Origin of the sequence: Amycolatopsis umgeniensis, assembly GCF_014205155.1 — a bacterium.
GTDB classification, from domain to species: Bacteria; Actinomycetota; Actinomycetes; order Mycobacteriales; family Pseudonocardiaceae; genus Amycolatopsis; species Amycolatopsis umgeniensis.
Genome location: NZ_JACHMX010000001.1, coordinates 6,593,906 through 6,651,576, shown reverse-complemented (window position 1 = coordinate 6,651,576; position 57,671 = coordinate 6,593,906). Strand labels below are relative to the sequence as shown.

The 57,671-nt window shown below is 69.0% G+C and carries 51 protein-coding genes, 2 tRNA genes and 1 pseudogene (2 of these 54 running past the window's edge); 28 read left to right on the top strand and 26 right to left on the bottom strand.

The genetic code is table 11. The features are described from left to right. Positions 1-741, top strand: partial view of an alpha/beta hydrolase-fold protein gene (locus tag HDA45_RS31075; protein WP_184901312.1) — the 3' portion only. The gene continues 201 nt to the left of window position 1, outside the view; only the last 741 of its 942 coding nucleotides appear in the window; the start codon falls outside the window, past its left edge; it ends in the stop codon at positions 739-741. A gap of 166 nt (positions 742-907) precedes the next feature. Here the strand turns inward: HDA45_RS31075 and HDA45_RS31070 are convergent, their stop codons facing one another. The 6 genes from HDA45_RS31070 to tig form a co-directional block, all read right to left on the bottom strand. After that, complete coding sequence (locus HDA45_RS31070; RefSeq protein ID WP_343072198.1) at positions 908-1,828, bottom strand: anti-sigma factor RsbA family regulatory protein; 921 nt, start codon at positions 1,826-1,828, stop codon at positions 908-910. Between the two features lie 76 nt (positions 1,829-1,904). Further along, positions 1,905-2,285 carry a hypothetical protein gene (locus HDA45_RS31065; protein WP_343072197.1) on the bottom strand — a complete coding sequence of 127 codons (381 nt, stop codon included), beginning with the start codon at positions 2,283-2,285 and terminating at the stop codon, positions 1,905-1,907. A 104-nt stretch (positions 2,286-2,389) separates the two neighbouring features. Continuing rightward, the gene (gene clpX / locus HDA45_RS31060) at positions 2,390-3,685 is read right to left on the bottom strand and encodes an ATP-dependent Clp protease ATP-binding subunit ClpX (protein ID WP_184901310.1); all 1,296 of its coding nucleotides are present in this window, start codon (positions 3,683-3,685) and stop codon (positions 2,390-2,392) included. Between the two features lie 230 nt (positions 3,686-3,915). Further along, positions 3,916-4,587: an ATP-dependent Clp protease proteolytic subunit gene (locus HDA45_RS31055; RefSeq protein ID WP_184901308.1), complete on the bottom strand. Its 672-nt coding sequence runs from the start codon at positions 4,585-4,587 to the stop codon at positions 3,916-3,918. Between the two features lie 27 nt (positions 4,588-4,614). After that, positions 4,615-5,217: an ATP-dependent Clp protease proteolytic subunit gene (locus HDA45_RS31050; RefSeq protein WP_184901306.1), complete on the bottom strand. Its 603-nt coding sequence runs from the start codon at positions 5,215-5,217 to the stop codon at positions 4,615-4,617. A 185-nt stretch (positions 5,218-5,402) separates the two neighbouring features. Continuing rightward, positions 5,403-6,773 carry a trigger factor gene (gene tig / locus HDA45_RS31045; protein WP_184901304.1) on the bottom strand — a complete coding sequence of 457 codons (1,371 nt, stop codon included), beginning with the start codon at positions 6,771-6,773 and terminating at the stop codon, positions 5,403-5,405. Positions 6,774-7,239: 466 nt separating this feature from the next. Here tig and HDA45_RS31040 point away from each other — a divergent pair, with 466 nt between their 5' ends. The 6 genes from HDA45_RS31040 (at position 7,240) to HDA45_RS31015 (ending at position 17,120) form a co-directional block, all read left to right on the top strand. Then, positions 7,240-9,252: a fatty acid desaturase gene (locus HDA45_RS31040; protein ID WP_184906230.1), complete on the top strand. Its 2,013-nt coding sequence runs from the start codon at positions 7,240-7,242 to the stop codon at positions 9,250-9,252. A 226-nt stretch (positions 9,253-9,478) separates the two neighbouring features. Beyond that, the gene (locus tag HDA45_RS31035; protein WP_221471284.1) at positions 9,479-11,017 is read left to right on the top strand and encodes a sensor histidine kinase; all 1,539 of its coding nucleotides are present in this window, start codon (positions 9,479-9,481) and stop codon (positions 11,015-11,017) included. 4 nt (positions 11,018-11,021) lie between these two features. Next, the gene (locus HDA45_RS31030; protein WP_184901302.1) at positions 11,022-12,875 is read left to right on the top strand and encodes an ArnT family glycosyltransferase; all 1,854 of its coding nucleotides are present in this window, start codon (positions 11,022-11,024) and stop codon (positions 12,873-12,875) included. 74 nt (positions 12,876-12,949) lie between these two features. After that, a complete protein-coding gene (locus HDA45_RS31025) occupies positions 12,950-14,212 on the top strand; it encodes a bifunctional glycosyltransferase family 2/GtrA family protein (RefSeq protein WP_184901300.1) in 1,263 nt (420 codons plus the stop codon). A 4-nt stretch (positions 14,213-14,216) separates the two neighbouring features. Next, positions 14,217-16,100 (top strand): ArnT family glycosyltransferase, encoded by a 1,884-nt coding sequence (locus HDA45_RS31020; protein ID WP_184901298.1) that lies wholly within the window; start codon positions 14,217-14,219, stop codon positions 16,098-16,100. Between the two features lie 321 nt (positions 16,101-16,421). Next, positions 16,422-17,120 (top strand): PP2C family protein-serine/threonine phosphatase, encoded by a 699-nt coding sequence (locus HDA45_RS31015; RefSeq protein ID WP_184901296.1) that lies wholly within the window; start codon positions 16,422-16,424, stop codon positions 17,118-17,120. A gap of 9 nt (positions 17,121-17,129) precedes the next feature. Here the strand turns inward: HDA45_RS31015 and HDA45_RS31010 are convergent, their stop codons facing one another. Genes HDA45_RS31010 through HDA45_RS30995 form a run of 4 tightly spaced genes read right to left on the bottom strand, consistent with a single transcriptional unit; the run spans position 17,130 to position 20,044 of the window. After that, positions 17,130-17,594: a DUF2127 domain-containing protein gene (locus HDA45_RS31010; RefSeq protein ID WP_184901294.1), complete on the bottom strand. Its 465-nt coding sequence runs from the start codon at positions 17,592-17,594 to the stop codon at positions 17,130-17,132. Between the two features lie 59 nt (positions 17,595-17,653). Beyond that, complete coding sequence (locus HDA45_RS31005; protein WP_184901292.1) at positions 17,654-18,058, bottom strand: hypothetical protein; 405 nt, start codon at positions 18,056-18,058, stop codon at positions 17,654-17,656. 40 nt (positions 18,059-18,098) lie between these two features. Then, entirely contained in the window at positions 18,099-19,556 is a 1,458-nt protein-coding gene (locus HDA45_RS31000) for an amidohydrolase family protein (protein ID WP_184901289.1), read from the bottom strand. Between the two features lie 35 nt (positions 19,557-19,591). Then, positions 19,592-20,044, bottom strand: a complete 453-nt coding sequence (locus HDA45_RS30995; protein WP_184901287.1) for a MarR family transcriptional regulator — start codon at positions 20,042-20,044, stop codon at positions 19,592-19,594. Positions 20,045-20,187: 143 nt separating this feature from the next. On the opposite strand from HDA45_RS30995, the gene HDA45_RS30990 reads away from it, so the two are divergent. The 3 genes from HDA45_RS30990 to HDA45_RS30980 all read left to right on the top strand — a co-directional run bounded on the left by HDA45_RS30990 (position 20,188) and on the right by HDA45_RS30980 (position 24,236). Continuing rightward, positions 20,188-21,369 (top strand): MFS transporter, encoded by a 1,182-nt coding sequence (locus tag HDA45_RS30990; protein WP_184901285.1) that lies wholly within the window; start codon positions 20,188-20,190, stop codon positions 21,367-21,369. Positions 21,370-21,397: 28 nt separating this feature from the next. Further along, on the top strand, positions 21,398-22,231 hold the full coding sequence (locus HDA45_RS30985; RefSeq protein ID WP_184901282.1) for an aldo/keto reductase: 834 nt from the start codon (positions 21,398-21,400) through the stop codon (positions 22,229-22,231). A 163-nt stretch (positions 22,232-22,394) separates the two neighbouring features. Next, positions 22,395-24,236 (top strand): M48 family metalloprotease, encoded by a 1,842-nt coding sequence (locus HDA45_RS30980; RefSeq protein WP_343072196.1) that lies wholly within the window; start codon positions 22,395-22,397, stop codon positions 24,234-24,236. A 247-nt stretch (positions 24,237-24,483) separates the two neighbouring features. On the opposite strand, the gene HDA45_RS30975 is transcribed toward HDA45_RS30980, so the two are convergent. Further along, positions 24,484-25,317, bottom strand: a complete 834-nt coding sequence (locus tag HDA45_RS30975; RefSeq protein ID WP_184901278.1) for an SAM-dependent methyltransferase — start codon at positions 25,315-25,317, stop codon at positions 24,484-24,486. 141 nt (positions 25,318-25,458) lie between these two features. Next, complete coding sequence (locus HDA45_RS30970) at positions 25,459-26,556, bottom strand: sialidase family protein (RefSeq protein ID WP_184901276.1); 1,098 nt, start codon at positions 26,554-26,556, stop codon at positions 25,459-25,461. A 143-nt stretch (positions 26,557-26,699) separates the two neighbouring features. On the opposite strand from HDA45_RS30970, the gene HDA45_RS30965 reads away from it, so the two are divergent. Both HDA45_RS30965 and HDA45_RS30960 read left to right on the top strand, forming a co-directional pair. After that, positions 26,700-28,019, top strand: a complete 1,320-nt coding sequence (locus HDA45_RS30965; RefSeq protein WP_184901274.1) for a serine/threonine-protein kinase — start codon at positions 26,700-26,702, stop codon at positions 28,017-28,019. A 49-nt stretch (positions 28,020-28,068) separates the two neighbouring features. After that, positions 28,069-28,455: a hypothetical protein gene (locus tag HDA45_RS30960; protein ID WP_184901272.1), complete on the top strand. Its 387-nt coding sequence runs from the start codon at positions 28,069-28,071 to the stop codon at positions 28,453-28,455. On the opposite strand, the gene HDA45_RS30955 is transcribed toward HDA45_RS30960, so the two are convergent. Both HDA45_RS30955 and HDA45_RS30950 read right to left on the bottom strand, forming a co-directional pair. Next, entirely contained in the window at positions 28,448-28,630 is a 183-nt protein-coding gene (locus HDA45_RS30955; RefSeq protein ID WP_184901270.1) for a hypothetical protein, read from the bottom strand. The two genes, HDA45_RS30960 and HDA45_RS30955, sit on opposite strands and share 8 nt — an antisense overlap. A gap of 67 nt (positions 28,631-28,697) precedes the next feature. Next, positions 28,698-29,240 carry a type 1 glutamine amidotransferase domain-containing protein gene (locus HDA45_RS30950; RefSeq protein WP_184901267.1) on the bottom strand — a complete coding sequence of 181 codons (543 nt, stop codon included), beginning with the start codon at positions 29,238-29,240 and terminating at the stop codon, positions 28,698-28,700. Between the two features lie 99 nt (positions 29,241-29,339). On the opposite strand from HDA45_RS30950, the gene HDA45_RS30945 reads away from it, so the two are divergent. Further along, entirely contained in the window at positions 29,340-30,347 is a 1,008-nt protein-coding gene (locus HDA45_RS30945; protein ID WP_184901265.1) for a DNA topoisomerase IB, read from the top strand. Here the strand turns inward: HDA45_RS30945 and HDA45_RS30940 are convergent. Continuing rightward, positions 30,330-31,907 (bottom strand): SpoIIE family protein phosphatase, encoded by a 1,578-nt coding sequence (locus HDA45_RS30940; RefSeq protein ID WP_184901263.1) that lies wholly within the window; start codon positions 31,905-31,907, stop codon positions 30,330-30,332. The two genes, HDA45_RS30945 and HDA45_RS30940, sit on opposite strands and share 18 nt — an antisense overlap. A 184-nt stretch (positions 31,908-32,091) precedes the next feature. Here HDA45_RS30940 and HDA45_RS30935 point away from each other — a divergent pair, with 184 nt between their 5' ends. Next, positions 32,092-36,726 (top strand): HAMP domain-containing protein, encoded by a 4,635-nt coding sequence (locus tag HDA45_RS30935; RefSeq protein ID WP_343072195.1) that lies wholly within the window; start codon positions 32,092-32,094, stop codon positions 36,724-36,726. Positions 36,727-37,169: 443 nt separating this feature from the next. Here the strand turns inward: HDA45_RS30935 and HDA45_RS30930 are convergent. Continuing rightward, positions 37,170-37,243, bottom strand: a tRNA-Gly gene (locus HDA45_RS30930). An 85-nt stretch (positions 37,244-37,328) separates the two neighbouring features. On the opposite strand from HDA45_RS30930, the gene HDA45_RS30925 reads away from it, so the two are divergent. From HDA45_RS30925 to HDA45_RS30905, 6 genes and pseudogenes are all read left to right on the top strand, one after another. Beyond that, a tRNA-Pro gene (locus HDA45_RS30925) sits at positions 37,329-37,402 on the top strand. A gap of 60 nt (positions 37,403-37,462) precedes the next feature. Then, positions 37,463-37,903 (top strand): GNAT family N-acetyltransferase, encoded by a 441-nt coding sequence (locus HDA45_RS30920; protein ID WP_184901259.1) that lies wholly within the window; start codon positions 37,463-37,465, stop codon positions 37,901-37,903. A gap of 482 nt (positions 37,904-38,385) precedes the next feature. Continuing rightward, positions 38,386-38,520: a hypothetical protein gene (locus HDA45_RS42875; RefSeq protein WP_281400807.1), complete on the top strand. Its 135-nt coding sequence runs from the start codon at positions 38,386-38,388 to the stop codon at positions 38,518-38,520. 15 nt (positions 38,521-38,535) lie between these two features. Continuing rightward, positions 38,536-38,748, top strand: a pseudogene (locus HDA45_RS42510) (ROK family protein); the annotation flags it as partial. Positions 38,749-38,896: 148 nt separating this feature from the next. Beyond that, entirely contained in the window at positions 38,897-39,229 is a 333-nt protein-coding gene (locus HDA45_RS30910) for a TauD/TfdA dioxygenase family protein (protein ID WP_246481705.1), read from the top strand. Between the two features lie 55 nt (positions 39,230-39,284). Beyond that, on the top strand, positions 39,285-40,502 hold the full coding sequence (locus HDA45_RS30905; protein ID WP_184901258.1) for a sigma-70 family RNA polymerase sigma factor: 1,218 nt from the start codon (positions 39,285-39,287) through the stop codon (positions 40,500-40,502). Here HDA45_RS30905 and HDA45_RS30900 read toward each other — a convergent pair. Both HDA45_RS30900 and HDA45_RS30895 read right to left on the bottom strand, forming a co-directional pair. Then, positions 40,499-40,945: a nuclear transport factor 2 family protein gene (locus HDA45_RS30900; protein WP_184901256.1), complete on the bottom strand. Its 447-nt coding sequence runs from the start codon at positions 40,943-40,945 to the stop codon at positions 40,499-40,501. The two genes, HDA45_RS30905 and HDA45_RS30900, sit on opposite strands and share 4 nt — an antisense overlap. Before the next feature lie 3 nt (positions 40,946-40,948). Next, positions 40,949-41,824 carry a TIGR03619 family F420-dependent LLM class oxidoreductase gene (locus tag HDA45_RS30895; RefSeq protein ID WP_184901254.1) on the bottom strand — a complete coding sequence of 292 codons (876 nt, stop codon included), beginning with the start codon at positions 41,822-41,824 and terminating at the stop codon, positions 40,949-40,951. Between the two features lie 129 nt (positions 41,825-41,953). Between HDA45_RS30895 and HDA45_RS30890 the strand changes: the two genes are divergently transcribed. After that, entirely contained in the window at positions 41,954-42,769 is an 816-nt protein-coding gene (locus HDA45_RS30890; protein ID WP_184901252.1) for a hypothetical protein, read from the top strand. 290 nt (positions 42,770-43,059) lie between these two features. On the opposite strand, the gene HDA45_RS30885 is transcribed toward HDA45_RS30890, so the two are convergent. Continuing rightward, complete coding sequence (locus HDA45_RS30885) at positions 43,060-43,869, bottom strand: Fpg/Nei family DNA glycosylase (protein ID WP_184901250.1); 810 nt, start codon at positions 43,867-43,869, stop codon at positions 43,060-43,062. 1 nt (position 43,870) lies between these two features. Continuing rightward, positions 43,871-44,344 (bottom strand): ribose-5-phosphate isomerase, encoded by a 474-nt coding sequence (locus tag HDA45_RS30880; protein WP_007034718.1) that lies wholly within the window; start codon positions 44,342-44,344, stop codon positions 43,871-43,873. Between the two features lie 45 nt (positions 44,345-44,389). Here HDA45_RS30880 and HDA45_RS30875 point away from each other — a divergent pair, with 45 nt between their 5' ends. Then, positions 44,390-45,109, top strand: coding sequence for a 2-phosphosulfolactate phosphatase (locus tag HDA45_RS30875; protein WP_343072194.1), 720 nt, complete (start codon positions 44,390-44,392; stop codon positions 45,107-45,109). After that, positions 45,106-45,909 (top strand): MBL fold metallo-hydrolase, encoded by an 804-nt coding sequence (locus HDA45_RS30870; RefSeq protein ID WP_184901246.1) that lies wholly within the window; start codon positions 45,106-45,108, stop codon positions 45,907-45,909. Before HDA45_RS30875 ends, HDA45_RS30870 begins: the two co-directional genes overlap by 4 nt. Here the strand turns inward: HDA45_RS30870 and HDA45_RS30865 are convergent. Continuing rightward, on the bottom strand, positions 45,906-46,526 hold the full coding sequence (locus HDA45_RS30865) for a mycothiol-dependent nitroreductase Rv2466c family protein (RefSeq protein WP_184901244.1): 621 nt from the start codon (positions 46,524-46,526) through the stop codon (positions 45,906-45,908). The two genes, HDA45_RS30870 and HDA45_RS30865, sit on opposite strands and share 4 nt — an antisense overlap. 167 nt (positions 46,527-46,693) lie before the next feature. Here HDA45_RS30865 and pepN point away from each other — a divergent pair, with 167 nt between their 5' ends. Continuing rightward, complete coding sequence (gene pepN, locus HDA45_RS30860) at positions 46,694-49,267, top strand: aminopeptidase N (RefSeq protein ID WP_184901241.1); 2,574 nt, start codon at positions 46,694-46,696, stop codon at positions 49,265-49,267. A 90-nt stretch (positions 49,268-49,357) separates the two neighbouring features. Here the strand turns inward: pepN and HDA45_RS30855 are convergent, their stop codons facing one another. The 3 genes from HDA45_RS30855 to HDA45_RS30845 all read right to left on the bottom strand — a co-directional run bounded on the left by HDA45_RS30855 (position 49,358) and on the right by HDA45_RS30845 (position 51,363). Then, positions 49,358-49,840, bottom strand: a complete 483-nt coding sequence (locus tag HDA45_RS30855) for a DUF5130 family protein (RefSeq protein ID WP_184901239.1) — start codon at positions 49,838-49,840, stop codon at positions 49,358-49,360. Then, complete coding sequence (gene ctaJ, locus HDA45_RS30850; protein WP_184901237.1) at positions 49,827-50,090, bottom strand: aa3-type cytochrome oxidase subunit CtaJ; 264 nt, start codon at positions 50,088-50,090, stop codon at positions 49,827-49,829. The genes HDA45_RS30855 and ctaJ overlap by 14 nt, the downstream gene beginning before the upstream one ends. A gap of 778 nt (positions 50,091-50,868) precedes the next feature. After that, positions 50,869-51,363, bottom strand: coding sequence for an HNH endonuclease (locus HDA45_RS30845; protein WP_037319481.1), 495 nt, complete (start codon positions 51,361-51,363; stop codon positions 50,869-50,871). A gap of 421 nt (positions 51,364-51,784) precedes the next feature. On the opposite strand from HDA45_RS30845, the gene HDA45_RS30840 reads away from it, so the two are divergent. Genes HDA45_RS30840 through HDA45_RS30830 form a run of 3 tightly spaced genes read left to right on the top strand, consistent with a single transcriptional unit; the run spans position 51,785 to position 54,731 of the window. Beyond that, the gene (locus HDA45_RS30840) at positions 51,785-52,762 is read left to right on the top strand and encodes a mechanosensitive ion channel domain-containing protein (protein ID WP_184901235.1); all 978 of its coding nucleotides are present in this window, start codon (positions 51,785-51,787) and stop codon (positions 52,760-52,762) included. A gap of 20 nt (positions 52,763-52,782) precedes the next feature. Next, the gene (locus tag HDA45_RS30835; RefSeq protein WP_184901233.1) at positions 52,783-53,178 is read left to right on the top strand and encodes a globin domain-containing protein; all 396 of its coding nucleotides are present in this window, start codon (positions 52,783-52,785) and stop codon (positions 53,176-53,178) included. Beyond that, positions 53,178-54,731, top strand: coding sequence for a glycoside hydrolase family 13 protein (locus HDA45_RS30830; protein WP_184901231.1), 1,554 nt, complete (start codon positions 53,178-53,180; stop codon positions 54,729-54,731). Before HDA45_RS30835 ends, HDA45_RS30830 begins: the two co-directional genes overlap by 1 nt. 342 nt (positions 54,732-55,073) lie before the next feature. Here HDA45_RS30830 and HDA45_RS30825 read toward each other — a convergent pair whose 3' ends face one another. After that, on the bottom strand, positions 55,074-56,009 hold the full coding sequence (locus HDA45_RS30825) for a hypothetical protein (protein WP_184901229.1): 936 nt from the start codon (positions 56,007-56,009) through the stop codon (positions 55,074-55,076). A gap of 103 nt (positions 56,010-56,112) precedes the next feature. Next, positions 56,113-57,564, bottom strand: a complete 1,452-nt coding sequence (locus HDA45_RS30820; protein WP_184901227.1) for an LVIVD repeat-containing protein — start codon at positions 57,562-57,564, stop codon at positions 56,113-56,115. 87 nt (positions 57,565-57,651) lie between these two features. On the opposite strand from HDA45_RS30820, the gene HDA45_RS30815 reads away from it, so the two are divergent. After that, positions 57,652-57,671, top strand: partial view of a DUF305 domain-containing protein gene (locus HDA45_RS30815; protein ID WP_184901225.1) — the 5' portion only. 622 nt of this gene lie beyond the right edge of the window; 20 of the gene's 642 nt are visible here — the first part of the coding sequence; the start codon lies at positions 57,652-57,654; its stop codon lies off the right edge, out of view.

Genomic DNA, 57,671 nt, shown 5'->3' with positions numbered 1-57,671 from the left:
CAGCTCGGCAGCCCGCGCGTGGAACGCGTCTACTCCGAAGCCCGCGGCCGCGAGGTCGACCTCGTCCTGATGCTGCCCACCAAGGCACCGCCCAAGGGCCTGCCGATGTCGCTGATGCTGCACGGCCTCCACGGCACCGCGCGGCACGCGGCCCCCACCGGACTGCTCAAGCAACTCGGCAGCGACGTCGCCCGCAAGGCGGTGCCCCCGTTCGGGTTCGTCGCGGTCGACGGCGGCGACCACTACTGGCACGAAAACAAGCCCGGCGACAACCCGATGGCGATGCTGCTCGAAGAGGTCCCCCGCTGGCTGGCCGCACGCGGTCTCGGCGGCCGGGACGGGCTGCCGTTCGCCGCCACCGGGCTTTCGATGGGCGGCTTCGGCGCGCTGCTCTACACCCGGCGCCGCCTGGAACGCCGTCGCCCGCCGTCCGCGGTCGCGGCGCTCGCGCCCGCGCTGATCACGTCGTGGCCGGAGATGAGCAAACGGCGCGCGTTCCGGGACGCCGCGGACTGGGGCGCGCTGGACCCCTTGCGCCACATCGACGTCACCAAGAGCGTGCCGACCGGGATCTGGTGCGGGACCGAAGACCCGTTCATCGGCGGGGTGCGGAAGTTCATCTCCGAAGCGCGGCCGATGGTCGCGCACACCGCGCGCGGCAAGCACGGCGACGCGTTCAACCGCACGGTCGTGCCAAGCCTGATCGCGTTCCTCGGCAAGCACGTCCCGAAGAACGCCTGAACCCGGTCTCGTGACTGGACGACGCGTCGCGTTCTCTTGAGGTGAGGCAAGCGTGTCGGCTCGCTCGCGGCGTGTCGTCCGTTCAATCACGCGTGTCGTCCACCCAGTCACGTGAAGTACCGAATTCGGCCAGGCAGATGGTCGCGCGCCGTTGCCGGCCACACGCCTAGACCCGGAAGAAGATCCTGGTGACGGTCGAGCCCGGTCTCCGGTACTGCCGGACCAGATCGGCGACCTGGTTCACCAGCACCAGTCCGCGGCCGCCGATCTGCCCCGGTGACGCGGGACGGCGGCCCGCCAGTGGGTCGCTCAGCGTGCCTTCGTCGATGACCTCGCAGAGCACGTAGCCGTCGTCACGCCAGACTCGGACGACACCGTGTCCGGAACCGTGCAGCACGCTGTTGGCGGACAGTTCCGCCACCGCGAGCACGAGATCCTCCACCCGGTCCGGGGCCAGCCCGCTCTCCACGGCCCGGTCCTGCGCGAAATGGCGCACCGCGCCGAGCCTGGAGAGATCGAAGCGGAACGCGTCGGCCGACAACGGCTCCGGCAACGGCAGGTTGTACTTCTCGACGACAGCGTCGGGGGCGTAGTCCTCACTCGGGCGATCGCCTTCGACACCCGAGAAGGTCGGGTGGGTCCGCTCCGCGTCGGCGAGGACGTCGTCCTCGAGCCTGGTCCGGTCGTACGGGCACAGGATGCTGAGGTCGCGGTCACCGAAGGCGAAGTTGATGAGCGCCTCGTGCTGCGCGCACGCCGGGTACTCGATGGCCGACCGCCCCGCCCAGATCGGCTCGCCGATGATCCGGACCGGCCCGGATCGGTTGTCCGCGAACGCGAGGAGCACGCCGGGAAGGATGCGGCCCGGGTTGCGGCCCGCTTCGGTCATGTCGATGAACTCGACTTCGGCGGCCGAATCGCCCAGGGCCTCTTCGATCAGCGTCAGATTTCGGCCCGGTACGGCCACCGCGACGGGTTCGTCGAGCTTCAGGCCCTCCAGGATGTACGGAACCGTACCGTTCAGATACTCGGAGTCACCGGAGTAGAGCAGTCCCACATGCGAGAAGGGCCCTGCGGTGACTGTCACGGACTCGTCTTACCCCGTGGAACCGATTCTGAAACCCTGCTAACGGAGGAAAAGTCGAAATTGGTCTCCGGGCTGATCAGCCGAGCCAGCGTCCCGCCATCGAGATCAACCAGAATCCGGCGAGCGTCGCACCGGTGAACAGTCCGGTCCAGGCGACGAGCGCACGGTTCGCCTCCGCGCTCCGCGCCGTCTTGATCCGGATGAGCGCGTACGCCGAACCGGCGAACAGCGGCAGCGGGATCAACGGCAGGGGCGACAGCCGGACGACGCCCGCCACCAGGCAGGTCGCCACCAGCACGCCGAGCGCGATCGTCAGCGCGCGCGGGATCCACGGATGCCCGCGGTAGGCCCCGATGACGATGCGTTCGGTGAGTTCGACGAGTCCCCTGACCTCGCGCGGACTCGCGGCTGCCAGTTCGGGAGCCTCGTTCTCGTCCTTCGTGGAAGTCAGCGGCACGATCGCATCCTATCTCGGTCTGCGTCACCGGCCGGCGGGACCGGAGAAACCGACGCCCCGGCCGGAAGGGTCCGGCCGGGGCGTCGGTGACGAAAGATCTCCGCTCAGGCGGACTTCTCGCCGCGCTCGCTGCTGCGACGACGTGACGGCTGACGTGCCACGATCGTCGGGTTCACGTTCTCGCGGACCGTCTGCTCGGTGATGACGACCTTCGCGACGTCGTCGCGACTGGGGATGTCGTACATGACCGGCTGCAGGACCTCTTCCATGATCGCGCGCAGGCCACGGGCGCCGGTGCCGCGGAGCACGGCCTGGTCGGCGATCGCCTCGAGCGCGGTCTGGGTGAACTCCAGCTCGACGTTGTCCATCTCGAAGAGCTTCTTGTACTGCTTCACCAGCGCGTTGCGCGGCGTGGTCAGGATGCTGACCAGCGAGTCCTTGTCCAGGTGGGTCACCGTCGCCACGACCGGGAGCCGCCCGATGAACTCCGGGATCAACCCGAACTTGATCAGGTCCTCCGGCATGGTGTCGGAGAAGATGTCGCTCTCGTCGATCTCGGCCTTGGTGCGGATCTCCGCGCCGAAACCGAGGCCGCGCTTGCCGACCCGCTCGTTGATGATCTTCTCCAGTCCGGCGAACGCGCCGGCCACGATGAACAGCACGTTCGTCGTGTCGATCTGGATGAACTCCTGGTGCGGGTGCTTGCGGCCGCCCTGGGGCGGCACCGAAGCGGTGGTGCCCTCGAGGATCTTCAGCAGCGCCTGCTGCACACCCTCGCCGGACACGTCGCGGGTGATCGACGGGTTCTCCGACTTCCGGGCGATCTTGTCGACCTCGTCGATGTAGATGATGCCCGTCTCGGCCCGCTTGACGTCGTAATCCGCCGCCTGGATCAGCTTGAGCAGGATGTTCTCGACGTCCTCGCCCACGTAGCCGGCTTCGGTGAGCGCCGTGGCGTCCGCGATCGCGAACGGGACGTTCAGCATCTTCGCCAGCGTCTGGGCCAGGTAGGTCTTGCCGCAGCCCGTCGGGCCCAGCATCAGGATGTTGGACTTCGCCAGTTCGACGGTTTCGTCCTTGGAATCCTTCGGTCCGGCCTTGTCGTCGGACTGCACACGCTTGTAGTGGTTGTACACCGCCACGGCCAGCGAACGCTTCGCGTCGTCCTGGCCGATGATGTACTGCTCGAGGAACTCGTGGATCTCGGCGGGTTTGGGCAGCTCGTCGAGCTTGACCTCACCGGCCTCCGCCAGTTCTTCCTCGATGATCTCGTTGCAGAGATCGATGCACTCATCGCAGATGTAGACCCCGGGGCCGGCAATGAGCTTCTTCACCTGCTTTTGGCTCTTGCCGCAGAAAGAACATTTCAGCAGGTCGCCGCCGTCACCGATCCGTGCCATGGCCGTTGACCTCGTCCCCTCCGGCGCATTGTCTGCGCCTGCACTGTCGTGCCTGACTGTCGTACCCCGGTCACGGATGACCTCTCGGAGCCTCACACATTGCCACTGACGGTACCCGTCCGATGCCGCCGGCGGGAGAACCAACGTCACATCTGAGCACGCCAGAAGCTGACCTTAGACCAGGGATCCGGTGCGTGTCGTCTCCCGACACGCACCGGATCCCCGCACGATCAGCTGCTCGAAGCCTTGCGGTACTCGAGGACCTCGTCGACGATCCCGTACGCCTTGGCCTCGTCGGCCGTCAGGATCTTGTCGCGCTCGATGTCCTTCTTGACCTCGTCGGCGTCCTTGTTCGTGTGCTTCGCCAGGATGACCTCCATCTGACGGCGCACGCGCTGGATCTCGTTGGCCTGGATCTCCAGGTCCGACACCTGGCCGTAGGTGCCCTCGGTGGCGGGCTGGTGGATCAGCACGCGCGAGTTCGGCAGCGTGAACCGCTTGCCGGGGGTACCGGCCGCCAGCAGCACCGCGGCGGCCGAAGCGGCCTGGCCGATGCACATGGTGACGATGTCGGGGCGGACGTACTGCATCGTGTCGTAGATCGCCATCAGCGCGGTGAACGAGCCACCGGGCGAGTTGATCAGGATCATGATGTCGCGGTCCGGGTCCTCGTGCTCGAGGTGCAGCAGCTGGACCATCACGTCGTTGGCCGACGCGTCGTCGATCTGCACGCCGAGCATGATCTGACGCTCTTCGTAGAGCTTGTTGTACGGGTTCGACTCCTTGATGCCGTAGCTCGTGCGCTCGACATAGGAGGGCAGGACGTACCGCGACTGCGGCAGCTGGAGCCGCGACTGCATCCCCGGCGCCTGCGACCCGATCGGAAGCTGGAAGTCGTTCATTGAAATTCTCCTGTGTGCCGGCGCGGATCAGCTGGTGGGAAGCGGGTTCTCGCGGGTGAGGACCTGATCCACGAAGCCGTAGTCCTTCGCCTCCTGCGCGGTGAACCAGCGGTCACGGTCGCCGTCCTTGACGATCTGCTCGACGCTCTGACCCGTCTGCTCGGCCGTGATCTTGGCCAGCTCCTGCTTCCACTTGCCGAACACCTCGGCCTGGATGGCGATGTCGGAGGCCGTGCCGCCGACACCCGCCGAGGGCTGGTGCATGAGGATGCGCGCGTGCTGCAGCGCGTACCGCTTGCCGGGCGTGCCGGAGGAGAGCAGGAACTGCCCCATCGACGCGGCCAGGCCCATCGCGTAGGTCGCGACGTCCGGGCGGATCAGCTGCATGGTGTCGTAGATCGCGAAACCCGCGGTGACCGAGCCACCGGGCGAGTTGATGTAGAAGCGGATGTCCGACTCGGAGTCGTCTGCGTCGAGCAGCAACAACTGGGCGGTGATCCGGTTCGCGACCTCGTCGTTGACCTCGGAGCCGAGGACGACGATGCGCTCCTGGAGCAACCGCTCGAAGACCGAGTCGGTGAGGTTGAGCCCCGCGGTACCGGTCCGCGCCTCGGGCGTGTGCTGCGTCACGTCATGCCTGCCTTTTCGCCGACGGCGGCCAGCCGTGCCTCGGCCGCCGCTGTATGTCCAGATGCTGTGTCCAAGTGCTGAGGATCTTGCAACCGACCCTAACGAACTTGGGCGGTGCAGAATGCCTGACACCGCCCAAGTTCGCTTACAGCTTTACGGTCCGTTTCGCCCGGACCGGGTATTCCCTACTCGGCCGCAGTCTTCGCGGTTTCCTCGGTGACCTGCGTCTCCTCGGGTGCGGGACCGAACAGCTCCTCGAGGTCGACCGCGGTGCCGGAGGCGTCGGTCACGGTGGTCCTGCGGACCACGGTGGCCAGCGCCTTGCCGCGGCGGACGTCGGCGTAGATCGCGGTCAGCTGACCGGACTGCTGCGCCCGCTGGACGTACTCGTCCGGGCTGACACCGAAGCGCTGGGCCTGGTAGATGATCCGCTCGGTGAGCTCGCCGTCGTTGACCGACGTCTGCTCGGCGTCGGCGATGCTGTCCAGCAGCAGCTGGGTGCGGACCGCCTTCTCCGACTCCTCGCGGACCTCGGTGTCGAACTCTTCGACGGTCTTGCCCTCGGCCTCGAGCGCCTTGGCGAACTGCGCCTCGTCGTGGTCGAACGGGTGGATCGCGTCGTGCTTGCGGTTCTCGATCTCGGCCTCGAGGACCTTCTCCGGGATCGCGACCTCGGTGCGCTCGAGAAGCTCCTCGAGGACCTTGTCACGGGCCTGGACGCCCTGCTGCATCTTCTTGACGCGGCCCAGACGCTCGCGAAGGTCGCCCTTCAGCTCGTCGATCGTGTCGAACTCGCTCGCCAGCTGGGCGAACTCGTCGTCGGCCTCGGGCAGCTCGCGCTGCTTGATGGTCTGCACGGTGACGGTGACGTCGGCGTCCTTGCCCGCGTGCTCGCCGGCGACCAGCTTCGTGGTGAAGGTCTTGGTCTCGCCCGCGTTCGCGCCGATGATCGCCTCGTCGATCCCGTCGACGAGCTGGCCGGAGCCGATCTCGTAGGACAGGCCGGTGGTCGAGGCCTCCTCGACCTCCTGACCGTCGACGGTGGCCGCGAGGTCGATCGAGACGAAGTCGCCGTTCTCGGCCGCGCGCTCGACGCCGGTCAGCGTGCCGAAGCGGGCGCGCAGCTCGTCGAGCTGCTCGTCGATCTCGGCGTCGGTCAGTTCGACGTCGTCGACGCTGACCGTGAAGCCTTCGAGGTCGGGCAGCGAGATCTCCGGGCGGATGTCGACTTCGGCGGTGAACTCCAGGACCTCACGGTCTTCGAGCTTGGTCACCTCGAACTCGGGCTGGCCCAGCGTGCGGACCTCGCCCGCGCGCACGGCTTCCATGTACTTGGCCGGAATGACCTCGTTGACGACCTCGTCGAGCACCGGGGCTCGCCCGATCCGGCTTTCCAGCACGCGAGCCGGCGCCTTGCCCGGGCGGAAGCCGGGGATGCGCACCTGCTGGGCGATCTTGCGGTAGGCGCGGTCGAAGTTCGGCTTGAGCTCGTCGAACGGCACCTCGACATTGATCTTGACTCGCGTCGGGCTGAGCTGCTCGACGGTGCTCTTCAACGTATTCTCCTCGAGCGGTAAACGATGTGATTGAGCATCCGCATGCGGTCGACAGCGGATGTGCCCTGGCCAGCTTGCAGACCGGGCCGTCCGAGTCTAGGCCCCGCGGCTCATCGGTCCGGTCCCGGGGCCATCCCGGCCCCGTCGCACCCGCCCTCCCGGGCCGATCACAGGTTTCGGGAGCCGTCCGGCGAACCGGCCCCTGACCACCCGATCGGACCAGTTTTCGGTTCTTCTCTGTTACGAAGCGGCCCATTCCTGGACACGGATGCGTGCCACGCTTCACCATCGGGCGCCGTGCCGAGGTGTTTCGGCAGGTAGATGAAGTTTACAAACCAGTACTAATTGTCTACGGTGTGACAGCTTTGTCCCGGTAGCCATCGACCGAGGGGACCGATCGATGACCGTCGCCGCCACCCGGTCCGAGGACACGGGGGAACTGGCCGAGAGAACACCGAGACGCGGGGTGCCCAACCCGCGGATCCCGCTGCCCGTCGTCTCGATGCCGACGGTGCTGTTGTTCACCGGCGGGGCCATGGTCTGGACGGGCGCCACCTGGCTGGTGGTCAACGAGGCCGCGCCGCTGTGGGTGACCATCCCGCTGCACGCGCTCGTCACCTTCACGATGTTCACCGTGCTGCACGAGTCGACGCACCACGCGGCCGGACAGCTCACCTGGGTCAACGAACTGCTCGGCAGACTCGCGATGCCGTTCGTGGCGAGCTACGGGGCCTTTTCCCTGGTGCGCTACATCCATCTCGAACACCATCGCAACACCAACGAGGACGCGTACACCGATCCCGACGCCTGGACCGCGCACGGCCCCTGGTGGCAGTTGCCGCTGCGGTGGCTGACGATCGACTTCTGGTACGCCCGCTTCTACGTGGCGCGGCAGCGCACGCGGCCACCGGCGGAACGCGTCGAGACCGCGGCCGTCGTCCTGCTGAGCCTCGCCGCGTTCGCCTGGCTGACCGCGACCGGCCACGGCTGGGAACTGCTGGTGGTCTACCTGATCCCGCAGCGCGTCGGCCTCGCCGTACTGGCCTGGTGGTTCGACTGGCTCCCCCATCACGACCTCGGCGCGCGGCGGCAGAACCGGTTCGGCGCCACCCGCGTCCGCGTCGGGCTCGAATGGCTGATGACGCCGATCATGCTGTGCCAGAACTATCACCTGGTGCACCATCTCCACCCGGCGATCCCGTTCTACCGGTACCTGCGCGCGTGGAAGGACAACCGCGACGCCTACCTCGCCAGGGACGTCCCGATCGCGACCGCTTGGGGCCGCGAACTGACGTCCACGGAGTACCGCGAATGGCGGCAGCTCACCGGCTCGTTCGACGAGGAGCCGCCCGCTCCGCAGCCCCGGCAGCCGAGCCGGTTCCACTCGCTGCGGGTCGCCGAGGTCCGGCCGCTGTGCGAGGGCGCCGTCACCGTGACGTTCGACGTGCCGGAGCGGCTGCGGGAGACCTTCCGGTTCACGCCCGGACAGCATCTCGTCATCCGCGCGGATGTCGACGGTGAAGAGGTGCGGCGCGCTTACTCGATCTGCTCGACACCGGACTCCGGCGTGCTGCGGATCGCGATCAAGCACCAGATCGGCGGCGCGTTCTCGACGTTCGCCACCACCGAACTGGAGGCGGGCGACGAACTGGAAGTGCTCCCCCCTGACGGGATGTTCACGCTAACCCCGGAACAGGGCCGCACCGGCCGGTACGTCGCGCTCGCCGCGGGCAGCGGGATCACGCCGATCCTCTCGATCCTGACCGCGACCCTGCTGGACGAGCCGAACAGCAAGGCGACCCTGCTCTACGTCAACACCTCCGGCGCCACCACGATGTTCGCCGCCGAACTCGGCGTCCTCGCCGCGCGACTGGGCGGACGGCTGCACGTCGTGCACTACCGCACCGACGAACGCGACCCGGATCTGCGCACGCAGCGGATCGGGAAACCGTTCGACACCGTCGGCGAGGCATTGGCGATCTCGCACGAGCGCTACCAGCGCGGCCGCCTCGACGGCACCCGCCTGCGCGCGCTGCTCCAGGCGCGGCTGCATCCGGCGAAGGTGGACGACTGGTTCCTGTGCGGCCCGCGCGAACTGGTCGACATGGCCCGCCGGACGCTGGCGGACAAGGACGTCCCCGAGGAGAACATCCACTTCGAGCTGTTCCAAGGCGCGCTTCCCGTCCGCCCCTCGCGGCGGCCGGGCCCGGTGCTCACGGTGACCGCCGGCGGGAAGACCGCCGAAATCCCCGCGACGGTGGGCGAAACCGTGCTCAGCGCCGCGCTGCGGCACGGTGTGGACGCGCCGTACGCGTGCGTCGGCGGGGCTTGCGGCACATGCCGCGCGACGGTGGTGCGAGGCAGCGCCCGGATGGACGTGCACTACGCGCTCACCGGCGACGAGGTCGCCGCCGGGCGGATCCTGACCTGCCGGGCGGTGGCGACGTCCGCCGAGCTGACCGTGGACTACGACTCCTGAGTCGTCGGTTCCGCGACCCGTGACTCGTGTGATCAGGCCCGTAACTCGCGTGATCAGAGGCGTAACTCGCGTGATCACACGAGATCCGTCTCTGGTCACGCGAGTTCGGTCCTTGATCACGTGAGTCACGCCTTCACTGTGAAGCGCCCGTGCACCACCGGACCGCACAGCGGGCTCACAGGCGGGACACAACACGCGCATACGACCGCGGCGCACGCTCGAAGGCATGGCACCCGGATCGGTCCCGACCACCGGCCCGCGCCGGTGGTCCCGGCCCGGGCGGCTTTCCCTGCGCACCAAGCTGACCGGCTCGATGGTGCTGCTGCTCACCTTCGTCTGCCTGGTGATCGGTGTCGCGAGCGAGATCGCGCTGCGGTCGTTCCTCATCGGCCAGATCGACGGGCAGCTCTCGGCCGCGTCGGCCCGTGCCCACGACTACGCGAACCGGCCGCCGGAGGACTCGCCCGGCCCCGGCCCCAACCCGCTCAACGCGCCGGGCCAAGCGTCGGGGACGTTGAGCGTGCGCTTCTCCGGTGATCGGGTGCTCTACGCGGGAGTCCTGACGGTACAAGGGCTCCCCCAAGGACTTTCGGCCGAACAGGAGTCCGGCCTGTTCGCGATCCCGTCGGGCCGGCCGCCGATGACGATGGCGCTCGGCGGTCTGGGCGACTACCGGGTGCAGGCCGTTTCGATCCCCGGCGGCGTGGTCGTCACAGGGCTCCCTCTCGGGCCGATGCAGGACACCTTGACCACGGTCGGGTGGATCCTGTTCGGGGTCGCGGCGGCGGGTGTCGTCGGCGCCGGGTTCCTCGGGGCGTTCGCGGTCCGGCGCACGTTGCGGCCGCTCGACCGCGTCGCGGCGACGGCGGGCCGGGTGTCGGCGATGCGGCTCGACCGGGGCCAGGTCGCGCTTTCCGTGCGGGTGCCCGAGATCGACACCGATCCGCGGACCGAGGTCGGCCAGGTCGGTTCGGCGCTGAACCTCATGCTCGGGCATATCGCGCAGGCGCTGGAAGCCCGGCACGCCAGCGAGACCCGTGTCCGCCGGTTCGTCGCGGACGCGAGCCACGAACTCCGCACCCCGCTCGCGGCGATCCGGGGGTACGCCGAACTCGCCGGCCGCGGCAGCGCGCTGGTGCCGCCGGAGGTCGCGCGTTCGATGTCCCGGATCCAGTCCGAGGCCGCCCGCATGACGACGCTGGTCGAGGATCTCCTCCTGCTGGCGAGACTCGACGCCGGACGGCCGCTCGAAGCGGGCGTCGCCGACCTCACCCGGCTGACCGCGGACGCGGTCGGCGACGCGCAGGTCGCGGGCCCGGACCACCGCTGGGAACTGCGGCTGCCGGACGGGCCGCTGACCGTCCGCGGCGACGTCCAGCGTCTGCACCAGGTGCTGGCGAACCTGCTGTCCAACGCCCGGACGCACACCCCGCCCGGCACCACCGTGGTCACCGCGCTGGGCCGCTCCCACACCGGGCACGCCGTCCTGACCGTGACGGACGACGGCCCCGGTATCGCACCGGAACTCCTGCCCAGCGTGTTCGAACGCTTCGCCCGCGGCGACTCCTCCCGTTCGCGGACGGCGGGCGGCACCGGGCTCGGGATGGCGATCGCGTCGGCGATCGTGGTGGCCCACCACGGCACGATCGAGGTGCACAGCCGTCCGGGGCACACCGAATTCGCCGTGTATCTGCCGGTGATCGAATCCTCACAGCGGGTGCACAGGTTCGGCACAACCACACCCCAGCTCGGCATCCGACCCTGAGGCCATGACCCTCCTCGCCTCCCGCGACGAAGCCGATCAAGACGCTCCACCCGCCCGAGGCAGGCCCGAAGACCCACGCTGGGTCCGGCCCTCCCTTGCCGCGCTTCTGCTCGCCACCACCGTCCTCTACCTCTGGAACCTCGGCGAATCCGGCTGGGCCAACGCTTTCTACTCGGCGGCGGCGCAGGCCGGATCGCTGAGCTGGAAGGCGTTGTTCTTCGGATCGAGCGACGCCGCGAACGCGATCACGGTCGACAAGACACCGGCCGCGCTGTGGGTGATGAGCCTTTCCGCGCGTCTGTTCGGCGTCAACGCCTGGAGCGTCCTCGTTCCGCAGGCGCTGATGGGCGTCGGCTCGGTGGCCCTGCTGTTCGCGGCGGTGCGGCGGACTTCCGGCCCGGCCGCGGGTCTGCTGGCGGGCGCGGTCCTCGCGCTCACGCCGGCCGCCGCGCTGATGTTCCGGTTCAACAATCCCGACGCGCTGCTCGTCCTGCTCTTGACCGCGGGCGCCTACTGCGTCGTCCGCTCGCTGGAGAAGGCGAGCCCGCGCTGGCTGGCGCTGGCCGGGGTCGCCGTCGGTTTCGGCTTCCTCGCCAAGATGCTGCAGGCGTTCCTGGTGCTGCCCGCGTTCGGGCTCGCGTATCTGATCGCCGCGCCGACGTCGGTGGGCCGCCGCCTGCTGCATCTGTCCGGGGCTCTGGTCGCGACCCTCGTCTCCGCCGGCTGGTACCTCGCCGTCGTCGCGCTGTGGCCCGCCGCCGACCGGCCGTTCATCGGCGGCTCGCAGGAGAACAGTCTGTGGGAACTCGCTTTCGGCTACAACGGTCTCGGCCGGATCACCGGTGACGAGGTCGGCAGTGTCGGCGGGGGTGGCAACGGCGGCTGGGGCGGCACCGGCTGGGACAGGCTGTTCGGCAGCGAGATGGCGGGCGGGATCGCCTGGCTGCTCCCGGCCGCCGTCATCGCGCTGGCCGCCGGACTGTGGTTCACGCGCCACGCCGAGCGCACCGACCGCGGCCGCGCGGCGCTGATCCTGTGGGGCGGCTGGTTCCTGGGCACCGCCGTGGTGTTCAGCTACATGGGCGGCATCATCCACGCGTACTACACGATCGCGCTCGCCCCGGCGATCGGCGCGCTCATCGGAATCGCGGGGACGCGGTTGTGGCGCGCACGGGGGAATCCGGCCGCCGCGGGCACCTCGAGCGCCGGGATCGGCTTGACCGCGCTGACCGCGTATCTCCTGCTGTCACGCCAATCCGACTGGCTTCCCGGCTTGGCGATCGCGATCCTCGTTGCCGGTCTCTTGTTCGCGTTCCTGGCCTTCTTCGCGGCAAGTTTGCCCGGCGCGGCACGACGTCTGGTCGCCGTGGGCGCCCTGATCACCGTTCTCGCGGGCACCGGCGCGTACACGGTCGCGACGGCCGCGACCCCTCATTCCGGCGCACTCCCTTCCGCCGGGCCGGAAACGGGGCGGGGTATGAGAATGGGCGGCCCCGGCGGCGGGCTGCTCGGGACGAGCCTGCCCGGCGAGAGCCTCGCCGCCCTCCTGCGGCAGGACAGCGCGGACTACACCTGGACGGCCGCGACGGTGGGCTCCAACAACGCGGCGGGCTACCAGCTCGGCGGCGGTGCGCCGGTGATGGCCGTCGGCGGATTCAACGGCACGGATCCTTCTCCCACCTTGGAACAGTTCCAGGAGTATGTCCGAAGTGGACAGATCCACTACTTCCTCGGCGAGGGCATGATGATGCGTGGGGAGACCGGCAGCGACGCGGCCGAACGGATCGCCCAATGGGTCCAGGCCACCTACACACCGACCACCGTGGACGGCGTCACCGTCTACGACCTGAGCCGGTGAACCCCGTGACGGGACACAGCGAGGACACAGGCGGGACACAAGCCGACCTCAGCGCGATGTCCGAGATTGACGTTATGACAGCCGCGATCATCTCCGGCGCCGACACCGGCCGCCGCCACGCCATCGCCCCGACCGGATCCCCCGTCCTCGACGTCGTCATCCCGGTGTACAACGAGGAAACCGACCTCGAGCCGTGCATCCGGCGTCTGCACGCGTATCTCGTCGAGCAGTTCCCGTATTCGTTCCGGATCACCGTCGCGGACAACGCCAGCACGGACGACACCCTGCACGTGGCCGAACGGTTGAGCCGCGAGTTCGACGACGTCGAAGTCCGCCACCTGGAAGAGAAAGGCCGCGGCCGTGCCTTGCGCGCCGTTTGGTCCACTTCGGACTCCCCCGTGCTCGCTTACATGGACGTCGACCTCTCGACCGATCTGGCCGCGCTCGGCCCCCTCATCGCACCGCTGCTGTCCGGGCACTCCGATCTCGCCATCGGGAGCAGGCTCGCCCGCGGCGCACGGGTGGTGCGCGGGCCGAAGCGGGAGTTCATTTCCCGCTGCTACAACCTGATCCTGCGCGGCACGCTGGCCGCGAAGTTCAGCGACGCGCAGTGCGGTTTCAAGGCGATCCGCGCCGACGTCGCCGAGCGGCTGCTCCCCCACATCCAGGACACGGGCTGGTTCTTCGACACCGAATTGCTCGTACTGGCACAGAAAGCGGGACTGCGGATCCACGAGGTCCCGGTCGACTGGATCGACGACCCGGACTCGTCGGTGAACATCGTCGCCACCGCGACCGCCGACCTCAAGGGCATCGCGCGGCTGACCAAAGCGACGCTGACCGGGCAGATCCCGATCAGCGGCCTGCGCGAACAACTCGGCCGCGCGCCGATCCAGGTACAGGCGCCGGGAGTGGCGCCGAGCCTCGTGCGGCAGCTGGTGCGGTTCGCCGCCATCGGTGTCGCGAGCACCGTCGCGTACCTCGTGCTCTTCCTGCTGTTGCGGACGTTCACCGGCGCGCAGGCGGCGAACCTGGTCGCGCTGCTGGTGACGGCGATCGGCAACACCGCGCTCAACCGGCGCCTGACCTTCGGCATCCGCGGCCGGGGAGGCGCCGGGCTGCACCAGTTCCAGGGTCTCGTCGTGTTCGGCCTCGGGCTCGGGCTCACCAGCGGCGCGCTGGCGCTGCTGCACACGATGACGGCGCCGGGACTGCCCCTCGAGATCACCGCGCTCGTGCTCGCGAACCTCGCGGCCACCGTGCTGCGTTTCCTGTTGCTGCGCGGCTGGGTCTTCCGCTCGTCCCGCCGACGGCCCGCCACCGAGATGGAGAGCTGACCTCATGACCACCGCACTCGCTTCCCGGGTGGAACCCGGCCCCGTCGAGGAAAACGTCGTCGAACCACAGGCCCGCTGGGTCCGCCCCTCGGTCTTCGGCCTGCTCGCCGCCACCGCGGTGCTGTACTTCTGGAACCTGACGGCCTCCGGTTACGGCAACTCGTTCTACGCGGCGGCGGTGCAGTCCGGCACGCAGGACTGGAAGGCGTGGCTGTTCGGCTCGCTCGACGCCGGGAACGTGCTGACCGTCGACAAACCCCCGGCCGCGCTCTGGGTCACGACGGCGTTCGCGCGGCTCTTCGGTTTCTCGAGTTTCACCGTGCTGGCACCGCAAGCGCTGATGGGGGTCGCCTCGGTCGGCCTGCTGTACCTGACGGTGAAGCGGACCTCCGGACCGGCCGCCGGTCTGTTCGCGGGGGCGGCGCTCGCCGTCACCCCGGTCGCCGCGCTCATGTTCAAGTTCAACAACCCCGACGCGCTGCTGACCCTCCTGCTGATCGCCGGCGCGTACTGCACGGTCCGCGCGATCGAGAAGGCCGGCCCACGCTGGCTGGCCTTCGCCGGTGTCGCCATCGGATTCGGCTTCCTGACCAAGATGATGCAGGCGTTCCTGGTGCTGCCCGCTTTCGGACTCGCCTATCTGGTCGCCGCTCCGACCTCGCTGGGCAAACGGTTGCTTCATCTGCTCGGAGCCTTGGTCGCGATGATCGTCTCAGCGGGTTGGTTCATCGCGCTGGTCGACCTGTGGCCGACCGGTTCACGGCCCTACATCGGCGGTTCGACCGACGACAGCCTGCTCGAACTGGCGCTGGGCTACAACGGTCTCGGCCGGATCTTCGGCCGTGGTGGCGGCGGGATGACGGTGGGCACCACGGGTGGCGGCGGAGAAATGGTGGCTACCACTGGCGGGGGGATGGGCGGCGGGAACGTCGGCTTCGGCGGTGAGAGCGGCCTGACGCGGATGTTCGGTGCCAGCTTCGGCGGCGAGGTGTCTTGGCTGCTGCCCGCCGCGCTGATCGGCCTGGTGGCGGGGCTGTGGTTCACCAGGCGGGCCGCCGGAACCGACCGGACGCGGGCCGCGCTGATCGTCTGGGGCGGCTGGATGCTCGTCACCTCGCTGGTGTTCAGCTACATGAGCGGCATCGTGCACCCGTACTACGCCGTCGCGCTGGCGCCGTCGATCGCCGCGGTGGTGGCGATCTCCGGAACCTCGCTATGGCGCGGCCGGGCACATCTCGCGCCGAGGGTGTTCCTGTCGCTGATGATCGCGGCGAGCGCTGTCTGGGCGTACATCCTGCTCGACCGCGATTCCGGCTGGCTGCCCGCGCTGCGCTGGATCATCGTCGGGCTCGGCCTGGTGACCGCGACCGTCGTCCTGGTGGGTGTCCCGCCGATGCGCAAACTCGTCGCCGTGGTCGCGACCGTCGCCGTGCTGACCGTCGGCCTCGGCACCACCGCGTACGGCGTCGAAACCGCTTCGCAAGCGCATTCCGGTTCGATCCCGACCTCCGGCCCGGCCTCGAGTGGCGAGCCGCGGGGCATGGGCGGGATGGGCATGGAGGAGGGCTCGTCGGCGGAACTCGGGACGGTGCTCGCGGCGACCACGACGAAGTGGGCGGCGGCGACGTCGAGTTCGCAGTCGGCGGCGAACCTGGAACTCGCGAGCGGGAAGTCGGTGATCGGCATCGGCGGCTGGAGCGGCTCGGATCCGGCGCCGACGCTGGCGGAATTCCAGCAGTACGTGGCGAACGGCGACATCACCTACTACGTCGAAGGCGGCCGCGGCGGTGGCCCCGGCGGCGGCTCGAACGAGATCTCCGAATGGGTCGCGGCGAATTTCACCGCCACCACGGTGGGCGAACAGACCGTCTACAACCTGCTCTCCTGATCGCGTGTGCGGTCCCTGATCACGCGAGATCCGGGCCTGGTCACGCGAGTGCGGTGCCGCGCCACTCACGACCCACCCAACCCACGGGCAGGTGTGCCGGGCTCGCGATCAGGGCGAAGGCGGGACTCGCGTGATCAGGCACCGCACTCGCGTGATCAGGCACCGCACTCGCGTGATCAAAGACGGAACTCGCGTGATCAGGGACGGAACTCACGTGACCGCGGTGCTCGCTCACATCCACCCGACAGCCACCCCTCAGGCCGCACTCAGCAAACAGGCGGATGCTGGAAGCAGGGATCACCCAGGGGTGAGGAGAAGACCATGAGGGAACTTCCACACTGGCACACGGCGAGCGCGCAGGGGCCGCGCGAGCACAACGCGGACGCTGTCGGAGCGTACGCGGCCGCGGGCGGGGCGGGGATCGTGTTCGCGCTGGCCGACGGAGTCGGAGATCACCCGAACGCGGGATACGCGGCGCGGACGGCGGCTTCGGCGGCGGCCCGGTCGCCGGTCGGGCGAGGCGCTGTCGAGGCTGTTCTCGCTGCTCAGCGCGCTGTGCTCGAGCTCGGCGGGACCGGTGACTGCGTCCTCGTCGTGGCCGTCCAGAACGACGAGGGGTATGGCATCGCGTGGGTCGGGGACGCGCGGGCGTACGCTTGGGACGGTTACACCGTGCGGCAGGTGACGAAGGACCATACGCTCGCGCAGTACTTCCGCGACCACGAACAGCCCGTGACACCGCGGATGGAACACGTCGTCACCACCAGCGTCCGCACGGCCGGTGCTCACGAGATCGGCACGGCCACCGTCTCCACCGGTGGGCTTCTGCTCACCAGCGACGGTGTGCACAAGACGCTCAGCGGTCCGACCATGCTCGACATCCTCGGGATGCCGGGCAGGGCGGCCACGGAGCTGGTGCGGACGGCGATCTCGCTCGGTGGCTCCGACAACGCCACCGCGATCGTGGTGGATCCGCCCGGCGCGGATCTCGTCACGGAGAAATTTCGCGTCGCGGCCTGAACCGGGCGGTCAGGCCGCGACGCGATCCCGTTTGAGCTGCCGGTATTCGCGCAGCACCAGCACGACGATCACGACGTCGAGGGCGGCGAAGAACGGCAGCGCGAGCGAGTGCGTGTGGATCGCCCGGAAGATCTCGTAGACCACGAACGCCGAAAGCACCACCGCGGCCACGGGATAGGCGCGCATCACCTTCCGCGCCAGCGCCCAGACCAGGCCGAGTTTGATGAGGCCGTGCGCGACGAGGTACACGACGGCGAACGTCCGGCCCTCGACGAAGTGACCGGCGGCGAGTTCGAGATGCCGGGCCAGCGTCCCTTCCGGATCGCCGAGCAGATCGCGGGTGACCACGGCGTGCGCGAAACCGGTGATGGCCGAAGCGGGGACGACCATCAGGACCAGTCCGCCGATCAGCTGCAAAGCGCCGTCGAGCCCCTTCAAGGCGATGGCGATCCGGAACAGCTTCTCGGTGCTCATGGGCGCTCCCTCCGCGATCACCTCACCCTGCCGCACCCCACCTCGGCCCGCAGCCGCCGTCACCGGAACAGGCGGTCTTGGCAGTCGCGGCACCGCTCGTGCCGCGCAGTCCTCCCGGCGGGGTCCCTGCCGTAGAACGGAAAGCACGGTGCGCCGCAAAGAGCGAGGTAGATACGCCCGCACCGCAGCGGCCGCGCGCCGACGTTGTGGGCCACGACCAGCGCCCGGTGACGCGCGCCCGCTTCGGGCAGCCAGCCGTCGTCAGGCAGCTTCGCGAGCACGTCGGCGTTGACGTCGTCCGAACGGCGGAGCAGCGCCGCGCCGAGTTCGCAGAGCCGCTCCCCGAGGTCACGGAGAAGATCCGCGCGGGGAGTGTCGTCCTCGACCATCCGGGTGATGCAGGAGAGATCGGTGCCGAGTGAACCGTGCAGGTCGCGGATCCGGTCGAGCAGGCGGTGGTCCATGCCCTCCCATTAGGGCGTTGCGACCGGGCAAGGGAAGGGGTCAGGACGAGAAGGTGACCCTGCCGTCCATCACGGTGGCGGTGACGGGGGTGTCGCGCAGTCCCGCCGGGGACAGCCGCGACGGATCCACCGCGGTGACGACCAGATCCGCGACGTCCCCGACCGCCACCCCGGTCCGGCCGCCGGACGCCGCCGCGAGCGCGGCCTCCAGCGGCATGGCCTGCTCGGGATGCCACGGCGGGCGGTGGTCGTCGGTGCGGCTGACCGCCGACGCGATCGCGTCCCACGGATCCAGCGGCGCGACCGGCGCGTCCGAGCCGAACTCCAGGGTCACCCCGGAGCGATACAAGGCGCCGTAAGGGAAAGCCCGATCTGTCCAGCCATGCCAGTGCCGGTCGGCGACGTCGCGGTCGTCCGGCTGGTGGGCGGGCTGCACACTCGCCACGACCCCCAGTTCGGCGAACCGCGCGACGTCCTCGGCACGCAGCAGTTGCGCGTGCTCGATGCGGCCCGCGCATCCGACGTTCGCGAAGGCGTCGAGGGCGATCTTGTTGGCGTGGTCGCCAATGGCGTGCACGGCGGGTGAGAGCCCGTTCTCGGAAGCCTTGCGCATCAACGGTTCCAGCTCCCCGGGCGGCAGTTCGAGCAGCCCGTGGGACTCCGTCCCGGCGTAATGCCCGACGCAGTACGCGGTGCGCGTGTTCAGGGAACCGTCGACGAACAGCTTGAACGGGCCGACCGTGAGCAGTCCGCCGGTGTCTTCGAGGACGTCGCCGGTGCGGTGGCCGCGTTCGACGGCGGTCTCGAGCAGGTACCTCGCGATCACGCAGGAAACCCTGACCGGCAAGGGTTTCCGTGCCAGCCGCCGCCGCCAGGCGGTGACCGTGTCGGTGTACTCGTAGTCGACGATCTTGGTGACGCCGCGGGCGGCCGCCGCGTCGAGCGCGTCGGCGACCCAGCCGTCGATGACGTCTTCGGGGGCGACAGGGAGTTCGGCCGTCGCGCTCATGCAGTCGTTCTCCAGCAGCACGCCGGTCGGATGCTCGCGGCCGATGAGCTTCAGGGCGGCGGGGCTGAGCCACAAGGTGTGGAGGTCTGCGCTGAACAAGGCGACCGGATGCCCGGGCAGCGCCTTCTGCAACAGGTCCTTGTGCGGGGCGTCTGGCCAGAGACCGTCGCGGAAGCCGGCGCCGAGCACGAGGTCGCCGGGAGGCACCGGGTTCGCCAGCAGATGAGCGAGGACGAGATCGACCGTATGGGCGGCGGAGGTCGCCTCCCCCAACGGGATCCGGCGGCGCGCGGCCGACCACTGCGCGGTGTGCGCGTGCGCGTCGACGAGCCCGGGCAGGAGCGTTCCGCCGTGCCCGTCCAGGGTTTCCGACGCTTCACCCGCCTGCCCCGGACCTTCGATGGCCGCGATCCGGCCGCCTTGGATCAACACGTCCGACAGGGAGCCCGCCAAGCCGACCCGGACCCGGCGCAACAGAAGATCGTCCACGCCCTCACTTTGCCAGCCCGGCCGCGTTTAGTCCTCTAATTGCGGGCGAAGGTGAGCTTTCCGAGAGCGGCGACCAGGGGCGCGAGTTCGGGGACCTCTTCGGCGGCGGCCAGCGCGCCGGTGAGGACGCTGTCGTGCGTCGGCCGCGCGGCCGCGAGGAGTTCCTGCCCCGCCGGGGTGACCTCCGTGTAGATGCCCCGCCGGTCGTCCGGGCACAGGTACCGCTGCAGCAGTCCCCGGTCCTCCAGCCGCGAGACCAGCCGCGTCGTCGCCGACTGGCTGAGCACGACGGCGTTGGACAGCTGGTTCATCCGCAGGTGGAAGCCGTCCTGGCGGCCGAGCACGTCCAGCACGGTGTACTCGCTGACGGACAGTTCGTGCTTCTGCGCCAGCGCGCGCTCGAGCGCGTCCTCGATCCGCGCGTGCAGTGCGGCGAGGGTCCGCCAGCCCTGCGCGCGTGCTTCCACGGCGTCGTCGGCCAGTGACACGGTTCACCTCTTCCCCGGTTGCCCGAACTTCGTTGCGTCGTGCATCATCAAGCGTGTGCAATATACGGCGCGTGCAACTATTTCAGACGCCCGTAGTTGCCTACGCCAGCCAACACCACTCTACGGGAAGAAGTGAGGCCTCCATGCCTGCCGCTCTGCTCGCATTGGCGATCAGCGCCTTCGGTATCGGCACCACCGAGTTCGTGATCATGGGCCTGTTGCCCGAGGTCGCGAACGACTTCGGCGTCTCGATCCCCTCCGCGGGACTGTTGATCTCCGGGTACGCCCTCGGCGTGGTAGTCGGCGCTCCGGTGCTGACCGCACTCGCGTCGCGGGTGCCGCGCAAGACGGTCCTGGTCGGCCTGATGGCCCTGTTCATCGCCGGCAACGTCGTCTCCGCGCTGGCCCCCACCTACGGTCTGCTGATGACCGGCCGCGTGATCGCCGCGCTCTCGCACGGCGCGTTCTTCGGCGTCGGCGCGGTCGTCGCGTCCTCGCTGGTCGCGCCCGCGAAACAGGCCAGCGCCATCGCGATGATGTTCACCGGGCTGACCGTCGCCAACGTCCTCGGCGTCCCCGCCGGGACGGCGCTCGGGCAGGCACTCGGCTGGCGCTCGACGTTCTGGGCCGTCAGTGCCCTCGGCGTGATCGGCCTGATCGGGATCGTCGCGCTGGTACCGGTACAGGCGACGACGGGCAGCGCCGGGCTGCGCAGCGAACTCGCCGTCTTCCGGCGTCTCCAGGTCTGGCTCGCGCTGGCGATGACCACCCTCGGGTTCGCCGGGGTGTTCGCGGCCTTCACCTACATCGCCCCGATGATGACGGAGGTCGCCGGGTTCTCGCCCGGCGCGGTGACCTGGCTGCTCGTGCTGTTCGGCGCCGGCCTGTTCGCGGGCAACCTGATCGGCGGCAAGGCGGCCGACCGGTCGCTGATGCCCAGCCTCTACGTCATCCTCGCCACGCTCGCGGCCGTGCTGGTCGTGTTCGTCTTCACCGCGCACGCCCAGCTCCCCGCCGCGATCACCATCGCGGTCTTCGGCGCCGCGGGTTTCGCGACCGTCGCGCCGCTGCAGGCCCGCGTCATGGCCAAGGCCGAAGGCGCTCCCGCGCTGGCGTCGGCCGCCAACATCGCCGCGTTCAACCTCGGCAACGCCGGGGGCGCGTGGCTCGGCGGGCAGGCCATCGACGCCGGTCTCGGCTACACCGCGTCCAACTGGATCGGCGCCGCGCTCGCGCTCGCCGGACTGCTGGTCGCGGTCATCTCAGGCATGCTCGACCACGGGCGACGGAAGGCTCGTCGCGCCGAACTGGCCCCCGCCGCCTGACCCGCAAGTACCCACGAAAGGAACGCAAGTGACCGACATTCCCACCATCGAGCTCAACAACGGGGTGGAGATGCCGCAGCTCGGGTTCGGCGTCTTCCAGGTGCCGGACGAGGAGACCACCGCCGCGGTCAAGGCCGCGCTGGACGCGGGCTACCGCAGCATCGACACCGCCACGATCTACGGCAACGAAGCAGGCGTCGGCAAGGCACTGGCCGAGTCCGGGATCGCCCGCGACGAGCTGTTCATCACCACCAAGCTGTGGAACAGCGAACAGGGCTACGACGCCACGCTGAAGGCGTTCGACGCCAGCCTGGCCAAACTGGGCCTGGAACAGCTGGATCTCTACCTCATCCACTGGCCGACGCCCGAGCGCGACCTCTACAACGACACGTGGAAGGCCTTCGAGAAGCTCTACGCCGACGGCCGGGTGCGCGCGATCGGCGTATCGAACTTCCAGCCCGCCCACCTCGAGCGTCTGCTCGGCGCCGGTTCCGTCGCCCCGGCGGTCAACCAGGTCGAGGTGCACCCGTACCTGCAGCAGGCCGAGGTGCGCGAGTTCGACGCGAAGCACGGCATCGCGACCGAGGCGTGGAGCCCGCTGGCCAAGGGTGGCGACCTGCTCGGCGAGGCCGCGGTGAAGGCGCTCGCGGACAAGCACGGCCGCACCCCGGCGCAGGTCGTCCTGCGCTGGCACCTGCAGCTGGGCAACATCGTGATCCCGAAATCCGTGACGCCGTCGCGGATCAAGGAGAACCTGGACGTCTTCGGGTTCACCCTGTCGGAGGAGGACGTCGCGTCCTTGGCCGGGCTGGACCGGGGTCTGCGGACCGGACCGGATCCCGACACCTTCAACGCTGCGTAAGCGTCTGGTCTCGTGAGCGGTAAGGGCGGTGAGAACCGTCCTTACCGCTCACGAGTCTCTGCGGGGCCGGTTACTATTCGGCCCCACAGACGGCCGTTGTAGGAAAAGAGGTAACCGGACGATGCAGGCCCGAGGACGCGCCGTCCTCGCGACACTTCTGCTCGTGGCGTTCCCAGTGGTGGTCGTCGCGGTGGGTGTCGCCAGTGTGCTGGCGGGCCTGCGGATCCAGGGCAAGATCGGCACCTACGTCATGCTCGCGGGGCTCGCGATCATGATCGCGCTCGGTTTCGGCCTGGTGAGCGCGCTGCGGGCGCGGCGTCCTCCGATCGAGGGACCGCGGCTGGATCGCGACGCCCATCCCGCGTTGTGGGAGATGATCGACGACCTCGCGGCCCAGGTGAAGACGCGGCCGCCGGACGAGATCGTGCTGATCGGCGAGATCAACGCGGCGGTCACCGAGGACGCCCGGTTCCTCGGCCTGCGGCCGGGCCGCCGGACGATGCTGGTCGGGCTGCCGTTGCTGGCCGCGCTGAGCGTGAGCGAGCTGCGCGCGGTGCTCGCGCACGAACTCGGCCACTACAGCGGCGGCCACACCCGTCTGCTCGCGCTGACCTACCGCGGCACCCAGACGCTCGCCTTCACCGTCGACAGGCTGGACGGCGGCCCCGCCAGGGCCTTGCTCTCCGCCTACTCGAAGCTGTACCTGCTGGTCGCCCGGTCGGCGAACCGGCGGCAGGAACTCCAGGCCGACGAAGCGTCCGTGCTCGCGGCGGGAAGCCGGACCGCGGCCGCGGCGCTGCGGAAGGTCGCGACGCTGAACCCGCTCTGGAAGGACTACGCCGAGCGCTACATCTCGCTCGGCACGGCGGCGCGGCGCACTCCCGCGGTCCTGCTGGGCTTCCGGTCGTACCTCAACCATCCGGTCCAACGGGAGTGGGTGACCGAGTACGCCGAAGACATCCTCGACGGCGAGGAGCTGTCGAAGTTCGACAGCCATCCGCCCACGAAACGGCGGATCGCCGCGCTGGCCGGGGTGCCGGACAATCCGGTGAAGCCGGACGCGCGGCCGGGCTGGTCGCTGCTGGGCGCGCCGAAGGTCGACGTCCCCGAAGCGGAACTCGACGTGCTGATCCGCGACGTCGGACCGCGGGCGGACTGGGACGAAGTCGTCAAACGCGCGGGCCGGGCGTCGGTCGCCGAGGGCGCGAAGCTGCTGACCTCCGCCGGGATCGAGAGCAGGCTGGCGCCGCGCGGCACGATCGGCGAGGTCGTGCGGGTCCTGCGCGACGGCGACGCCGACGCGCTCGCCAAACCCCTGCGGGCCCCGTCCCGCGAAGAGGGCCGCGAACTGCTGACGGAACTGTTCGCCGACACCGTCACCGCCGCGATGATCGACAACGGCGTCGCCGCGCACCGCCTGAACTGGGGCGGCGGCTGGGAACTGTGCCTCGGCGACGGCGAACCGTTCGACGTCGCCGAACTGGTCGGCCCGGCGGTGCGGAGCCCGCGCGCTGTCGACGAACTGGTCCACAACCTGCAGCTGCTCACCGTGCCCGCCACGTACTTCTGCAAACAGGAGCCCGAACGGGAACCGGATCCCGCCGACGCCCGGATGCTCGGGATGTTCACCGCGTTGAAGGCCAAGCGGAAGCTCTACGACCTGGTCGTCTGCGACACCGAAGTGGTGCTGCTGCCGATGGCGCGTTCGGTGCTCGTCCGCCGCGGTGTCGCCGGTCTGATCGGGGCGCGCGGGGTGTCGGACCGCAAGCGGATCCGGAAACTGCGGGAACGCGGCCTCGACGATCTGCGCGCCGAACCCGGCGCGCGGCGGATCCCGTTCACGGACATCGTCGCGGGCGGGTTCCCCCGCCGGAAGCTCACCGCCTACCTGACGATGGAACTGTCCGACGGCGAGACGCTGGAACTGGCGATCACCGGCAACACCGAAGACTTCGGGACCGCCCACGACGACCTGAAGACGTTCTTCAAGTCGCTCAAGGCTTAGGGAAACGAGGCCGGTGATGCAGCTGGGGCCAAGGGTGCGCTCCGCGTCGAGTGAGGGGAACCTTGAGGGACCCTGAGTCCCTCAAGGAGTCCTTCACGGACCTGCGTCTGACCTGCGCGTAGCTGGCGGCTCGATCTGTTCGGGGATCGACGGTGGAGGATTTGGGACGTTCAACGTCCTGAAACCTCTAGCAAACACAAGTCCGCTTAGGAGTCCTTCACGGACCTGCGTCTGACCTGCCAGTCGCTCAAGGCTTGACGCCCACACCACCGAGGCTCAGGTAGTTCAACTGGGTCAGCGGCGCGAGGCGCGGGCCTTCCGGCCACCATTCGTGCAGGTGGACGAGGCCGGGTTCGAGCATCTCCAGCCCGTCGAACAGTGACTCGATCTCCTTGCGGCTGCGATGCGCCGTGGGGTAACCGATACCGGCCATCAGGCCGTCGAGCTTCCGCGCGAACGCGCCGCGCGGCCCTTCGCCGTCGGTGTAGTAGTGCGTGAGCATCAGATACGACCCGGGGGCGAGCGCGTCGACATAGCCGCGGACGATGGCCCGCGCCTTGTCGAGGTCTTCGATGTGGTGCACCACCGCGTTGAGGAGCACCGCGACCGGGCGGTCGAGTTCGAGATGCTCGGCGATCACCGGATCGTTCAGCGTCTGCTCGGGATCGCGCAGGTCCGCGCCGCTGACGTGCACGAGGTGGTCTTCCAGCAACGCCAATCCGTGTGCCTGGACCACCGGGTCGTCGTCGACGTAGATGACCAGCGCGTCGGGGTTGTACCGCTGCGCCGTCTGGTGCGTGTTCTCGACGTAGGGCATGCCGGAGCCCAGATCGAGGAACTGGCCGACCTCGCGGGCGCCGGCGAGGAACCGGACCACCCGGCTCGCCCAGGACCGGAACTCCTTGGCCACCGCGGCGCCGTCAGGGGCGACGGTGAGGAAGGCCTCGACGGCCAGCCTGTCGATCTCGTAATGGTCGTGCCCCCCGAGAAGGGCGTCCTTCATCCGGGCGAGATTGGGCTTGTCGTAGTCGAGGGGTGGCAGCGGGCGCCTCGGCACAGACCGGACCTCGTCCGAAGTCATGGACACGCTCCACCCTTCAGCCGCAAGCGGATCGCGGTGAACACGGTCCACGGCTCCCTCGACATCGACGGACTGTGCACAGGTTACGACATGGCGTGTGGTGAAGTGAACCTCCCCAAGGGCCTTGCCTACCTGCGATGATCACCCGAAGACGAGCTCTCGCCAGGTCACTCCGCCATCCGTGGTGCGGTAGACCGCCGAACCTCCGTCGGCGTCGGGCAGCCCGTCGACCACCACCCCGACCCGCTCGTCCGGGAAGTCCAGATCGTTGAGACAGACCCCTCGGCCGCTGAGCACCGTCGTCGTCCAGGTCAGCCCGCCGTCGGCGGTGCTGTGCAGGAAGCCGGTGCCGCCGCCTTCCGCCGCCACGGTCGCCGCCGTGGGCGAAGCGGCGCTGAAACTCTGGTTGATCCCGAGCGTGGGCGCTTGCGCCGTTCCGGTGAACCGCCCGCCGAGTTTCGGCGCCCGCCACAAGCGCCGGACGGTCGCCCCCGGCTGCGGCGTCCCCGGTCCCCCGCTGCACAACGCCAGCACCTGTCCCCGCCGGACTCCGCTCAACGAAGCCGAACTGTCCGCCGGGCAGGGCGGCGGCGCGGCCGCGAAGGTCAGGCCATCGGAAGACGTCCAGTACTTCTGGACGCGGTAGTCCGACCCCATCGACACCTGGACCCCGCCGCTGGTGGTGACATCGCCGTAGGTCGCGGAGCCGGTGACGGTGAATCCCGGGACAGGCTGGAGGACCCGGGTGCCGGGCAGCCCGGCGTAGAGCGTCGTCGTCGACGGACTGCCGAAACCGGTGACCATCGCGAACACCCGAGGTCCCGCTTCGGTGATTTTCGAAATATAGAAGGGTTCCCGGACCCCGGCGAGACGGACGCGGGACCAGTTGACGCCCCCGTCGTGGCTGGCGAGCAGCCGGTTGCCGTCGGAGAGGAAGACGTCGCGTTCGTCGATCACGGCGAGCTTGACCTGGTTGTGGTTGTCCGGCAACGAGATCGGCGGCGCGCCGACACGCCGCCACCGCTTCCCGCCGTCGGCCGTCGACAACAGGGACGCGCACCATCCCGGTTTCCCGCACGGCGAAAACCCGAGGACGAACCCGCGCAGCGAACCCGTCCAGCTCGTCGAAGCGGGGGCGAAACCCTGGGGTACCAACGAATCGGCGGCGGCGGGAGAAGTGAAGACAGCCAGGGTGGTCAAGGCGGTGGCGGCGAGCGCGGCCCACCGGTTCGACTTCATGACCACGAGACGTCCGGCCCTCACCGGGGTTGCCCGCCGTTCGGGGTGAACCCGCGGATCTTGTCCGGTACGCTCTCAAACCTTGTTTCGCCCGGGGCCGGACCGGGTATACGGCGTTCGGCCGGTGGACGGAGGTAGCACCGATGGACGACGCGGATTCGCGCGCTGACGGTGACGAAGACGAAGACCTCGACGCTGGGACGACCCAGCGACGGTTCAGTTTGAACGTCCACGACCCGGACCATCTGCCGCGCAAGCTCGCCGGCCGGTACGAGGTCGGGGAGCTGCTCGGCCGCGGGGCGACAGCGCGGGTCTTCCGCGCCCGTGACCTGCGCGAACGGCGCGAGGTCGCGCTGAAACTGTTCCACGCCGACACGATGACCCGCGACGAGCGGCGCCGTCAGCAGGAGATCCAGGTCCTCAGCGAGGTCCGCCACCCCGGGCTCGTCCCGCTGTACGACGCAGGCTCCGACGACGGCTACACCTACCTCACGATGCGCCTGGTCGAAGGGCCGAACCTGGCCCAGCGCCTGCGTTCCGGTCCGCTTTCCCAAGACGCCGTCGTCGATCTGACAGCCCGGCTGAGCGACGCGCTCGCACACGTCCACGCGCACGGCATCACCCACCGCGATCTGAAACCGGCGAACATCCTGATGGCCGACGACGGCCCGCTGATCGGCGATTTCGGCGTCGCGCACGCCTTCGACGCCACCCGGGTGACCGAGACCGGCGGCGTCGTCGGCACCGCGGCGTACATGGCGCCCGAACAGGTCCGCGGCGAGAACATCGGCCCGCCCGCCGACATCTACTCACTCGGCCTGGTCCTGCTCGAATGCCTGTCCGGGGAACGCGAGTACACCGGGACACCGGTCGAGGCCGCGGTCGGGCGGCTGCACCGGCCGCCCCGGATCCCCTCCGGACTGTCGACGACCATGACGACACTGCTGCGCGGGATGACCGCGCAGAAACCCGCGCAGCGCCCGACGGCCGCCGCGATCTCGCGGATCCTGCTGGAGGACTCCACCGGGACCAGAGTCGCCCACTTCGGTCCGGTCGGCCGCAAGCGGGCGGCCGTGGTCGCCGCCATCAGCGCGCCCGCCGCGGCGATCACCGTCGGTGTGCTGCTGGCGGTCAACCAGACCGGGGCGAACCCGCCGGTCCTGCCGGGCGGGGTGGTCCCTCCGGCGGCGACGGGTACTTCCGGTCCGATGGCCGACCAGGGACAGCCGTCCTCGGAAGCCGTCGAGGTGCCCACTCGCAGCGCGAAAGCGTCCAACGGCACCGTCGTGGTGACCGAGGCCGTGCCGGTCTCCGGAAACCGGCCGCACACCACCGGAAACGTCGGGGTGACCTCGACACCGAGTGGCGCGACGGCGTCCAACGGCGACCCGAGCACCTCGGACAAGCCGAGCAAATCGAAGACCCGGACCAAGTCGAGGACGAAGACCCGGGATCCTGGCTGAGCTTCCGCCCAGCCATAAAGTCCACTGTGGACGATGATGGGAGACGGCGATGACCTACATCAACGACCCGCGTGAGCCGCAGGAAGAGATCGTCGAGCGCACGCCGACGAGGATTCGCGTCGTGCGCATCGTCAACGCCGTCGTCCACGCGGTGTGCTGGATCTTCGCACTGGTGCTGATCATCCACATCCTGCTCGTGTTCGGCGAGGCCAATCCCGGCAACGGTTTCGCGCAGCTGATCGACCAGTGGTCACGCGGGGTCTCGCTCGGCCTGCGCAACCTGTTCACTCCGGACGGCCCGAAGCTGCGCACCCTGCTCAACGACGGCCTCGCCGCCTTGCTGTGGCTGATCATCGGCGGCGTGGTGACCGATCTGGTCTCGCGGATCGGCCTGCCGGGCCCGAAGCGGGTCTGGTACCGGCGGACGCTCAGCTGAGCGAGCCCGGCTTCGCCTCGGGGGCGTCACCGGCCTGGGCCTGCTGGGCCTGGGCATCGGTGACCACCGCGACGGCTTCCCCATCCTGGCCCGCCGGGCGCTGCTCGCCCGATTCCGGCTCGGTGTCGAAATGCTCACGGCACCAACGGCCGTAGCGTCTGGCATGCACGGTCATCGCGGCACCTCCTTCTCTCCCACCACACTCCCCCATTTATGTGACGCGCGCCACTCGTTTTCCGGACTCACCGGGCGAATTCGGTCACGATCGCGGCGCAGAACGCGGGCAGGTCGTCCGGATTCCGGCTGGAGATCAGGCCGTTGTCGTTGACGACCTCCTGGTCGACGACGGTTCCGCCCGCGTTGCGGATGTCGGTGCGCACGCTGGGATACGAGGTGAGCGTGCGGCCACGGACGACGTCGGCCTCGACCAGCGTCCACGGCCCGTGACAGATGACGCCGACCGGTTTGCCGCTGTTCACGAAATCGCGGACGAAACGGACCGCGTTCTCGTCCGCGCGCAGATTGTCCGGATTCATCGTGCCGCCGGGGAGGACGAGCGCGTCGAAATCGTCGACGGTGACGTCCTTGACGACGCGGTCCACAGTGAACTTGTCGGCCTTGTCGATGTCGCCGTTCATGGCCTGGATCTCACCGGATTCCAGGGAAACGACCTCGGCCGTGGCCCCGGCATCGGTGACCGCTTTGCGTGGTTCGACCAGTTCGACCTGTTCCACACCGTCCGCGGCCAGAATGGCCACGCGGCGCCCCTTCAGCGATGTCGCCATGGGGTTCCCTCCTCGAGTCGGGTTCGCCCCGGGACTACCCCGGACCGCAGCCGCCGAACCATGGGTATGGATCGCGATCACCGCGGGTATCCGCCGCATATGCGACTTCGGCGAGCGGACCTCGGGTCCCCCGGCATCCGGAGGCGGCGCAGAGGTCGTGGCTTCGGCTATCTGACCCCGGACGGCGATCCGCTGAAGGACGAGCACGCGATCGAACGGATCGACGCGCTGGCGATCCCGCCCGCGTGGCGGCGCGTGTGGATCTCCCCGCACGAGAACGCCCACATCCTGGCCGTCGGGGTGGACGACGCCGGGCGCCGCCAGTACCTCTACCACGAGGAGTGGCGGCGGGCCCGGGACGAGGAGAAACACGAGCGCGTCCTCGCGCTGGCTCGACGCCTCCCCCGGCTCCGCGAAGCCGTCCAGGAGGATCTCGATTCGCGCGGCCTCACCCGCGAGCGCGTGCTCGCCGGCGCGCTGCGCATGCTCGACCTCGGCGTGTTCAGGACCGGCGGGGAGGACTACGCCGACGAGAACGGCACGCACGGGGTGGCGACGCTGCTGTGCGAACACGTCACCGTCAGCGAAGGCTGTCTGCTTTGCGATTACCCCGCGAAGGGCGGGATCCAGCGCAAGGTCCGGCTTCGGGACGACGGCCTGGTGCGGCTGGTCCGTTCCCTCCGGCGTGCCCGCGGCGGGGAGGTGCGCCTGCTCGCCTACCGCGACGGCCGCGAATGGCAGGAGGTCCGGGCCGAGGACATCAACGACCGGCTCAAGGAACTCGTGGGCGAGGACTTCACCGCGAAGGACCTGCGCACCTGGAACGCCACCGTCCTCGCCGCTTCGGCCTTCGCGGACACGGAAAAGCCGTCCAGCGAACGGGCGGCGAAGCGGGCGGAGAAGGCCGTGATGACCGAAGTCGCGGAAGGCCTCGGCAACACCCCCGCGGTGGCGAGGCGGTCCTATGTGGACCCTCGGGTGATCGAGGCGTACCGAAAGGACCGGACCATCGAACGCGCGATGCGGCGGGCCGGGAAGGCCGCCGATCCGGTGGAGGCGAGGGACATCGTCGAGCGGGCGGTGGTGCGGCTACTGCGCGGGTCGTGACGCCTCGATGGCGAGGACGGCGATGTCGTCGTGCGTCCCGCTGCCGAGCCATTCCCGCACCGCCGAGCGGACGCGGGCGACCACCTCGCGGCCGGACAGCCCCCGGCAGCCGGTCAGCAGCTCGCGCAACCGCTCGTCCCCGAACAGATCCGACGTGCGCTCGTGGTGGCGCGCCTCGGTGATCCCGTCCGTGTAGAGCAGGCAGACGTCGCCCTCCGCCAGCCGGATGGTCGTCTCGGCGAACCGCGCCTGCGGGGAGATCCCGACCAGCGTGCCGGGCAGGGTGATCTCGTCCACCCCGCCGCGGCGGCGCACCACCAGCGGTGCGGGATGGCCGCCGGAAGCCAAGGTGACGGCGAGACCGTCCTCGCCCGCCAGCACCGAACCGAGTACCAGCGTGGCGAACCGGCCGCTGCCGCCGGTGATGAGCAGGGAGTTGAGCAAGCTCAGCAGCGTCGTGTTGTCGTGCTCGACGAGGTTGAGCGCGGCGAGGGTCTGCCGGACCCTGCCGGTGAGCGCGGCCGCCTCGGCGCCCTTGCCGCAGACGTCGCCGAGGACGTACATGGCGCCGCCGTCTTCCCTCGGCAGGACGTCGTAGAAGTCGCCGCCGACGTCGAGCAGCCCGCTCGACGGCTCGTACCAGACGTCGAATTTGACGCCGGGGACGTCGGGCGGCGGCATCGGGCGCAGCGTGGTCTCCAGGCCGCGGGTGGCCTCTTCCTGGCGGGCGTAGCGATGCGCGTTCGCCAGCGCCGTCCCGGCCGCCCTGGCGAACTCGGTGATCGCGCGCGGATGGTCGTCGCCGAAGGCGGGTGCGCCGCGCCTGCCGAGCACGACAGCGCCGGTGACACCGGCACCGCCGTCGAGCCCCAGCGAGACCACGGAGACCGACGAGTGGCCGGCGAGGCGTTCCGCGACGACCGCGGGCAACGTCGCGACCTCTTCCTCCGGGACCGCCTTGGCCTCGGGGTCCTCGGTGGAGGCGAAGGTGCCGGCGAGCACCGGCGCCAGCTGGGCGGGGACGCGGCGGATACGGCCGTGCCCGTGGTGGGTGCGGTGATCGCAGCTCCACCACTCCCACCGGCCGCGGGTGGTGGGCAGCAGGACGAACACACAGTCGGCGAGTTCGGCCGCGGCGACCTCGGCGATCACCTTCGCCGTCCCGTGCCGCCCCCGCGCGGAAGCCAGCCGGGGCGCCGCGGCGGCGAGGAAGCCGTCGACACGCGGGCCGTCGGCCGCGACAGCGGAGGTCACGGTCCACGCGTGCCAGCCGCCGGGCAGCGTCCGGATCCGCGCGGGGAACCGGCGGCCGGTGTGTTCGACATGGCCGACGTCGGGGCCCTCGGCGGTCAGCACCGGGCGGCCGCCGCCGAACAGCTCGCGGGCGGCGGGATTCGACCAGCGCAGCGCGCCGCCGACGTCCTGGACGAGCACCGCGTCACGCACGTCTTCGAGCAGCTCGCGCCAGAACCTCCCGGATTCGGGCAGCGCGCCCTCGCCCTTCCCTGCCGACGGCTCCGAGGGGAGCGACGTCGAGGCCGGGGCCGGCCGTGACACCATTCCCGGACCTCCTCCTGCCTGGCGGGTAGCGCAGCGTGAGCGGGCGGACTGGCTCGAAGTGTAGGTCGAATCATGGCACGCTGATGCGACGACCATGGCTTGGCATGCGTGGTGGAGAGGGTCGACACAGATGACACAGCACTCCCAAAGGGACCGGACCCCCGTGGAAGGTGGTGGCGCCCAGGTGGACGAAGCGACCCTGGAACGCCTGCTCGCGGCGGCTCGAGACCTCGGGGACGGCAACTTCCGGCGACGGTTCGTGGCACACGGCGACGGGCTCGCGGCCCAGCTCGCGGGTGCCTTCAACGACATCGCCGAACGCAACCAGCGGCTGGTGACCGAGCTCCTGCGCGTCCGCGAGGCGGTCGGCAAGGAAGGCAGGCTGACCGAGCGCGTCGCGGCCGAGATCGGTCCCGGCGGCTGGGCGACCGCTGTCGACGTCGTCAACGGGCTGATCGAGGACGTGAGCAGGCCCACTGCCGAGCTCAACCGTGTCCTCGGCGCGGTCGCCGAGGGCGATTTGTCCGAGCCGATGCCGCTGGAGGTCGGCGGGCGGCCGTTGCAGGGTCAGTTCGCCGAAGTCGCGAAGACCCTGAACGGCCTGATCAAGCAGCTCTCCCGGTTCGCGACCGAGGTCACCAGAGTGGCCCGCGAGATCGCCACCGAAGGACGGCTCGGCGGTCAGGCCGAGGTCCCGGGTGTGGCGGGCACCTGGCGTGATCTCACCGACAACGTCAACGTCATGGCCAGCAACCTGACCGATCAGGTGCGCAACATCGCCCAGGTCACCACGGCCGTGGCGCGCGGCGACCTGACCCAGAAGATCCACGTCGACGCGCGCGGCGAGATCCTGGAGCTCAAGAACACCGTCAACATCATGGTCGACCAGCTCTCGTCGTTCGCCGACGAAGTCACGCGGGTCTCGCGCGAGGTGGGCAGCGAAGGCCGTCTCGGCGGTCAGGCACAGGTCCCCGGCGCGGCGGGGACGTGGCGCGACCTCACCGACTCGGTGAACCTGATGGCGGACAACCTGACCGACCAGGTCCGCAACATCGCCCAGGTGGCCACGGCGGTGGCGAAGGGCGACCTGTCCCAGAAGATCAACGTCGACGCCAAGGGCGAGATCCTCGAACTCAAGAACACCCTGAACACCATGGTCGACCAGCTCTCGTCGTTCGCCGACGAAGTCACCCGGGTGGCGCGCGAGGTCGGCAGCGAAGGACGTCTCGGCGGTCAGGCGACCGTGCCGGGCGTGGCGGGTACGTGGCGCGGGCTCACCGACTCGGTGAACCAGATGGCGGACAACCTGACCGACCAGGTCCGCAACATCGCCCAGGTCACCACCGCGGTGGCCAAGGGCGACCTGACGCAGAAGATCACGGTCGACGCGCGCGGCGAGATCCTCGAACTGAAGACGACCGTGAACACGATGGTCGACCAGCTCTCGTCGTTCGCCGACGAAGTCACGCGAGTGGCGCGCGAGGTCGGCACGGAAGGTCAGCTCGGAGGGCAGGCGCAGGTGCCCGGTGTCGCCGGGACCTGGCGCGACCTCACCGGGTCGGTCAACTTCATGGCGAACAACCTCACCGCGCAGGTCCGCAACATCGCCCAGGTGGCGACCGCGGTGGCGAAGGGCGATCTGTCGCAGAAGATCGCCGTCGACGCCAAGGGCGAGATCCTCGAACTCAAGAACACGCTGAACACCATGGTGGATCAGCTTTCGTCGTTCGCCGACGAAGTCACGCGGGTCGCCCGCGAGGTCGGCAGCGACGGACGGCTCGGCGGTCAGGCGCAGGTGCCCGGCGTGGCCGGGACGTGGAAGGACCTGACCGACAACGTCAACTTCATGGCGAACAACCTGACCGACCAGGTGCGGAACATCGCCCAGGTCACCACCGCGGTGGCCAAGGGCGACCTGACGCAGAAGATCATCGTCGACGCGCGCGGCGAGATCCTGGAGCTCAAGAACACCGTCAACATCATGGTGGACCAGCTGTCCGCGTTCGCCGACGAAGTCACCCGTGTGTCCCGCGAAGTCGGCACCGAGGGCAAGCTCGGCGGCCAGGCGCAGGTGCGCGGCGTCGCCGGGACCTGGAAGGACCTCACCGACAACGTCAACGTCATGGCCGACAACCTCACCGATCAGGTGCGGAGCATCGCCACGGTGACGACGGCGGTCGCGAACGGCGACCTGTCGAAGAAGATCACGATCGACGCGCAGGGCGAGGTCGCCGTCCTCGCCGAGACGATCAACAGCATGGTCGAGACGCTGCGCGCGTTCGCCGACGAGGTCACCCGTGTCGCGCGCGAGGTCGGTACCGAGGGCATCCTCGGCGGCCAGGCCCGCGTGCCGAACGTGGCGGGCACCTGGAAGGCCTTGACGGACAACGTGAACGTCATGGCCGACAACCTCACCGGCCAGGTGCGGAGCATCGCGACGGTGACCACCGCGGTGGCGCAGGGCGATCTGTCGAAGAAGATCGACATCGACGCGCGCGGCGAGATCCTCGAACTCAAGACGACCATCAACACCATGGTCGACCAGCTTTCGTCCTTCGCCTCCGAAGTCACCCGTGTGGCACGCGAGGTCGGCACAGACGGCATGCTCGGCGGTCAGGCGGAGGTGCCCGGCGTCGCCGGAACGTGGTCGCGGCTGACCGAAAGCGTGAACCAGCTGGCCGGGAACCTGACCACCCAGGTGCGGGCGATCGCGCAGGTGGCCACCGCGGTGACCGCGGGCGATCTGACCCGGCACATCACCGTGGACGCGTCCGGGGAGGTGGCCGAACTCAAGGACAACATCAACCAGATGATCGCGAACCTGAAGGAGACCACCCGCGCGAACCGCGAACAGGACTGGCTCAAGACCAACCTCGCCCGGCTGTCCGCGCTCATGCAGGGTCACCGGGATCTCGCGTCGGTGGCGTCGCTGATCCTGTCCGAGCTGACGCCGCTCGTTTCCGCGCAGCAAGGCGCGTTCTTCCTGGCCCGCGAAGACGAGCAAGAGGAAACGGTCCTGGAGAGCATCGCCACCTACGGGCTGGCGAAATCCCAAGCGGGCCTTCGGTTCTCGCCCGGCGAGTCGCTCATCGGGCAGGCCGCTGTCGACCGCCGCACGATACTGGTCCACGAGGCACCGCCGGAGTACGCGCTCATCTCTTCGGGACTGGGCTCGGCCGCACCGGTGAACGTGATCGTGCTGCCGGTGCTGTTCCAGGGCGAGGTGCTCGGGGTGCTGGAACTGGCGACGATCAACGCCTTCAGCACCGTCCACATCGACCTGCTGGAGCAGCTGAAGGAGACCATCGCGGTCAACGTCAGCACCATCCAGTCCAACTCGCGCACCGAGGCCCTGCTGACCGAATCCCAGCGCCTGGCACAGGAACTGCGCGCGCGGTCCGAGCAGTTGCAGGCACAGCAACGGGAACTGCGCCGGTCCAACACGGATCTGGCGGAGAAGGCGGCGCTGCTGGCACAGCAGAACCGCGACATCGAGGTCAAGAACAGCGAGATCGAGCAAGCGCGGCAGGAACTCGAAGAGCGCGCCGGTCAGCTGACCATGGCGTCGCAGTACAAATCCGAGTTCATGGCGAACATGTCGCACGAACTGCGGACTCCGCTCAACAGTGCGCTGATCCTCGCGAAACTGCTGTCGGAGAACCCGGACGGGAACCTGTCGGAGAAGCAGATCCAGTTCGCGCGGACGATCTACTCGGCGGGCAGCGACCTGCAACAGCTGATCAACGACATCCTCGACATGGCCAAGGTCGAGGCCGGTCACCTCGACCTGCAGATGTCCGACGTCACGCTGCCCGAACTGGTCGAGTACGTCGAATCGATCTGCCGTCCGCTCACCTCGGACAAGGGACTGGAATTCGCCGTCCTGATCGACCCGCCGGTGCCGTCGTCGATCCACACCGACGAACATCGCGTGCAGCAGGTGCTGCGGAACCTGCTGTCCAACGCGGCGAAGTTCACCGACGAAGGCGGCGTGCGCCTGCACATCCGGATGGCCGACCAGGGCGAGGTCGAGGCCGACTCGCTCCGGCAAGCCCCCGGCGTCCTCGCGTTCGCCGTCGAAGACACCGGAATCGGCATCGCGCCGGACAAACTCGCGATCATCTTCGACGCATTCCGCCAGGCCGACGGCACCACCAGCCGCAAATACGGCGGCACCGGGCTGGGCCTTTCGATCAGTCAGCAGCTGACGGAACTGCTCGGCGGCGAACTGCGCGTCCGCAGCGAACCCGGCAAGGGCAGCACGTTCACCCTGTACCTGCCGGTGAGCGCGTCGAACCTGATCGTCCCGACCACGCAGGCGAGCGGGGTCCCGCTGATCATGGCCGTCCCGCAGGTGATCCCGGTGACGCCGTCGCTGCGGTTCCACGGCGAGAAGATCCTGATCGTCGACGACGACCTGCGCAACGTCTTCGCGCTGGCCGCCGTCCTGGAGCGCAACGGCCTGGAAGTCATCTACGCCGAGACGGGCGTCGCGGGCATCCGCGCCCTGGAACGGCACGAGGACACCGCGCTGGTGCTGATGGACGTGATGATGCCCGAACTGGACGGCAACGCCACCATCACCGCGATCCGCGCCGAGGCCGCGCACGAGGACCTGCCCGTGATCGCCGTGACCGCGAAGGCGACCGCCGAGGACAAGGCGCGAACGCTGGCTTCGGGCGCGGACGATTACGTCACCAAACCTGTCGACACCGACAAGCTGCTGGACCTGATCGCGGCGCACCTGGAAGCGGATGCCGCCTCCAGCGGCCTCTCGCAGGCCGTGGCCCCTTCGGACACCGCGGACGCTTCGGACTGAGGCTGCGGCCTCGTGAGTGGCTAGGACGGTTGAGGCCAACCGTGTCTCAAGTACCTGCGGTCGAGCGGTTTCGCGTGACCGGTGGGACGACACACGTGACTGGGTGGACGACACGCGTGATTGGACGGACGACTCGCGGTGGGACCCGGCCGCGCGGTGTGTCGTCCAACTCCACACACGTGTCGTCCGTCTGATCACGCGTGTCGTCCACTCGATCACGCGAAAGTACCGGCTCGGTCCAGGTGATCGTGAGTGGTAACTAACCGGGTCCGCTAGAACCGTCCTAGCCACTCACGGCCCACGACGGCGTCGGCCAGGTGTGTCCTGAAGGCCACCTTTGAGACGCTCAACGTCCCGAAGGTGACCTTCAGGACATACGAGCTTCAGGGCCGGACATGAAAGAACCCGCAGGCCAGAGTGCCTGCGGGTCTCGTTCGAAGCGGTGGAGCGGGTGACGGGAATCGAACCCGCGTAGCTAGTTTGGAAGACTAGGGCTCTACCATTGAGCTACACCCGCGCGCCCCCGAAGTACCGGGTGCTAAAACAGCTTAGCGTGACCCGCTAGGCTGTGCGCACACCCCCCGGCAAGATCGGGGAAGTCACGGGCTGTGGCGCAGCTTGGTAGCGCATCCGCTTTGGGAGCGGAGGGTCGCAGGTTCAAATCCTGTCAGCCCGACTCGATGAGGCCGGACCTGCGGGTCCGGCCTTTTTCGCTTCCTCGGCTTTAATGGATCTCATGGAGATCCGCCCCGCGCGTGACACCGACGCCCCCGCCGTGACCGCGCTGCTCACCGAGCTGGGCTACCCGGACAACAGCGTGGAAGACGTGCGCCGCCGGCTCGAACGCTGGTCGCGGCATCCGGAGGGTGCCGCGCTCGTCGCCGAGTCGGACGACGGCGTGATCGGCGTCGTCGCGGTGGTCGCGATCCCCCTTTTCGAGAAGGAAGGCTCCGTGGGCCGGATCGTGGCCCTGGTGGTGGACGAGGCCCAGCGCGGCACGGGGGTCGGCCGTGAGCTGGTCGCGGCCGCCGAGGCGGAGGCGATGCGGTGGGACTGCGTCGCCATGGAGGTCACCAGTTCCCGTCATCGGACCGGCGCGCACGCCTTCTACCGGGCGCGCGGGTACGAGGACCGCTGCGAGCGCAGCGCCCGGTTCGTGCGCCAACTGAACGTCTGACCAGCTCCCGGATGCTGAGAGCCCTAGGCCCCTCGGCACCCGCTTGCGAACATCGGCACCGTGACCGGCAGGTGGAGCGCCAGTGCCAGCGCGGCGCTCCGCGTGGTGCTGGACGAAGGGGCGATAGCGCGCAGCACCATCGCGCGCCGCACCGGACTGTCCGCGGCGGCCGTCACGGGACATGTGGCGGAGCTGATGCGCCGGGGTTTCCTCATCGAACTGCCTGAGGTCGCCGGCGCGGTCGGCAGGCCGCATGTGCCGCTGGAGCTCGACACCGAGCGGTTCGTGGTGTGCGGCGCGCATATCGCGGTCGACCATCTCACCGTCGGGCTGCTGGATCTGCGCGGGAACGTGCTGGCCCAGCAGGAGGCACCGCATCACGGCGCCGAGCCCACCGTCCAGTCGGACACGCGCCGGACCGGACGCCGCTCGGGCTGGGGGTGGCGACCGGAGGGTGGGTCGACGAAGCCTCGGGAACGGTGGTGGAGCACGGTTTGCTCGGCTGGCACGGGATCCCGTTGCGCGAACTGCTCACGGAGGTCACCGGTCTCGACGTCCGGGTGGACGGGCATTCGCGCGCGCTCATCCACGCCGAACGCCTGCTGGGGCAGCCGTGAGCGCGCAGCAGTGTCGTGCAGTTGTTCACCGGCAACGTGGTCGACGCCGCCTTCGCGACCGGCGACACCGTCCATCATGGTCCGCGCTCGGCCGCGGGCGCCGTCGCGCATCTGCGGGTCGACGACAGCGAGGAACCCTGCCGCTGTGGGCGTTCCGGCTGTCTCGAGGCGACGGTGTCCGAACGGACGGTCGCCCGTAAAGCCGTCGAGGCACGAATCATCGAAGAACCGGATTTCACCGATGCGCTCCGATTGGCGAAATCGAGAAACAAAGGCGCCGTCGCCATTTTCCACGAGCGCGCTCCTTCGTGCACAATCCGCCGAAGGCCAGCACACTGCGCAGCCTGGTCGCGCCGCCCGCGCGCGGGCGCCATCGATGAGCGACACGCTGCGCGCCGAGCACACCAACGACTACGACTACGCGAAGGCGCCGGAAACCCTCGACGACGCGGAGCAGGAACGCCGCCACCCGGTGGTGCGGATGCATCCGGCGACCGGCGAACGCGGGCTGTCCAAGGGCGAGTCGCGGGACATCCTGCGGCTGCCGCAGTCCTACGTGACGCGGCCGGAGAGCGTCGTCCGGGTGAGCTGGGAGCCGAACCGCCGTCGACAACTACGACGACCTGCCCCGCCGCCTGAACCGGGTGACCGTGGCGGGCGACATCCCGGTCGGCATCGACGGGGTGGCGAGCGAGTCTCTCGAGGGTGACACTTCGCAATACTCCCCCGTGGCTTGACGGCCTGGATGCGGTAAGACTGGCGTCGTGAAGGACGACCGTCAGGTGGAAGTGCTCCTGCGGGAGCTGGCCCCGCAGGTGATCGGGCTGCTGGTGCGCAAGCACGGGCAGTTCGACGCCTGCGAGGACGCCGTCCAGGAAGCCCTGCTCTCGGCCGCGCAACAGTGGCCGGAGCAGGGCATCCCGAACAGCCCGAAATCCTGGCTCGCGACGGTGGCGTCACGACGGCTCGTGGACGAGTGGCGCAGCGAAAGCGCTCGACGCCGTCGCGAGGAGAACGACGCGCTGATGGACCCGGGTGAGCCGTCCACCGTGTCCGATTCGGACGACACGCTCACGGTCCTTTTCCTGTGCTGTCACCCTTCCCTGTCCGCGTCGTCGCAGCTCGCGCTCACGTTGCGCGCCGTCGGCGGCCTGACCACGGGTGAGATCGCGAACGCTTTCCTGGTGCCGGAATCGACGCTGGCCCAACGCATCAGCCGCGCGAAGCAGACCATCAAGAAGGCGGGCGCGGAGTTCGTCCTGCCGCCGCCCGCCGAACTCGCCGAACGGCTCCGCGTCGTCCTTCAGGTGCTGTATCTGATCTTCAACGAGGGTTACACGACCAGCGCCGGCCCCGACCTGCAGCGTGCCGACCTGACCGCGGAAGCGATCCGGCTGGCCCGGCTGCTCCGGCGGCTCATGGCCGGCGAGGACGAGGTCACCGGCCTGCTCGCGCTCATGCTGCTGACCGAAGCCCGCCGCGCCGCCCGCGCCGTCGGAGACGGATCGCTCGTCCCCCTCGCCGAGCAGGACCGCTCGCGATGGGACGCGGAAATGATCGCCGAGGGCGTCTCGCTGGTAAGCGAGGCCCTCGAATCCGGCCCCGTCGGGCCGTACCAGGTGCAGGCCGCGATCGCCGCCGTCCACGACGAAGCCGCGACCGTGGCGGACACCGACTGGCCCCAGATCCTCGCGCTGTACGACGTCCTCGAGAAGGTCTCGCCCGGCCCGGTCGTCACGCTCAACCGCGCCGTCGCGGTCGCCGAGGTCAACGGCCCGGAAGCGGGCCTCGAACTCCTCGCCACGCTCGAGGACGACAGCCGGATGAGCCAGACCCACCGGCTCGATTCGGTCCGCGGGCATCTGCTGGAGCTGGCCGGAGAAGCCGGCGCCGCGCGCGAGGCGTACCTGCGGGCCGCAGGGAAAACCGCTAGCGAACCCGAAAAGCAGTACCTGACCCGGCGCGCGGAGCGGCTTTCCTAGTCTTCGGCTTTGCGGGCGGTGGCCATGGCGCGTTCGGTTTCCCAGTACGCCCGCATGGACATGATCAGCCCGTCTTCGCGGACCCGGTAGACGAACACGCCGTCGGTGTCGACGCGATAGCCGCCGGGCAGGTACGTCGTGATCGTGCCGACGTTCGCGACCTCGTCACCGGCCGCGTGGGAATCGCGGATGGTGAACTGGAAGCGTTCGACGTTCGCGATCGTCTTGTCCCAGAAGGCGCTGATCCCGTCCTGGCCGTGGTGTCCCTTGCCCTCTTCGTCGAACATCGACGGGCCGATGGGGTCCTCGACGACGGCGTCCCCGGCGAAGAGGGCGAGCCACGCGGCCTTGTCCCCGGCGGTGACGGCGGTCATCGAGCGGAACGCGGCCCGGCGTGCGGGCGGCTGTGTGGCGGCCGGATCCCAGCAGACGTCGACACCCATGGCTCAGTCTCCGATCTTCGCGATGATCTCGTCGCCGAACTTCTTGATGGAATCGAGCTTCGGGCCGACCTCGGCGTCGAAACCGAGGCCGTCGAACACCCACGGCATGGTGATGATGTCGGTGACGCCGATTTCGCCCTGCTCGCGGTAACCGTCGAGGCCGAACTTGTCGATGCAGACGGCCTGGTATTCGAACGGGTCTTCGGCGCGGCCCTGATCGGCCAGCAGCCCGCGCAGTTTGGCGATCGTTTCGCGGAGGTCGTCGAACTTCATCATCGCCGAGGACCAGCCGTCGGCGACGCGGGCGGCCCGGCGCAGCGCGACGTCGGTGTGGCCGCCGATGTAGAACGGCACGCGCGACGGTGGTGTGGGGCTCATGCGGAGCTTGTCGAAGTCGAAGAACTCGCCGTGGAACTCGCCCATCCCGCCGTCGAGGATCAGCCGCAGCACCTCGATGGCCTCGTCCACGCGTTTGCCGCGCTTCTCGTACGGCGCGCCGCACCAGCGGAACTCCTCCGGCGACCAGCCGACGCCGAGCCCGAGGCCGAAACGGCCGCCTGTCAGCGCGGCGACCGAGTTGACCTGGCGCGCGAGCAGGACCGGGTTGCGGGAGCCGAGTTTGAGCACGGAGGTGTAGAACGTGAGCCGCTCGGTGACCGCGCCCATCGACGCGGCCGCGACCAGCGGATCGGCCCAGGGCGTCTCCTCGGTCCAGAACCGGCTGCCGTCGGGCGTGTACGGATAGTCGGCCGAGACCGTTTCGGAGTAGAACAGGGAATCCGGGAGCGCGATCGAGGAGAACCCCGCCTCTTCGGCGGCGCGGGCGAGCTCGCCCAGCTGATCGAGCGGATTCATCGCGATCGACAGGGTGAACTTCATGGGGCCGAACTATAACGTGTTCTAGTTTGGCCCGCCAGTGCTCGCGGTGACCGGGAGCACTGACCGGGAACCCCGGGCACAGCGGACGCGTTGACCAGGCAAAGGCCGAACGATTCCTGGAGTGAACCCATGGGCACCGCGATCTTCCTGATCGTGCTCCTCGTCGTCGTGGTCGGCGGCGGCATCTACTTCGCGAAATCCCAGGCGGCGGCCAAGAAGCGCCAGCTGGACGACGCGAAGGCCGACGCACGGCGCCTCGTCGAGCGACTAGGCGGTCAGGTACTGAACCTCACCGGCACGGACACCGCCTCCATGCAAGCGATGGCGGACGCGTCCGAGCGCTACACCGCGGCGGGCTCCCAGATGGAGCAGGCGCAAACCGCCGAGCAGGCCCGGCTGGTCAAGGAGACCGCCGTCGAGGGCCTCTACTACGTCCGAGCCGCCCGGCTCGCGATGGGCATGGACCCCGGTCCCGAGCTGCCCGGCAGCGAAGAGCGCGACCGCGCGGGCAAGGTCACCGAGCACCGCTCCGTCGACGTCGAAGGCGAGCACTACGAGGCTTCGCCGGATCCGAGCCAGCGGACGCCGCACTACTACCCCGGTGGGCGCGTGGCCGGCCGTCCGGTGCCGCAGGGCTGGTACAGCGAGCCGTGGTGGAAGCCCGCGCTCGTCGCCGGCGCCTGGGGTCTCGGTTCGATGCTGCTGTTCAGCGCGATGTTCTCCGGTATGGCGGGCATCGCGAGCGCTTCGGCCTGGGAGTCCGGTTACGACGCGGGCCAGGAAGACGCCGGGGGCGCCGATGGCGGCGGTGACGCGGGCGGAGACGCCGGAGGCGACATGGGCGGGGACGCCGGTGGGTTCGACGGCGGCGGCTTCGATGGTGGCGGTTTCGACGGCGGCGGCTTCGATGGTGGCGGTTTCGACGGCGGCGGCTTCGACTTCTAGCCGCGAGTTTTAGAGAGGGCTGAAGGGGCCCTTCACCGCATGCGACGCGGTGAAGGGCCCCTTCGCTGCGTCTGATGCGGGAAAGTCCCCTTCAGCCCTTAGGCGAGGGCCTCGCCTCGCGTGACCAGACGGACGACACGATCGCGACCGGGTCCCGCCGCGAGTCGTCCGGCTGGACACGCGTGTCGTCCATCCAGTCACGGGTGTCGTCCGTCCAATCACGCGAAACCGCCCTTCGGGCACTGCGCTCCCCAGAGCCACCCCGGCCTCATGTACCTGCCGAAAGCATGTCAGGCGGGCTGGCAGGTCGGGCACCAGAAGAGGTTCCGCGCCGCCAGATCGCTCCGCAGCACCGGAGTCCCGCAAACGAGACAGGGCATCCCCTCACGCCGGTAGACGTAGACCTCGCCCCCGTGCCGGTCTTGCCGCGGCGCGCGGCCGGTCGCCTCGGGCAGGTGCTCCGGCGCGACGGTGTCGATCCGTCCCACCCGGACACCGTGCCGCATGAGCGTCACGAGATCGGCCCACATGTCGTCCCACAGTCCGCGATCGAGCGCGCGGCCGGGGACGAGCGGGGCGACACCGTGCCGGAACAGCACCTCGGCGCGGTACACGTTGCCGACGCCCGCGAGCACCGACTGGTCCATCAGCAGTGCCGCGATGGACGTCTTGGACCGGGTGATCCGGTCCCACGCCTTGTCGGGCTTCGCGTCGCGGCGCAGCGGATCCGGGCCCAGCCGCGCCTTGATCGCGTCGACCTGCGGTCCGTCCAGGAGTTCGCATCGGGTCGGGCCGCGCAGGTCGGCGAAATGCGTCGGGCCGACCACCCGCATCCGCACCTGCCCCACCGGCTCGGTCACCGGCAGCGGCACGTCGGAGAAAGTGCCGTAGAGGCCGAGGTGGACGTGCACCGTCCCGTGTGGACCGTAGTCGTGGAACAGGTGCTTCCCGTACGCCTCGGCCTTCACCAGCACCCGGCCGTCCAAACGGGACGCTTCGGCGGCGAACCGTCCCTGCGGACTGCTCACCTCGACCGGATGGCCGGCGAAACGGCGTTTGTGCAGACGTGCCAGGCGATGGAGCGTATGCCCCTCGGGCATGTCAGTGCTCGGGAAGCGGCGGCGGCCAGCCGGTGTTCTCGTAGTCCAGGATCTGCTGGACGCGGCGGCCGTGGCGCTCGTCCGGGCTCGGCGGGGTCGCGAGGAAGGCCTCGACGATCTCGGTGGCCTCTTCGGTGGTGTGCATCCGCGCGCCGACGCCGATCAGCTGGGCGTGGTTGTGTTCGCGGGTGAGCTTCGCGGTCTCGACGCTCCAAGCGAGGCCGGCGCGAGCGCCCTTCACCTTGTTGGCCGCGATCTGCTCGCCGTTGCCGGAGCCGCCGACGACGATGCCGAGGCTGCCCTCGTCCGCGACGACCCGGCGGGCCGCCTCGATGCAGAAAGCGGGGTAGTCGTCGGCCGCGTCGTAGACGAAGGGACCGACGTCCTCGACGTCGTGCCCCTGCTCCTTGAGGTGGGCCACGAGGTGGTTCTTCAATTCGAAACCGGCATGGTCAGAGCCAAGGTAAACACGCACAGCGCGGAGTCTGCCATCACGTTCCGGCGCGGGCATGCTGTGGGGGTGGACATCCGACTCGAATGGGGGCCCGAAGGTGTCGGCGCCCTCGGCGGGAATTGCGCCGTCCTGATCGTCGTCGACGTGCTTTCCTTCTGCACCACCACGGATCTCGTCCTCGGCAACGGAGGGCGCGTGCTGCCGGTCCGCTGGCGCGACCACCGCGGCGAGGACGCCGCGAGAGAGCGAGGCGCCATCCTCGCGGGTGAAGGCGAGTGGACCTTGCGACCTTCGTCTGTGACGGAAATCCCTTCCGGCACACTTCTCGCGCTCCCCTCCCCCAACGGCGCCACGCTCTGCGACGCGGCCGCCACGACAGGTGCCGAAGTTCTGGCGGGCTGCCTGCGCAACGCCACCGCCGTCGCCGCCCGCGCGGCCGAACTCGCGGACGGCGCGCCGATCGGTGTCGTCCCGGCAGGGGAACGCTGGGGTATCGACCTGCACACCGAAACCAAGACGTTCGGACCGCTGAGGCCGTGCGTCGAAGACCAGCTCGGCGCGGGGGCGATCATCGCCGCGCTGGCCGGCTACGGCCGTCCCTCCGCCGAAGCCCGGCTCGCGGCCGCCGCGGCGAAAGCGCTCGACATCGCCGAAGCGCTGACAGAGTGTTCTTCAGGGCGTGAGCTCGCCGCCGCCGGGCACGCGAACGACGTGACCCTCGCCGCCCAGCTCGACACGAGCAGCACGGTTCCGGTGCTGCGCAACGGAATTCTGGAGGACCTGTGACTTGGCTCGAACTCGCGGACGGGGTGTACGCCCGCCGCTACGAGGAGCTGGACCTGACCGTCGGCCTGGTCGTGGGAAGTGACCGCTGCCTGGTCGTCGACGTCCGCGGCGACGTCGAACAGGGCGCCGAACTCGCCGCGGCGGTCCGGGAGATCACGCCGCTGCCGTGGTCGGTCGTCTACACCCACGCGCATTTCGACCACGCCTTCGGCACGGCGCCGTTCCTGCCGTGTGACGTCTGGGCGCACGAAGGCTGCGTGACCGAACTGACCCAGTACGGCGAGCAAGCACGTCTCAAGTGGATGGCGAAAATGGAGTCCGAGAACCGGCCGGAGATGGCGGCGGCGCTGGCCCGCACCGAGATCGTCATGCCCACCCGGGTGGTCTCCGACACCGCCGAAATCGACCTCGGCGGCCGCACGGTCGTGTTGCGGTTCCTCGGCCGCGCCCACACCGACCACGATCTCTTCGTGCAGGTGCCCGACGCGGGGGTCATCTTCGCCGGAGACGCCGTCGAGAACGCCGAAGCCGGCTTCAGCGCCTACTCGTTCAACGACGACAGCTCGCTCGTGGAGTGGACCGAGGTGATGGGCGCGCTCCTCGCGCTGGAGCCGAAGATCATCGTCGCCGGGCACGGAGACCCGGTCGACACCGCCTTCATCGAGAAGCACCGCGAGGGGCTGCGAGAACTCGTCGCGCTCAAGACGAAGATCGCGGCAGGAGACCTCACGACGGACGAAGCCGCCGCGAGGTCCCCCTACCCCGGCGATGTCACCAAAGCCGCACTCGCGACCCCTTAGTCGAAGTTGAGATCCCCGGTCCGGGTGCGCTTCAGCTCGAAGAAGTCCGGGTAGCTCGCCAGCGCGCGGGCGCCGTCGAAGACCTTGACGGCGTCCTCGCCGCGCGGGATCGAGCTGAGCACCGGACCGAAGAACGCGACCCCGTCGATGTGGATGGTCGGCGTGCCGACGTCCATTCCGACCGGATTCATACCTTCGTAGTGACTCTTTTTCAGCGCCTCGTCGTACTCGGTCGACTCGGCGGCCTCGGCGAGCTCGGCCGGGGCGCCGATGGCTTCGAGGGTCTCCTTGATGACCTTCGGGATGTCCTTGTCGCCCTGGTTGTGATGGCGCGTGCCGAACTCCGTGTAGAACTCGCGCAGGGCCTCCTCGCCGCTCTTCTGCGCCAGAGCGGTCGCGACGCGGACCGGGCCCCAGCCGCGGTCCAGCAACTCCTTGTACTGCTCAGGCAGGTCCTCACGGCCGCTGTTGAGCTCGGACAGGCTCATGATCCGGAACCTCAGGTCGAGGTCGCGGTGCTTCTCCACCTCGAGGATCCAGCGCGAGCTGATCCAGGCGAAGGGACAGATGGGGTCGAAGTAGAAGTCGACCTTGGTGGTCTCGGACGGGGCGGTCATCAGGTTCTCCCAGTGCCATCGTCATGGGTGGTGCGGTACACGCGGGGTGCTACACAGCGAGCCAACATCACGGCAGTCGGCGTTGTTCCCGTCGTCAGCACGGGCCTGGACATGATTGGATGCCTGTAGTTGGAAACCAAAACCGATACCGATGACCAGAGGTGCCAGTGCCCGCCCCCAACCTGACCCGAGACCAAGCCAAGCTGCGCGCGGACCTGCTCGACGTCGAGTCCTACGACATCGAGCTGGATCTGACCGACGGCCGAGGCGGTCCCGGTGAGAAGACCTTCACCTCGAAGACGACGATCAAGTTCGCGAGCGCCAGAAGCGGCGAAACGTCATGGATCGACATCGTCGCCGAGGGGATCGAGTCCGCCGTCCTCAACGGGGCGGACCTCGATGTCAGCGGGTACGTCGAGGACAAGGGCGTCGAGCTGCCCGCGCTCGCCGAGTCGAACGAACTCGTCGTGGACGCGGTCTGCCGGTACATGAACACCGGCGAAGGCCTGCACCGGTTCGTCGACCCGGTCGACGACGGCGTCTACCTCTACACGCAGTTCGAGACCGCCGACGCCAAGCGCATGTTCGCCTGCTTCGACCAGCCCGACCTCAAGTCGGTCTACCGGCTCACCGTGCTCGCGCCGAAGGACTGGAAGGTCATTTCGAACGCGCTGGTCGAGTCGGCCGAGGAGACCCCGGAAGGGGCCGTCCGCACCGTCTTCGCGGTGTCCGAGCGGATCTCGACCTACCTGGTCGCGCTGATCGCGGGCCCGTACAGCGAGTGGCGCGACGAGTACTCCGACGACCACCGCACGATCCCGCTCGGCATCTACTGCCGCTCCTCGCTCGCCGAGCACATGGACGCGGACAAGCTGTTCACCGAGACCAAACAGGGTTTCGCCTTCTACCACGACAAGTTCGCCACCCCGTACCCGTTCTCCAAGTACGACCAGCTGTTCGTGCCGGAGTTCAACGCGGGCGCGATGGAGAACGCCGGCGCGGTCACGTTCCTGGAGGACTACGTCTTCCGCAGCCGCGTCACCCGCTACGCCTACGAGCGCCGCGCCGAGACGCTGCTGCACGAGATGGCACACATGTGGTTCGGCGACCTGGTCACCATGCGCTGGTGGGACGACCTGTGGCTGAACGAGTCGTTCGCGACCTTCGCCAGCGTGCTGGCCCAGGCCGAGGCGACCGAGTACAAGAACGCGTGGACCAGCTTCGCGAACATCGAGAAGTCGTGGGCGTACCGGCAGGACCAGCTGCCCTCGACGCATCCGATCGCCGCGGACATCGTCGACCTGCACGCGGTCGAGGTGAACTTCGACGGGATCACCTACGCCAAGGGCGCGAGCGTGCTCAAGCAGCTCGTCGCCTACGTCGGTCTCGACCACTTCCTCGAAGGCCTGAAGGTCTACTTCGGCAAGCACGCCTGGGGAAACGCGACCCTGGCGGACCTGCTGGGCGCGCTGGAAGAGGCCTCGGGCCGCGACCTGTCGTGGTGGAGCGCGCAGTGGCTGGAGACCACCGGTCTCAACTCGCTGAGCCCGCGCTACGAGATCGGCGCGGACGGCAAGTACACCGCTTTCGCCGTCACGCAGACCGGTGCCAAGCCCGGTGCCGGTGAGCTCCGGACGCACCGCGTCGCCGTCGGCGTCTACGACGAGGACGAGAACGGCAAGATCGTCCGCAAGCACCGGGTGGAACTCGACGTCGACGGCGACCGCACCGAGGTGCCGGAGCTGGTCGGGCTCCCGGCGGGCAAGCTCGTGCTGGTCAACGACGACGACCTGACCTACTGCACGATGCGGCTCGACCCGGCGTCGCTGACCACGCTGATCGACCGCATCGCCGACATCACCGACCCGCTGCCCCGCACGCTGTGCTGGTCGGCGGCGTGGGAGATGACGCGCGAGGCCGAGCTCAAGGCGCGCGACTTCGTCACGCTGGTCCAGCGCGGAGTGCACACCGAGACCGAGGTCGGCGTGGTGCAGCGGCTGCTGCTGCAGGCGCAGACCGCGCTGAACTCGTACGCGAACACCACGTGGGCGGCGGACAAGGGCTGGCCGGAGTTCAGCTCGCGGTTGCTGGAGCTGGCGCAGGGCGCCGAGGCCGGTTCGGACCACCAGCTCGCCTTCGTGAACTCGCTGTCCCACTCGGTGCTCGACGAGAAGACCCTGCGGATCATCGCGGGCTGGCTCGACGGCACGGCTCCGCTGGAGGGCCTGACCGTCGACACCGATCTGCGCTGGCGGCTGCTGCAGGCGCTGGTCGCGCACGGCAAGGCGGAGAACGCCGAGATCGACGCGGAACTCGCCAAGGACGACACCGCGGCCGGACGGCGTCAGGCGGAGCGCTCGCGGGCGCTGCGGCCGACCGACGAGGCGAAGGCCGACGCGTGGCAGCGGGCGGTGTACGACGACGAGCTGCCCAACGCGGTCAGCGACTCGCTCATCACCGGCTTCTCCCACCCCGGCCAGAAGCATCTTCTCGGCGACTACGTGACGCGCTACTTCGACGTCATCGACGAGGTGTGGCAGCGGCGCTCCAGCGAGCGCGCGCAGCCGACCGTGGTCGGGCTGTACCCGTCGTGGGCGGTCGTTCCGTCGACGGTGGAGGCGTCGGACGCGTGGCTGACCGGGGAGCACCCGGCGGCTCTGCGCCGTCTCGTGTCGGAAGGCCGGGCCGGGATCGTGCGGGCGCTGGCCGCCCGTGAGTTCGACTCGCAGGCCGGACTCTAGACAGAACTGAAGGGGCCCTTCACCGCATGTGATGCGGTGAAGGGCCCCTTCGTCACGTCTTATGCGGGGAAAGTCCCCTTCAGCCCGGCGTCAGCGCTGCGGAGCGCCTGCCTGGTCGCTCAGCATGCGGAGAGCGTTCACGACGCCGCCGATGAGGTCGCCTTCCTTGAAGGAGGCCACCATGCTGGCCACGGCGAGCTTCGCGCCGCGGTCGGGCAGGCGGTGCTTGGCCTGCGAGCCCGTCACGATCTCGATGGCGCGCTGGCCGGGCGACACGGCGACGAGCACGGCGTCGGCCGGGTCTTCTGTCGAGGCCAGCAGACCCTCGGCGGTGACGCGGGTGTCCTCGCCGAGGTCGCCGAGGTACACGCTGAAGTCGAGGCCGGTCTCGCGGCTGGCCAGCGTCAGCGCCTCGTCCAGCCGGGCAAGCTGCTGGGTGGTGAATGGGCTGATCGGCCCAGCCGGTTCGTACATCTTGGCGGCGGAAATCCGGCCGCTGGAGGTAACGGCGGCGCCGTAACCGGGCTCTTCGTCAACAGCGGTGGACGAATGGGTCAGTTCACCAGTTGCCACGAGCGCCTCCCGTCACCGAAGTTCCGCTCGCGGCGGCGACGGCGGTCGCGCCGCCCGTGCTCGCGTGCGAATGCTTGGCGCCGACACCGTCGGGGTTGGCGCTCCACCACATGGCCGGGTACTCCCACGGCTGCCCCGGCCGGTACCGGGCGATGCCCGCGCCCTTCGACCGCAGCGTGGCCACTCCGCAAAGCGCGTAGATGACCAAGGGGATCACCGCGAAGACCAGGATCGTCTCGACAAGGTTCACGCGCGTGAGCGTATCCGACCGGTACCGGGAACGCCGGGCCGCACCCGGTACCCACCCGCCCGGACATGCTCCGCCTCACCGACCGCTCATCGTCGCGAGGGGGCCGTCCGCCGCTTGCCGCGAAAGCGCTCCCACGTTGGGCCGAAGCCCTCAAGGCCGAAAGGTTGCAACTCAACGTACGGGCGGCCGCACCCGGCGCTGTCATCTTGTCGCGGCCTTGAAATCCTCGTAGCTTTTTCACCTGTACGGGCCTTGCGCCCAGCTCCCACACCCCAGCAGGTAACGCACCGGTCGCAGGAGGATATGTCATGCAGAGCACCCAGACACCCGGCCAGGCGATCATCGACGACATTTCGTCACTCTTCGAAATTGGATTCGTCCCCGGTACGCGTGTGACGGCGGGCACACGGGTTACGCGCGGTACTCGCGTCACTCGCGGTACGCGGGTCACCGCCGGTACCCGGGTCACTCGCGGCACTCGCGTGACCCGTGGCACTCGCGTCACCGCCGGCACTCGTGTCACCCGTGGCACCCGCGTCACTCGCGGCACCCGCGTGACGGCCGGAACCCGCGTCACCTGCGGTACCCGGGTCACTCGCGGCACCCGCGTCACCCGTGGGACGCGCGTCACCTGCCAGAGCGACTTCTCCCTCGCCGCCTGAGCCTGAGCACGACCGGCTGACGGCGTACTTGTAGCGGTAGAGAGCTTCACAACGGCATCATCGGCCCGCCCCGGCCGCCGAAAGGCAGCCGGGGCGCCGACGTCTTCAGAACCCGGTCAGGCCGCGGTTCCCAGGTACGGCCGCCACAGCGGGTCGGCCTCCTTGGAGTGGGCGAGCAGCCGCCAGTGCGGCCCGTGCGGGGCCCTCGGCACGACGCGCAGCCGCCAGCCGATCTCGGAAAGCAGTTTGTCCGCCTTCCGGTGGTTGCACTTGGCGCAGCAGGCCACGCAGTTCGTCCAGCTGTGGGGACCGCCACGGCTGCGCGGGACGACGTGATCGATGGTCTCGGCCCGTCCTCCGCAGTACGCGCAGCGGTACCTGTCACGGTGCATCAGCCCGGCCCGGGTCAGCGGCACCTGCGCGCGGTAGGGCACGCGCACGTAGGTGCTCAGCCGGATCACCGAAGGCACGGGCAGCGAAACCGTGGCGGCGTGCAGCTCGAGCCCTCCCGGGTCTCCGTGCACCACCTCGGCCTTGCCGCACATCACCAGGACCACCGCGCGCCGTAACGGCAGCGCCGTGAGCGGTTCGAACGTGGCGTTCAACAGCAATACCCGTCTGCGGCCCCACGAAGTCGTGGTGGGTACCGCCGAAGTCGACGGATCCCGCCCTCTACGCTGTCCGGGCGGGCGGGCAACACCCCCTGGCCGCGTTCCCGGCCCGCCCGGTGGAGCCCCGTGCGAGGGGGCACCTCCCGGATGAGCGCGCAACACGACCTCCGGCGCCTGTCCGGCCAAGGCTTGGCTCGGGACGCCGAGGGGGATGGGTTGTCGGTCTGGCACTCGACCACCTCCACCGGTGCAGGCATAGTCGACCACAGATCAGCCCCAAAGTGCACGTGTGTTACTGGACGTGTCACATGCGCGCGACCCGGCGGCCACCTGATGTCGGGTTTTTCGAATCCGCCGGGGCGTCCACCGCGCCGAGCAGCGCGAACGAACCCCGCCGAGTACGAAAGGACATTTCTTCTCCGTGAACCTGCTGCCCACCGAACCCCCGGCTTGCACGAAGGACGCCAGCACCTTGTGCGGCCAGGTGTTCCAGGTCACAAACAACGAATGGCTCTCCGCGTCGGCCGGCTGGCTGCTGACGAAGCCGATCAAGATACTGATGATCGTCGCCGTGGCGTTCCTGCTGCGTTACGTGGTGCGGCGCCTGATCAACCGCGTGACCCGGATTCCCAGCGGCTCCTCGAAGCTGCCCGCACTCTTGAGACCGCTGCGGGAGAAGGCTCCCGAAGTCCTCGGGTCGGCCGTGATGGAACGACGCCGTCAGCGCGCCGCCACCATCGGCTCGGTCCTCAAGTCGGTGGCGACACTGTTCATCTACGGCCTGGCGTTCATCCTGGTGCTGGGCGAACTGGGCATCGACCTGGCGCCGATCATCGCCTCCGCCGGCATCGTCGGTGTCGCGCTCGGTTTCGGCGCCCAGAACCTCGTCAAGGACTTCCTCTCCGGCATCTTCATGATGATCGAGGACCAGTACGGAGTGGGTGACGTCGTCGACGTCGGTGAGGCGTCCGGCACCGTCGAGGCCGTCGGCCTCCGGATCACCACCCTGCGTGACATCAACGGCACCGTCTGGTACGTCCGCAACGGCGAGGTGCTGCGGGTCGGCAACTCGAGCCAGGGCTTCGCCGTGGCCGTCGTCGACGTGCCCCTCAGCTACTCCGCCGACGTCGAGAAGGCCACCGAACTGATGGCGGGCAAGGCCACGTCCTTGCTGGAGAGCGAGGGACTCGCGCCCAACGTGCTGGAGCCGCCCGAGATGCTCGGCGTGGAGACCGTGACCCCCGAGGGCATCAAGCTCCGCCTGACGGTGAAGGTCCGGCCCGGCAAGCAGTGGGCGGTGCAGCGCGCGCTGCGGGCGCACCTGCTCGCCGCGCTCGACGAGGCGGGTTTCGAGCCACCTCTGGGGCGCTTTATGTCGTCCGGCCCCGCCGGTCAGTAGGACAAGGGCAGAATGGAGCTGTGTCCGTGAGCGAACCAGACCCCACGACGTTGTACGAGGCGATCGGCGGTGAACCGGTGTTCACCCGGATCGTCGCGCGGTTCTACGCCGAGGTGGCGGTCGACGAAGTGCTTCGCCCGCTGTACCCGGAGGAGGACCTCGGCCCGGCCGAGGAGCGCTTCCGGCTGTTCCTCATGCAGTACTGGGGCGGCCCGCACACGTACTCGGATCAGCGCGGTCACCCGCGGCTGCGGATGCGGCACGGGCCGTTCAAGATCGGCCCGATCGAACGTGACGCCTGGCTGCGCTGCATCAAGATCGCGGTCGACGAGGAGCGCATCGAGGAGCCCTACCGCGGGCAACTGTGGGCGTATCTGGAGATGGCCGCCAACAGCATGATGAACAGTTTCGTCTGATGGAGCGCGACGTGGCTTGGTGGGACCAGGCGGTCTTCTACCAGGTCTACGTGCGCTCGTTCGCCGATTCCGACGGGGACGGCGTCGGTGACCTCGAAGGCATCCGCGGCAAGCTCGGGTACCTGGAGCTGCTCGGGGTCGACGCGCTGTGGCTGACGCCGTTCTACCGTTCGCCGATGGCAGACCACGGGTACGACATCGCCGATCCGCGCGACGTCGACCCGATGTTCGGCACCCTCGGCGACTTCGACGTCCTGCTGACCGAGGCGCACAAACGCGGCATCAAGGTCACCATCGACGTCGTCCCCAATCACACCAGCAACACCCACGCCTGGTTCAAATCGGCGATGGCGGCGCCGCCGGGGAGCCCGGAACGGGATCGCTACGTCTTCCGTGACGGGCTCGGCCCGCGCGGCGACCTGCCGCCGAACAACTGGGTCAGCGCGTTCGGCGGCCCGGCGTGGACCAGGGTCCCGGACGGCCAGTGGTACCTGCACCTGTTCTCGCCGCAGCAGCCGGATCTGAACTGGGCCAACCACGAGGTCGCCGCCGATCTGGAACGGACGCTGCGGTTCTGGCTGGACCACGGCGTGGACGGCTTCCGCATCGACGTCGCGCACGGGATGGCGAAACCGCCGGGCCTGCCGGACATGGACCCGAGGGTGAACCCGCTCGGGCCGAGCGAGTTCTACGACCCGCGCTTCGACAACGACCGCGTCCACGAGATCCACCAGATGATCCGCAAGGTGCTCGACGAGTACCCGGGCACCATGGCCGTCGGCGAGATCTGGGTGACCGACGAGGAACGTCTCGCGCGTTACCTGCGGCCGGACGAACTGCATCTGGCGTTCAACTTCCGGCTCGTGCTCACGCATTTCGACGCGGACGCGCTGCGGACGGCCATCGAGCGGTCCCTGGCGGTGCCGAAATCGGCCGGTGCCGCCGCCACCTGGACGTTGGGCAACCACGACGTCTGGCGGCAGGTCAGCCGGTACGGCGGCGGTGAACGCGGCGTCCGGCGCGCGCGGGCGATGGCGCTCGTCGAGCTCGCGTTGCCCGGCACGGTCTATCTGTACAACGGCGAGGAGCTGGGACTCGGCAACGTCGACCTTCCGCCCGACGCGCTCGCGGACCCGCGCGCCAAGACCTCCGGCGCCGAATTCGGCCGGGACGCGTCACGAGTGCCGTTGCCGTGGGAAGGCGACCTGCCGCCGTTCGGCTTCTCGCGGAATCCGCGTACGTGGCTGCCGATGCCCGCTTCGTGGGCTTCGGTGACCGTGGAAACCCAGCTGGAGGATCCCGCGTCGACGCTGTCGCTGTACCGGCGGGCGATCGAGATCCGTAAGTCGCACAAGGCTTTCAGCGGTGAAGACCTCGAGTGGTACGGCGCACCGGCGGGCTGTTTCGCGTTCCGGCGGCGCGGCGGCGGCCTGGTGTGCGCGCTGAACACGTCGGCGAGCCCGATCTCGCTGCCGCCGGGCGAGGTGCTGCTCTCGAGCGTCCCGTTGGTGAACGGGAAACTGCCGCCGGACGCGGCCGCCTGGCTCGTCTGAGAGTCCACAGCGTGTCGGCTTCGAGTGTCGCGAAAGCCACTTTCGGGACGTCTGATGTCGCGAAAGTGGCTTTCGCGACATCAGGGTGGCGGTGGCGCGACCAGGGCGCAGGTACCGAGTGAGTCCAGGTGGTCGTGATCGGCAAGTCGGGTTGGAACACCGCTTGCCATTCACGACCCACCCGACCTGGCACTTACAGCCACGGGCAGGCGTTGCGAACGCCACTTTCGCAACCTTCACCGTTGCGAAAGTGGCGTTCGCAACGCACCCCGCGACCCACCCATGACCACGACACGTTTGCCTTACCCCTCAACAGAACCCGCATCGCCACTCACGAGGGCGCTAGTTCACCACGATGTAGTGGTCGCGTCCGGCGCTCGACCGGGTGCCGTCAGCGCTCCGGCTGTAGACCTGGATGGGGTAGAAACCCGACGCCGCGGGGGTGAAGGTGAAGCTCGCCATGCCGTCGGCTCCGGCCGGGACCACGATCGGATTGCTCCACTCCTCGTTGAGGTAGTAGACGTACTCGACGACGCCCGGCATCCGAGGGGTCAGGGTGAAGACGCCGGTGACGCCGGGGCCTCCGCTGCTCTGGGAGTCCGGGTAGTCGGTGCTCGCCACCCGCGGAGCGTCACTGGCCACGTAAATCCAGCTGGCGGTGCCGGACGTCAATCCCGCGCCGGTCGTGCTCCACGCGTAAAGCCGGTGAGAACCTCTGGTCGCCGTGACGATGTTCGCGATCGTGGTGGTGCCCGCCGCGGCCGCGATGGTCGCCTCCGGCCCGTCGTCGATCCGGTAGGTGTAGGAGACGACATCCGCGATGCCGGGGCTGAAGCGGAACTCCGCGGGCATCCCGACGCCGGTTTCCCGGGATCCGGTGATCCGGGGCTCCGTCGACTTCACATAGAAGTGGTGGACGTGCTGAGGCGACCGGTTGCCCGCGCTGTCGACGCTCGCCACGTAGAGATCATTCGGGCCGGAAGTCTGCGGGGTGTGGGAAACCGTCGCGGATCCGCCGATGTGGTTCGCCGCCACGTAAGTGCCCGCCGGATCGGTGTTCCCGTAGTAGAACCCGACGACCGTGCTGTCTCCGCCTGCGTCGAAGGTGAATGAGCCCGGCACGCCGGCGCCGGGGTGCCAGGCACCGTCATCCGGATACTCGGCCGAGGTCACGGTGGGCTCGGCGATCAGGGAAGTGGCGCTCGCCGCGGCCGGTGCGGCGCTGAACGCCATCACCCCGACGGCCAGGAGCGCGGTGAGTCTCTGACGAATTCTCATGTGAAACCCCCAGGTGATCTTGCTGTCAGGTTCAGCCAAGCACAAGGAAACGGTCCGTTCCTCGCAATTTCGCGAGGAACGGACCGTTCACGGCACCACTGGATCAGTTGTTGAAGCCCGGGTGCAGCTTGTACTGCGTCTGGGCGTTGAACTGGTTCTGCCGGACGAACTTCGCCGGGAAGGTCCGCCAGTCGTTGAGGTCCAGGACGTCAAGGCCCTTCACGATGTCGGACGAGAAGATGTGGCCGTTGTACCAGTACGCCGACCACGTCCCGCCACCGACGAGCTTCTCGGTCGAGAGCGGGCCCCGCTCCCAGTACGCGATCTCCTTCGGCTTCTTCGAGTCGGTGAAGTCCCACACCGAAACGCCGCCCTGGTACCAGGACTGGACCATGATGTCCTTGCCCGGCACCGGGATCAGCGATCCGTTGTGCGCCACGCAGTTCTCGGTCTCGGACTGCAGCCGCGGGATCTTGTAGTAGCTGCGGAACTCCAGCTTGCGGTTGTCGCCGCGGCCGGTGATCTCGTAGATGCCGTTGGCGCCGCGGGTGGAGCCGAACTTCTCGAGGCAGGTCGCCATGCCGCCGCCGCCGAGTTCGTCGGTGAAGACGATCTTGGTGGCGTCGTTGTTGAAGGTGGCGCTGTGCCAGAACGCGAAGTTCACGTTGTCCTGGACCCGGTTGAGGACCCGCGGCTTGAGCCGGTCGGAGATGTCGATCAGGACGCCGTCACCCATGCAGGCACCGGCCATCAGGTCCTTCTCCGGCAGCGCCGTCAGGTCGTGGCAACCGGTGGTCGCCGAACGGCGGGTGCCGTCGGGGTTGTCGCCGCCGGCGTTGCCGCCGTCCGGGAACAGCACCGGCGTCGCGACGAGCGAGGCCTTCGCCGGGTCCTTCAGCGGGACCTTGACGATGGAGAGCTTGTCGTGCGGCGGCTGGCAGTCGGGAAGGTTGGCCGCGGGCGCGTACGACGAGACGTAGATGTAGACGTCCTTGCCGCGCTTGTCCGGCACCAGGGTGTTGGTGTGCGAACCGCAGTCGGTCTCGACCGCCGCGACGTACTTCGGCGCCGCGAGGTTCGAGATGTCGAAGATCTTGATGCCTTCCCACGCCGTCTTGTCCGACGCGGGCTTCGCCACGCTGGCGCACGAGTTGTCGCTGCGCGAGGCGTCGGTCGAGAGGAAGAGCAGGTCACCGGAGATCGACACGTCGTTCTGCCCGCCGGGGCACAGGACCTGGCTGACGATCTTCGGGCGGTAGGGGTTGCGGACGTCGTAGACGTTGAAGCCGTCGTACGTGCCGATGATCGCGTGCCCCTTGGTGAACGCGATGTCGGTGCCGGTCGAGTCCTTGGTGAACGGTCCCTGCTGCGGGATGTTCGCGATCGACCGGAGGTTCGGGCTGTGGACGATCTCGTCCACACCCGGGATCGTGGTCGCCGACGGCTCCGCGATGACGGCAGGCGCGGCGAACGCGCTGGAGGCTCCGAGGGCGGCGACCGCGGCCCCCGCGACGAAGACCCTGGTCAAGCGACGTTTCAGCCCAGGTTGCAGCACGATACGACTCTCCTTCCACCCAGCTTTACGCGAACCTTATTACTTATTTAGGCTCAGCAGATACCAACCAACGGAGGTTCTCCCGGGATGAGAAAATGTTTGACATC

What these genes read in the sequence shown, in the direction of transcription:
- clpX (WP_184901310.1), bottom strand. Translation starts at nt 3,685, where the DNA reads ATGGCACGGATCGGTGACGGCGGCGACCTGCTGAAATGTTCTTTCTGC.
- HDA45_RS31055 (WP_184901308.1), bottom strand. Translation starts at nt 4,587, where the DNA reads ATGAACGACTTCCAGCTTCCGATCGGGTCGCAGGCGCCGGGGATGCAG.
- HDA45_RS31035 (WP_221471284.1), top strand. Translation starts at nt 9,479, where the DNA reads ATGGCACCCGGATCGGTCCCGACCACCGGCCCGCGCCGGTGGTCCCGG.
- HDA45_RS31030 (WP_184901302.1), top strand. Translation starts at nt 11,022, where the DNA reads ATGACCCTCCTCGCCTCCCGCGACGAAGCCGATCAAGACGCTCCACCC.
- HDA45_RS31025 (WP_184901300.1), top strand. Translation starts at nt 12,950, where the DNA reads ATGACAGCCGCGATCATCTCCGGCGCCGACACCGGCCGCCGCCACGCC.
- HDA45_RS31020 (WP_184901298.1), top strand. Translation starts at nt 14,217, where the DNA reads ATGACCACCGCACTCGCTTCCCGGGTGGAACCCGGCCCCGTCGAGGAA.
- HDA45_RS31015 (WP_184901296.1), top strand. Translation starts at nt 16,422, where the DNA reads ATGAGGGAACTTCCACACTGGCACACGGCGAGCGCGCAGGGGCCGCGC.
- HDA45_RS31010 (WP_184901294.1), bottom strand. Translation starts at nt 17,594, where the DNA reads ATGAGCACCGAGAAGCTGTTCCGGATCGCCATCGCCTTGAAGGGGCTC.
- HDA45_RS31005 (WP_184901292.1), bottom strand. Translation starts at nt 18,058, where the DNA reads ATGGACCACCGCCTGCTCGACCGGATCCGCGACCTGCACGGTTCACTC.
- HDA45_RS30990 (WP_184901285.1), top strand. Translation starts at nt 20,188, where the DNA reads ATGCCTGCCGCTCTGCTCGCATTGGCGATCAGCGCCTTCGGTATCGGC.
- HDA45_RS30975 (WP_184901278.1), bottom strand. Translation starts at nt 25,317, where the DNA reads ATGACTTCGGACGAGGTCCGGTCTGTGCCGAGGCGCCCGCTGCCACCC.
- HDA45_RS30970 (WP_184901276.1), bottom strand. Translation starts at nt 26,556, where the DNA reads ATGAAGTCGAACCGGTGGGCCGCGCTCGCCGCCACCGCCTTGACCACC.
- HDA45_RS30965 (WP_184901274.1), top strand. Translation starts at nt 26,700, where the DNA reads ATGGACGACGCGGATTCGCGCGCTGACGGTGACGAAGACGAAGACCTC.
- HDA45_RS30960 (WP_184901272.1), top strand. Translation starts at nt 28,069, where the DNA reads ATGACCTACATCAACGACCCGCGTGAGCCGCAGGAAGAGATCGTCGAG.
- HDA45_RS30955 (WP_184901270.1), bottom strand. Translation starts at nt 28,630, where the DNA reads ATGACCGTGCATGCCAGACGCTACGGCCGTTGGTGCCGTGAGCATTTC.
- HDA45_RS30950 (WP_184901267.1), bottom strand. Translation starts at nt 29,240, where the DNA reads ATGGCGACATCGCTGAAGGGGCGCCGCGTGGCCATTCTGGCCGCGGAC.
- HDA45_RS30945 (WP_184901265.1), top strand. Translation starts at nt 29,340, where the DNA reads ATGCGACTTCGGCGAGCGGACCTCGGGTCCCCCGGCATCCGGAGGCGG.
- HDA45_RS30940 (WP_184901263.1), bottom strand. Translation starts at nt 31,907, where the DNA reads ATGGTGTCACGGCCGGCCCCGGCCTCGACGTCGCTCCCCTCGGAGCCG.
- HDA45_RS30920 (WP_184901259.1), top strand. Translation starts at nt 37,463, where the DNA reads ATGGAGATCCGCCCCGCGCGTGACACCGACGCCCCCGCCGTGACCGCG.
- HDA45_RS30910 (WP_246481705.1), top strand. Translation starts at nt 38,897, where the DNA reads ATGAGCGACACGCTGCGCGCCGAGCACACCAACGACTACGACTACGCG.
- HDA45_RS30900 (WP_184901256.1), bottom strand. Translation starts at nt 40,945, where the DNA reads ATGGGTGTCGACGTCTGCTGGGATCCGGCCGCCACACAGCCGCCCGCA.
- HDA45_RS30895 (WP_184901254.1), bottom strand. Translation starts at nt 41,824, where the DNA reads ATGAAGTTCACCCTGTCGATCGCGATGAATCCGCTCGATCAGCTGGGC.
- HDA45_RS30890 (WP_184901252.1), top strand. Translation starts at nt 41,954, where the DNA reads ATGGGCACCGCGATCTTCCTGATCGTGCTCCTCGTCGTCGTGGTCGGC.
- HDA45_RS30885 (WP_184901250.1), bottom strand. Translation starts at nt 43,869, where the DNA reads ATGCCCGAGGGGCATACGCTCCATCGCCTGGCACGTCTGCACAAACGC.
- HDA45_RS30865 (WP_184901244.1), bottom strand. Translation starts at nt 46,526, where the DNA reads ATGACCGCCCCGTCCGAGACCACCAAGGTCGACTTCTACTTCGACCCC.
- HDA45_RS30830 (WP_184901231.1), top strand. Translation starts at nt 53,178, where the DNA reads ATGGAGCGCGACGTGGCTTGGTGGGACCAGGCGGTCTTCTACCAGGTC.
- HDA45_RS30825 (WP_184901229.1), bottom strand. Translation starts at nt 56,009, where the DNA reads ATGAGAATTCGTCAGAGACTCACCGCGCTCCTGGCCGTCGGGGTGATG.